The sequence below is a fragment of the Burkholderia sp. Bp9142 genome (assembly GCF_003853415.1).
GTDB lineage: Bacteria > Pseudomonadota > Gammaproteobacteria > Burkholderiales > Burkholderiaceae > Burkholderia.
This window is the reverse complement of record NZ_QTPP01000004.1, coordinates 56864-112004: the sequence shown is the minus strand read 5'-3', so window position 1 is coordinate 112004 and position 55141 is coordinate 56864. Positions and strand designations below refer to the sequence as shown.

The following is a 55141-nucleotide window of genomic DNA, read 5'->3' as shown; positions in this document are numbered from 1 at the left end:
TCACCGAACTCGCGCGCCTGCTCAATGTGCCGGCGTCGAGCTGCCTGGCGATGGCGCGCACGCTCGTGAGCCGCGGCTATCTGTACGAGGTGCGCAAGCGCGGCGGCTACTACCCCACGCGGCGCCTGCAGACGATCGCCGCCGCGATCGACGCGACCGATCCCGTCGTCGACATCGTGCATCCGCATCTGGTCGCGCTGCGCGATGCCAGCCGCGAGACGGCCGTGCTCGGCAAGATCCACGGCGCGTCGGTCACGTATCTCGACGTCGTCGAGTCCGAGCAGGCGATCCGCTATACGCGCCAGCCGGGCGAGCTGCGCCCGCTGCATGCGAACTCGATCGGCAAGGCGATCTTCGCGGAACTCGCGAGCGATGCGCAGCAGGCGCTCGGCGCGCAGCTTTCGTTCGAACGCTTCACCGATGCGACGGTGACCGACCTGCCGGCGCTCGTCGCACAAACCGCGCGGTTTCGCGCACTCGGCTGGGCCGAGAACTTCGGCGAAAGCGCGCCCGAGCTGTCGGCGATCGCGGTCGCGCTGACGCTCGACGGCGACTGGTACGGGCTGTCGGTCGTCGGGCCGACCGAGCGGATCCGCCAGCATCGCGATACGCATGCGGTGCTGCTGGTCGATGCGAAGGCGCGGCTGCTGGCCGAGCAGGGGCGCGGCTAGCAAGGGCCGCGAAGCAGGGCGGGGCGCCTGCTTCGGCGGCCGTTCGCCGTGGCGCCGGACAGCGCCCGGGAACGGCCGCGGCCGGCATGTCACGCGCCGGCGCGTGCCGGCGTCACGACTTCACCCACACGCCGCCGGCGCTCGGGTTGTCGCCTTGCGTCCACCATTTCGCGCAGTATTTCGCACCTTGGTACATCACGCACGTGCCACCCTGGTACGCGGTCGTTGCCGACCACGTTGCCGTGCCGCCGCCGATCGCTTTCCACACGCTCGCCTGGCCAGGCACGTCGCCCTGCGTCCACCATTGCGCCTGGTACGTCGTGCCCTGGTACGTGACCGTCGCGCCGGCCGTATAGACCTGGCCGGCCGACCAGGGTGCGCCGGGCTGCGGCGTGCCGCCGTCGGAGCCGCCTCCATAGTTCGGATCCTGCGTGACGCCCGTACCCCACTTGCCGTCGAGCTTGCGGAAGATCGCCGCGAACGCGTATGGCTGCTGCACGATGCCCGAGCAGGTCGGCGCCACATACGCGCCGTTGTTCGGGCACGGCCGATCGCGGCCGACCGACCAGTTGCCGAAGAAACCGTAGCCGTTGCCGATCGCCGCATTCAGCACGCCCTGCGCATTCGCGAGCGTGAAGGTTTCGCCCTGCACGTCGTTCATCCCGATCATCGGCGTGACGCCCACCATCTGCCAAAGTTGAGCGCCGGTCTTCGGCTGGCCCGCCGACTTGAACGCCGTGTCGAGCTGCGCGTAGAGTGCCTGCGCGGCGCTGATCGCGGCCGCGCCCATGTCGATGTTCGCGGGGCCGTAGTTCATCGTCATCAGGTTCACCGCGTCGAACGCGACCTTGTTCGCGATGGCCGCGGTGACGACGTTCACGCCATCCTGCGTGAGCCCGGTCGGCATCGTCGGCAGCGTCAGCGTCACGTGCAGCGGCTTGCCTTTCGCCGCGTAGTCGGACTGCAGTTGCGCGAGCGCCTGGAAGTTGCGGGCGACGGCGGCGCCGTCCTGCTGCGACGCGCCCTCGATGTCGAAGTCGACATGCGTGAGGCCGTAGGTGTCGATCACGGTCTGGTAGGCCGTCTTCAGTGCGGGAACGGTCGAGCACGCCTGCATCAGCGGCGTGCCGTTCGCGCCGCCGAACGAGACGGCGATCTCGCCGCCTTTCGCGCGATAGCTCGCGATCGACGTCGACAGCGACGCGAGCAGATCGCCGCCCGCGCCATTGCCGATCGGCTGCACGCCGCCCCAGGACGGCGCGCAGCCGCTGCCCGCGACCACGAACGCGAGCGTGAACTGCTGGATGCCTTGCTGGACGCCGATCCGGTCGACGAGCGGCGTCGGGTAGAGCGTCACGTCGACGAAGGGCGCATAGGCGCCGGCGCCATGGGACACGCTCGCCACGGCGAGCAGGCAGCCCGCGGCAAGCGCGCGCGGGTTGAATCGCGGCAACACGTTGTTGTTCATTGTGTTCTCCAAGTGGAAGAGGGATACGCTGGCCCGCGTATCGCCGCCGGGCGGGCGACCGGGCATGCCCGGCCGGCGGCGTGCTCATCTTGGAGGATTCGCGCCGGATCGTGAATACTTAGGTGTTCTTTTCGTTATTCGATTCTCGACACGTAACAATCTTGCCGATTCGCGCGCATGTCGAAACGCGGGGCGGGCGATTTTTCCACCCGATGGCGCGGTGAAGCTGACGCGCGCGACGCGCGACCCGTGCCGCCGGGCACGGCCGGCGCATGCATGAACCGGTAACGGCGAACCGGCAACGCAGGCCGGCATGCGGATCACCGACATCGCGCGATGTGCGCCGGCCGCGCGTTGCGCGGCCGCATTCAGCGATACCAACGCGGCGTATACACCCACTCGCGGCCGTCGCCGATCGCGAAACGCCGCGTCGTCGACGAGCCGACGATCACCATCGTGCGCATGTCGACCTGATCGCTGCGCAGCGCGCCGAGGGTCGTCGTCACGAGCGTCGCGCCGGGTCGCCCGATATCGCGGCCGAGCACGACGACCGTATCGGCCGCGCGATGCGCGCGCACGGCATCGAGCGCACGATCGAGCTGCCACGGCCGCGCACGCGAGATCGGGTTGTAGAACGCCATCACCAGATCGGCTTGCGCCGCATGCCGCAGGCGCGTCTCGATCACGTCCCACGGCTTCAGGTTGTCCGACAGCGAGATCGCGCAGAAATCGTGGCCGAGCGGCGCGCCGGCCTGCGCGGCGGTCGCGAGCGACGCCGATACGCCGGGTTCGACGCGCAGCTCGACCGCGGCCCAGTGCGGGTCGCGCGCTTCGTCGAGCGCTTCGAGCACGGCCGCGGCCATCGCGAACACGCCCGGGTCGCCCGACGACACGACCGCAACGCGCCGGCCTTGGGCCGCCAGTTCGAACGCATGGCGCGCACGCTGCATTTCCTCGCGATTGTCGGTGCCGTGTACGCGCTGGTCCGCGCGGAACGGGCCGGCCATCGTCACGTAGGTCGAATAGCCGAGGATATCGGTCGCTTCCGCGAGCGCGCTGCGCGCGGCGGGCGTGAGCCACGCGGCATCGCCCGGGCCGAGGCCCAACACCGTCAGGCGGCCGCGCGCACGGCCGAGCGCGGCGGGATCGACGGGTTGCGCAGCGACCGCGCACGCGAGGCCGCCGGAGGTTGCACGCACCGTGTGTGCCACGCGCAACGTGCTGCCGAGCACGGCGGCGGCATCGGTGTCGCCTTCGACATCGGTGAAGCGCAGCGGCACGCCCAGCGTGTGCGCCGCCGCTTCGACCCGCGCATCGCCGAGCAACGTCGTTGGCGCGACGAGCGCGGCGAGCGCCAGCCGCGCGAGGCCGTGTGCGTCCAGCAGCGCGTCGATGCGTTCGGCGAGCGACGGCGACACATCGGCCCGCACGCCACGTGCGTCGATGCCGACCACGACGCTGCGCGGATGGATCACGAGTTCGTCGCGCGCGCCGCGCCACGCATCGGGCGTCACGCGGATCGCATGCGCTGCCGCGTCGTCGCGCGGCAGCGCGACGTCGTCGAGCCATGGTGCCGCGCCGTCGATGCGCGTGGCCGCACCCGCGAGCAGGTCCGACACGAACCGCTTGCCTTGCTGGAGATCGGCAAGCGCATAGCCGTCGGGCGGATTGAGCACGCACGCGCCGAAGCGCAGTTCGCCGCTCGTCGTGATCGCCGGGGCGACGCCCAGGCATTCGGCGATTTCGCGCGCGACCAGGTTGACGCCCGTCAGTCCGCCGAGCAGCGGCACGACGGCCGAGCCGTCTTCCGCGACCGCGAGCACGGGCGGTTCGACACCCTTGTCGGCCAGCGCGGGCGCGACGCAACGGATCACGATGCCGGCCGCGCACAGCGCGACGATCGGCAGGCCGCGCGCGTAAAGCCCGCGCAGGTGCGCGCCGAGTTCGTCGAACGGCACGTCGGCGTCGACGCGCGACGCGAGCCCGTGCACGAGCGCCCCCGGATAACGCGCCTGGATGCGCCGCGCGGTATCGAGCGCGCCCGCGCCGAGAATCACGATCGCGGGCGGAGTCGTCATCCTTGCCATTTTTCCCCCGGCACGACGAGCAGCGAAAAATACGGCGACGCCATCGGATCGACGTCGTCGAGCGGCACGATGCGCTGGGTCGCCATCGTCGCGCGCTCGACGTACAGCGCGCGCTTCGCGAGCCCGAGTTCGTCGAGCACGCGCCGCACCTTGTCGAAGTTGCGGCCGAGTTTCATCACGACGGCCGCGTCGGCCTGCGCGAGCCGCACGCGCAATTCGTCTTCCGGCAGCACGCCGGACAGCACCGACAGGCTCTGGTTGCGATAGACGAGCGGCTGGCCGAGCACGGCCGTGCCGCCGAGCATCGCGCACACGCCCGGGATCACTTCGGTGTCGTAGCGCGGCGCGAGGCGATCGTGCAGGTACATGTAGGACCCGTAGAAGAACGGATCGCCTTCGCAGATCACCGCGACGTCGCGCCCGGCGTCGAGATGCGACGCGACGATTTCAGCGGCCGTGTCGTAGAAGTCGGCGATCACCGTCTCGTAGCAGAGCGGCGGCGGCAGTGCCTCGGTCGTCACCGGATAGACGAGCGGCAGTTGCGTCTGCGCATCGAGCAGGTGCGCTTCGACGATTCCATAGGCATTGCCTTTCTTGCCCTTCGCGACGAAATACGCGACCACCGGCGCGGCCTGCAGCACGCGCAGCGCCTTGATCGTCATCAGCTCGGGGTCGCCGGGGCCGACGCCGACCCCGAACAGGCGTCCGCGCGGGGCCGTCATTCGGCCTCCGTCGCGAGCGCGTTGACCGCGGCGGCCGCCATCGCGCTGCCGCCGCGCCGGCCGAGCAGCGTGACGTACGGCACGCCGCGGCTGTCCGCGTCGAGCATCGCCTTCGACTCGGCCGCGCCGATGAAGCCGACCGGAAAGCCGAGGATCAACGCGGGGCGCGGCGCGCCGGCGTCGATCATGTCGAGCAGGTGGAACAGCGCGGTCGGTGCGTTGCCGATCACGACGACGCTGCCGGCCAGATGCGGGCGCCACAGTTCGAGCGCCGCGGCCGAGCGCGTGTTGCCGAGACGCCGCGCGAGCTCAGGCACGTCCGGTTCGCCGAGCGTGCAGGTCACGCGATTGCCGGCCGGCAGCCGCGCGCGCGTGATGCCTTCGGCGACCATCCGCGCGTCGCACAGGATCGGCGCGCCGGCCGCGAGCGCCGCGCGGCCCGCCGTGCCGGCGCCGGCCGAAAAGCGCAGGTCGTAGGCGACATCGACCATCCCGCACGCGTGGATCACGCGCACCGCGAGTTTCTCGAGATCGGGCGGAACCTGCGACAGGTCGGCCTCGGCGCGGATCGTCGCGAACGACTGGCGGTAGATTTCCTGCCCGTCGCGAATGTAGTCAAGCATCGGTGGTGTCCTGGCTGTGCCGCGCGCCCGTCAGTCGGGCCGCGGCCTGGTCAATCGTCAGATGGCGCGCGAGCGGGGCGCCGAGGCCCGCGGCGGCGGCGCGCCGGTAAAGGTCGTAGCGTGCGGGCGCGACGGCGACGAGCGTGTGCGTCGCCGGGTGCGGCAGCGCACAGTGGCGCTCGCAGCCGGTCAGGTGCACGTCGACCGGATGGCCGACGCGCGCGGCCAGCGCGCGTGCATCGTGTTTCGTATCAGCGCGCGACTTCGCGCAGCCCGCGCTCCCGGTGCACGCCACCAGCGCCGCCAGCGGGTCGGATGTCGTGCACACCAGGCCGAGCGACGCGAGCGCATCGAGCACGGCCGGCGCGCGTGCGTGCCGCACGCCGTGCACGAACACGCCTTGCCACGGCGTCATCGATAGCGTGGCGTCGCCTTCGGCTTCGGCCAGTGCCGCGAGCCGCTCCAGTTGCGTCGCGTCGAGCCGGCCGAGCACGAACTGCGCGCCGACGCTGCAGCGCGCCGTGTCGAGCGACGGCCGCGCGCCGAAACGCAGCGCGGCATCCGCCTGCATGCGCCGCCAGCCGGCCAGCGCCGGATCGGTCTCGAGCGGGAAGGGGACGTAGTGCTGCGCGCGCGCGCGCAACGCGCGTTCGCCGCCCGTCGCGAGCAACGCGCGCATCCGCGTGACGTCGGCCGGCGCAAGATCGAGGAAGGCGAGCAGCAACGCGCGGACGAGCGCGACGGCCTGGTCCGGCGCCACGTCGAACGAAGCGGGCGAATCGTCGGACGAGACCGGCGGACAGCCGGCCAGGCCCGCGGCGATGCGGACCGCGCCGTCGCCGCGACGCCGCGCGGCGAGCCAGATGTCGTGCGGATGATCGAGCGCCGCGACCGATTCGCCGCCGTCGAGCTGGATCGAGAATTTCGGCGACAGCGCGCCGCGGCGCGGCTCGTGCGTCAGCATGTCGAGCAACGGCAGCGCGAGTGCGCGGCTGTCGAGCAGCGCGGCGGGATCGAGCCCGGCGAGCGGGCTGAGCATCAGGTTGCGGACGTCGTCGCTCGAGGCTAGCGCGGCCCGGTCGCCGGCGGCATCGCCGGCGCGCGTGCGCGGGCCGAGCCCCGCGTCGAGCAGGGCGCTGGCCAGCGGATCGGCCGCGCCATCGCGAATGCCGCGCAGCTGGAGATTCGCGCGATTGGTCGCGTCGATCGCGCCGGAGCCGCAGGCGCGCGCCGCGGCGGCGATCGCGCGTGCCTGCCGCGCGTCGAGCCGGCCGCCCGGCAGCTTGATCCGGCACAGCCCGCCGTCGGCGGCCGCGACGACGCGCACGAGCCCCGGGCAAGCCGATGGGCGCACGACGGGCGACGCAGGAATCGAAACGGGGGCGGAACTCAACGGGATACCGGGACAGTGTCGCGCCGCGGCCAACGCATCGGTACACCCCGCCCGACGCCGACTGGCACGCACGCACTTTCAGGCCGGCAGGTCTCCTGGCTGACAGGTCGGCGCCGGCTCCCGGCCTTCCCGGTGAAACCAGTGGCATGAGGGGGGGAGATCGGCTCGCTGTCTACAGTTGCGGGGGCAGCCACAGCGGCGCGCGGCGCGCCCTGTGTTCCCTCTTCGGCCCCGAAGGGCACCGGCGAACGAACGGCCGTAGGATACCCGATTTCACCGGCGCTTCGCGACCGCCGAATGGCTCCGTGTCCGAAGCGGAACGCGACCCGGCACCGGTGGGCCCGCAGATGAAACGCGCGGAGGAACACGGTACCATGCCGACTTTCGCAATGCGGACGTCCGCGCCGGCGCCTTCACGGCCGCCGTGCGGCGACGCGATGGAACCGGACGATGGGGAAGGGTGCATGACGGCGTGGCTGACGGTAGTGGGCATCGGCGACGACGGCTACGCGGGGCTCGGACGCAGCGCGCGGCGCGCGCTGCTCGAGGCGACGCGGGTCGTCGGCGCGAAGCGGCACCTCGACATGCTGCCGGCGCGGCTGCCGGCCGCGCGCGAGCCATGGCCGTCGCCGTTCGACCTGTCGGGCCTGCTCGCGCGGCGCGGCACGCCCGTCTGCGTGCTGGCGAGCGGCGACCCGATGCTGTTCGGCGTCGGCGCCACGCTTGCGCGCGAACTATCCCCTGACGAATGGCGCGTGCTGCCCGCCCCGTCGTCGCTGTCGCTGGCGGCCGCGCGGCTCGGCTGGGCGCTGCAGGACGTCGGCGCGGTGTCGCTCGTCGGCCGGCCGCTCGCGACGCTCGCGCGCCACCTGCTGCCGGGCCGGCGCCTGTTCGTGCTGAGCGCCGACGGCCGCACGCCGGCCACGGTCGCGGCCGAACTCGCCGCGCGCGGCTTCGGCCCGACGCGCATCAGCGTGTTCGAGCATCTCGGCGGCCCGCTCGAGCGGCGTCTCGACGGCCTCGCGCAAGACTGGCACATCGCCGAAACCGCCGCGCTCAACCTCGTCGCGCTCGACTGCCGGGCCGGCCCCGATGCGCCGCGCCGCGCCCTCACGCCCGGCCTGCCGGACGACGCGTACCGCCACGACGGCCAGCTCACCAAGCGCGACATGCGCGCGCTGACGCTCGGCCGCCTCGCGCCCGCGCCCGGCGAACTGTTGTGGGACGTCGGCGCGGGCAGCGGCTCGATCGGCATCGAATGGATGCGCGCGCATCCGTCGTGCCAGGCGATCGCGATCGAGTCGCATGCGGAGCGGCAGCGCTTCATCGAACACAACCGCGACGCGCTCGGCGTGCCGGGCCTGCAACTCGTCGCGGGGCGCGCGCCCGATGCGCTCGCGGGGCTCGCCGCGCCCGATGCGATCTTCATCGGCGGCGGCGCGACCGCGCCGGGCGTGCTCGATGCGTGCTGGTCGGCGCTGAAGCCCGGCGGCCGGCTCGTCGCGAACGCGGTCACGCTGCAGGGCGAGCTGGCGCTCGCCGCATGGCGCGACGCGCATGGCGGCACGCTCACACGCGTATCGCTCGCGCACGCCGAGCCGCTCGGCCGCTTCGACACGTGGCGGCAGCCGTTGCCGGTCACGCTGTACGACGTGCGCAAGCCCGATGCCGCGGCAACGGACCTCCCGGATCTCGCGTGATGCGCGACGAAACCCCCGAACAACCGGCACCGCTGCGGTTCGGCTATACGACCGGCAGTTGCGCGACCGCGACGTCGCTCGCCGCCGCGCGCCTGCTGCTCGCGGGCCGCGCGGTCGATGCGGTCGAGATCGTGTTGCCGAAGGGACAGCACGTGATGATGCGGCTCGCGTTCTGCCGGACCACGGCCGACGGCGCCGAGGCCGGCACCATCAAGGATGCCGGCGACGATCCGGACGTCACGCACGGCGCGCTGATCTTCGCGCGCGTCGCGCTGTCGGCCGCGCCCGGCGTGCGTTTTCATGCCGGGCCGGGTGTCGGCACCGTCACGCGCGCGGGACTCACGCTGCCGGTCGGCGAACCGGCGATCAATCCGGTGCCGCGCCAGATGATGACCATGCACCTCGACGCGCTCGCGGCCGAATACGGCTACGCAGGCGGCTTCGACGTGACGATCGGCGTCGAGGGCGGCGAGGCGCTGGCGCTGAAGACGATGAACCCGCGTCTCGGCATCGTCGGCGGGCTGTCGATCCTCGGCACGACCGGCATCGTGCGGCCGTTCTCGTGCTCGGCGTACATCGCATCGATCCACCAGGGCATCGACGTCGCACGCGCGAACGGCATCGCGCATATCGCCGCGTGCACCGGCAACGCGAGCGAGGATGCGATGCGCGCGCACTACGGCCTGCCCGACATGGCGCTGATCGAGATGGGCGATTTCGCCGGCGCGGTGCTGAAGCACCTGCGCCGCGCGCCGGTCGCACGGCTGTCGATGTGCGGCGGCTTCGGCAAGCTCAGCAAGCTCGCGGCCGGCCATCTCGACCTGCACAGCCGGCATTCGAGCATCGACCTGGCGCTGCTCGCGCAGTGGGCGGCCGAGGCCGGCGCGAACGAGGCGCTGCAGGCCGCGATGCGCGCGGCGAACACCAGCCAGGAAGCGCTGAAGCTCGCGCACGCCGACGGCGTGCCGCTCGGCGACATCGTCTGCGCGCACGCGCTGCGGGTCGCGCGCGACATCGTGCCGGCATCGGTCGTGGTCGAGATGTTCGCGATCGACCGGCAGGGCCGCTTCGTCGGGCGCGCACGATGAGCGCGCGCATCCTGCTGCTCGGCGGCACCGGCGACGCGCTGAAGATCGCACGCGCGCTCGGTCCGCGACACGTCTATAGCCTCGCGGGCCTCGGCAAGGTGCCCGACGATCTGCGCTGCGACGTCCGCGTCGGCGGCTTCGGCGGGGCGGCGGGGCTGGCCGCGTATCTGCGCAGCGCCGGCATCGGCCTCGTGATCGACGCGACGCATCCGTACGCCGCGCAAATCAGCGCGAACGCAGCAGCCGCCGCGCGCGACGCGGGCGTGCCACTGTGGGCGCTGCGCCGCGCGCCGTGGACGCCGGGGCCCGGCGACGACTGGCGAATGGTCGACGACTGGGCCGGCATCGAAGCCGCGCTCGCGCCGTTCCGGCGGCCGCTGTTCACGCTCGGCCGCGAACCGCTCGCGCATCTCGACGCGATCCCGCCGCACCAGTTCTGGCTGGTGCGCTGCCTCGACGCGCATCCCGGCAACGCGCGCGCGCAGATCGTCGCCGCGCGCGGTCCGTTCACGCTCGACGGCGAACGCGCGCTGTTCGCACTCGCGGGCATCGACGTCGTCGTCAGCAAGAACAGCGGCGGCGCCGCGACCGAGGCCAAGCTCGACGTCGCGCGCGAACGCAGGCTGCCGGTCGTGATGCTGAAACGGCCGTCGCTGCCCGACGCCGATCGCGCGTTCGACTCGGTCGCCGCACTGCTCGACGCGCTCGACCCGGCCGCGCGCGCGTGATGCGGCGCGACCGGCTGCCCCATGAATTGACGGAGATTTTTCGATGACGGTGTATTTCATCGGCGCGGGCCCTGGCGACCCGGAGCTGATCACGGTGAAGGGGCAGCGCCTCGTGCGCACGTGCCCGGTGATCCTGTATGCGGGCTCGCTCGTGCCGCCGGCCGTGCTCGACGGCCATCGCGCGGAACAGGTCGTCAATACGGCCGAACTCGACCTCGACGCGATCGTCGCGCTGCTCGCCGACGCGCATGCGAACGGGCAGGATGTGGCACGCGTGCATTCGGGCGATCCCTCGCTGTACGGTGCGATCGGCGAACAGATCCGCCGCCTGAACGCGCTCGGGATTCCGTATGAAATCGTGCCGGGCGTGACGGCCACGGCCGCGTGCGCGGCCTCGCTCGGCGTCGAGCTGACGCTGCCCGGCGTCGCGCAGACGGTGATCCTCACGCGCTTCGCGGGCAAGACGACGATGCCGGAAGGCGAAGCGCTCGGCGCGCTCGCCGCGCATCGCGCAACGCTCGCGATCCATCTGGGCGTGCGGCATCTCGCGCGGATCGTCGACGAAGTGCTGCCGCATTACGGGCCCGAGTGCCCCGTCGCGGTGATCTATCGCGCGAGCTGGCCCGACGAGGAGCGCGTGACCGGGACGCTTGCCGACATCGTCGGCAAGGTGCAGGGCACACGGATCGAGCGCACCGCGCTGATTCTGATCGGGCGCGTGCTCGATGCGGAGGGGTTCGCGGATTCGACGCTGTATGCGGGCGCCGGCTGATCACGCACGCGCCGGCCGGCGCTCGGCGCGGCGATCGCGGACATCACGCGCATACTGACGCCCGAGCCATGCGCTCGGCTCATGCCGATCCGCGAGCAACGGGTCGGCGCACTGGCCGACGGCATGCGGCATGCGATCCGCGTTTGCCGGCTAGGCGACGAAGATGCGTGCGACTTGCAGCGGCGCCTGTCGGCGGTTCCCGGCCGAACGGGCGCGCCAAGCAGGCGGCTGACGCGCCGGTTGCCTACGCACGCGCGACAGGCCGCGCGAACCTCGGTGCAAACCCCGCCGCAAGCGCGAACAGCGCGACACACAGGCATGCCATCGCGATCCATGCCGGCGTCAGATCCGCGAGATGCTGGCGCACGACGCCGGCCGCGAACGGAAACAACCCGGCGATCAGATAGCCGACGCCCTGCACGAACCCCGTCAGCGATGCGGCGTCGGCCGGTGTCGCCGCGTGGTCGACCGTGACGATCAGCGACAGCGGGAACAGCGCGCCGATCCCCGCACCGAGCAGCAGCGCGGCGGGCATCGCGAGCGCGTCGGGCGCAGCCAGCATCACCAGCAATCCGACGAGCAGCGACACGATCGCCGCGTGCAGCGCGGGCCGGCGATCGGGCAGGCGGTCGATCGTCGCCGAGATCGCCAGCCCCGCGAGGACTTCCGCGAGCGTCACGCCGCCGAGCAGGCTGCCGGCAGCCGTTGGCGACCAGCCGAGCCGCATGTAGTACGGCGGCAGCCACGTCAGCACGAGCGTGTAGGCGCCCGTCGCGATCCCGAAGAACATCGCGAGCCGCCAGGCGCGCGGCGAGCGCGACGGCCGCGCGTGCGCCACCGACGTCGAAGCGGCCGCGCGCATCGGCCCGGCCGCCAGTGCGTCGCCGCCGCGACTGGCCAGCGGCCACGCGAGCGCTGCAATGGCGGCCGGCAGCGCCCAGCCCGCGAGCGCGACGAGCCAGCCCCAGCGGGCCGCGGCAAACGGCGCGACGACGCTCGCGAGCACTGCGCCGCCCATGATCGACGTCGAATAGACGCCCATCGCACCGCCGATCCGCGTCGCAAAATGCGCCTTCACGAACCCCGGCAGCAACGCCTGCACCATCGCGATCCCGACGCCCGCGCAGCATGCGCTCGCCAGCAACAGCCATGCGTGCTGCGCACCGATGCGCGACGCGCACGCGAATCCGATCAACGCAACGCCGAACCACACGCCGCCGGTAATCCCCGTCACACGCTGCAGCCGCCGCGCGCTCAGCGCGCCCAGGCCCATCAGCAGGATCGGGATCGTGGTCAGCAGGCTCGCCGCGCCGTCGCCGATGCCGGTCGCACGCTGGATCATGTCGAGCAGCGGACCGATCGCGGCCAGCGCCGGCCGCAGGTTCAGTCCGACCAGCACGACGGCGGCAAGCCGCCACGCGGGGGAAGCGAAACGATTCATGGAACGGCCCTCGATGTCGGTGCACGGCCCCTCCGTCGGGGTGTCGTGCGTTTTCATGTAAAGTATCTCGACATCAAGATAAATGCCAATTTATCTCGACGTCAAGATAACTGGTGAGCCGAGGAGGGTTAATGGATCGAGCCGCGCATGCGCTCGCGCAATGGCGCGTCGAGCGCCCGGATCTGGATGCGTCGTCGATGCTCGTGATGGGACGGCTGCAGGAGGCCGCGCTCGTGATCGCCCGCGACGGTCTCAATCCGCTGTTCGCGCGCTACGGGATGCAGCCCGGCGAATTCGACGTGCTGGCGACGCTGCGGCGCAGCGGCGCGCCGTTCGCGCTCACGCCGACCGCGCTGTACGACGCGCTGATGATGTCGTCCGGCGGGATGACCGCGCGGATCGACCGGCTGCAGAAGGCCGGCTGGGTCGAGCGCCGGCCGAACCCGGCCGACGGGCGCGGCACGCTCGTCGCGCTGACGGACGCCGGCCGCGCGCTGATCGACGATGCGGTGGTCGCGCACGTCGACAATCAGCGCGCGATGCTGGCTGTGCTGTCGGAGGCGGAGCAGGCGCAACTTTCAGCGTTGCTGGAAAAACTGCTGGCGGGATTGGAGGCAGGCGCGTCGACGTCGGCCGGACAATGACGCCGCCGGATCGTCACGCCGGACGAACGAGCGGGACGCGCAAACGCCGCAGAGAAGCGGGCGTTTCCGCCCGCCGCGCGATGCGGCGGGCGGCAGAAACAGCGGGCCGCACACCCTGCGCCCGCTGCGCGGGTCAGTCGCGTGCCGGGATGTTGAGCCCGCGCGCGACGGCCGGACGCGCGACGAACGCTTCGAGCGCCCGCGCGACGTGGCGGAACTCGCTGAAGCCGACGAGATCGCCCGCTTCGTAGAACCCGACCAGGTTGCGCACCCACGGGAAGATCGCGATGTCGGCGATCGTGTACGTATCGCCCATCACCCACTTGCGGTTCGCGAGATGCGCGTCGAGCACGCCGAGCAGGCGCTTCGATTCGGCGATGTAGCGGTCGCGCGGACGCTTGTCCTCGTAGTCGCGGCCGGCGAACTTGTGGAAGAAGCCGACCTGGCCGAACATCGGACCGATGCCGCCCATCTGGAACATCACCCACTGGATCGTCTCGTAGCGGCCCGCGAGGTTTTTCGGGATCAGCTGGCCCGTCTTGTCGGCGAGATAGATCAGGATCGCGCCCGATTCGAACAGCGGCAGCGGCCGGCCGTCAGGGCCGTTCGGATCGATGATCGCCGGGATCTTGTTGTTCGGGTTCAGCGACAGGAATTCGGGCGACAGCTGGTCGTTCGTGTCGAAGCGCACGAGGTGCGGCTCGTACGGCAGGCCGGTTTCCTCGAGCATGATCGACACCTTGACGCCGTTCGGCGTCGGCAGCGAATACAGCTGGAGACGGTCGGGATGGCGGGCCGGCCATTTTTTCGTGATCGGGAAGGCGGACAGATCGGGCATGAAGGTTCGCTTGTCAACGTGGAGGATCCGCGATCCGCCGGCCTGCCGCGCGTCGCCGGCAGCCCCTGACACGGCGGCAGGGGCGGGACGACGCGCATCGACGGGCGGGCGGGGCGCGCCGAAAACGCCCACTGTAGCCGATCCCCGCGATCGCTGCAGACGGCGGCCGCGAGTCGCGCGCATCGCGCCGTGCGTCGCTTCGTCGTCAGAAGTTGTGCCGCAGCCCGACCATCGCGGCCGTCGTGCCGACCCCGGGCGCGACCGGCTGCCCGTACACGAGCATCTGGTTCATCGTGCCGCGGTTGTTCACATGGCCGGCCTGCGCATAGACCATCGTCCGCTTCGACAGGCTGTAGTCGGCCGTGAGCACGACGGCCGTCGAGCGGTTCTCCGAGCGGTTGCGGTCCTTCAGGTAGTACACGGCGGAGGCGACCTGCAGCGCGGGCGTGAAGCGATAGCCGACGCCTGCCGACAGCATGTCGAGGTTCACCCGGTCCGCATGCGCGGGATTCCGTCCGTTGCCGTACGACGCCGACACCGAGAAGTCGCGAATCGTGTATTTCGCGCCGACGTAGACGAAGCGGTTGTTGTCGACGCCGGTCGGCGTCGTGCCCGGCGCCGGATTCGTGTCGTGGCCGTTGTAGTAGACGGCCGACGCGTTGAGCCCGTGGTTCGCATACCGGAGCACGACCGATTCGCGCGTGCCGCCCTGGAACTGCCCGGCGACGCCGCCGGGCGCGTATTCGAGCGCGATCGACGCGCCCGCGAAGGTCGGCGACTGATAGACGAGCGCATTGCTGTCGTACAGTGCGCCGATCGAGCCGTTGGTGCTCGTCCCCGGCCAGCCGGCCGCGGTGTTCAGGCCGAGCCACGCGGTCAGCACGCTGCCGAAGAACTGCGCGTTGCGCACGTCGGTGTCCGCCATCGCGTAGATCATCGGCACGATCTGGCGGCCGGCCGTGAACGTGCCGAACGGCCCCGACACGCCGAGCGACGCGACCTGGTTGAAGATCGCGACGGCGCCGGGCGTGTCGCTCAGCTGCATCCTGCCGGTGCCGCTGTCGAACGAGCCCTGCAGCTTGAAGTTGACCTTGTAGCCGCCGCCGAGGTCCTCGCTGCCCCGGATGCCCCAGAAGCTCGAATAGATGCCGCCGTCCTTCATCCGGAACACCTTGCCGGTGTTCGGCGCGTTCGGGCCGAACGACGCGGCCGACGTGCTCTGGTACAGCAGGCCCGTGTCGACCACGCCGTACAGCGTGACGGAGGATTGCGCATGCGCGAGCGCCGAACAGCCGGCAAGCGCCGCGAGCGCGGCCAGTTTCGTCTTCATCGAAGTCTCCAGGATCGTCATGGACCGCACGGGATCGAGCCCGTGCGGGTAAAGCGGGGAAGCATCGAGGCAGGCGGGACGGCGCGGGGTGCAACGCCGGCGCGAGCCGTGCGGAAAGACTACGCAACGGCGCGCGGCCGCTCCCCCCCATGCGCGGGGGGCAGGGTTGCGGAGAATTGAATGGGGGCGGCGGTGACGAGGTTGCCGTCAACCGCCGGGCAACGCCGGTACAGACGTGTGCAGGCGGCTAAGGCGCGCTTTCGAGCAACCCGAGCACCAGCGCGCGGCGCACCGCGTGCTTGCGCGAGCTGGCGTCGAGCTTGCCGAACAGGTTCTTCAGGTGCCACTTCACGGTTTCCTCGCCGACGGCGAGTGCGACCGCGATCTCCTTGTTCGACAGGTTGCGCGCGAGCAGCTCGAGGATCGCGCGCTCCTTGGGTGTCAGCACGACGCTCGGCACCGCGCGCGGGCTGGCCGTGCTGCGCGGCGCAGGCGGCACGATGCGCGGTTGCGGCTGCGCGGGCCGGACGGGACCGTCACCCGCGGCCGCCTCGTCGCCGGCGCGGCGCGCCCAGTCGGCGACGGCCGGATGCGCGTCGGCGAGCGTGCGCGTGAGGCCGAGCATGTCCGCGAGGTTCATCGCCTCGTCGAGCCGCGCGCGGCCGCCGTGCCCCGACTGTTCGAGCGCGAACGCGCCGAGCGCCATGATCTCGATGCGCTCGCGTCCCATGTTCATCTCGCGGGCCAGCACCGCCGCCTCGTCGAGCGCCGCGCACGCATCGTCCCAGCGGCGCGCGGCAAGCGCGGCACCCGCGTGCGCCATCGCCTGCAGCAGCACCACCGGGCGCCGCCACAGCGGCCCGTGCGACGGAAATTCGGCCGCGGCGATCGCATCGATCCGCTCGACGAGCGCATGACAGGTCGCCTCGCGATAGCGCGCCGCGTGAATGCGCACCTGCTCGGCGAGGCTCGCGACCGACAGGCGCGGCAGCCGCCGCGCGACGCCCATCGCATCGAGCGCCTCGAGCAGGTCGATCGCGCGATGCTCGACGCCGCGCAGCAGCGCGATGCGCGCGGCCGTCCGATAGCCGAGCAGCACGGTGTCGGGCGTGCCCGCGTGCTCGAGCACGTCGAGCCGGTTCGCGAGCAGCGCGGCGGCCTGGTCGACGCGGTCGGCCTCGTAGGCGATCGCCGCGCACATCGCCGCGAGCATGCAGGTCAGCGGATGGCGGCGCCCGAGGTCGGCTTCCGCGCGCGCGAGCGCCGGCGACAACGCGTCGTCCGCGAGCCGGATCTGGCCTTCGCACAGGTAGCTCAGACCGGTGATCAGTTCGCCCCAGCGCGCGACGTAGCCGAACCCGGCTGCCGTCTCGCCGCGCGGCGCGGCCTGCTGGAAGCGGCGCGCCTGCGCCGGTTCGCCGACGATGATCGCGCGTGCCGACAGGCGGTTCGCATGCATCTGCGCGAGCCACGTCGCCGCGGGCGGCGTGAAGTCGGCCCACGGTTCGAACAGCTCGACGAAACGGTCGATTTCGTCGGCGTAATAGGCGGCCGCGCTGAGGATCAGCGCGCATTCGTAGCGCATCGCGGCCGGCGTGCCGGCATCGGCCAGGATGCCGGCGATCTGGCGCCGTGCCTCGACATGGCGCTCGCCGAGCGCCAGCGCCCAGGCGACCGCGATCCGCAGCGTCGGACGCTTGTCGAGCTCCGCATCGGGCAGCAGCGCGAGCCAGTCGAGCACGTCGTTGATGCGGCCCTGCTTGATCGCGTCCTCGAGGCAGCGCTGCGCGAGCGCGTACGCGGTCTCGACCTGGCCGGCCGCATACGCATGACGCGCCGCTTCCTCCGTCATCCCGTGTGCGTCGAGCCACGCAGCCGCGCGTGCATGCAGCGCGCCGCGGTCCGCGTCCGGGCTCGCCGCCAGACGGTCGCGCAACGTATCGCGCACGAGCGGATGCAGCCGGCACCAGTCGGAATCGTCGGACGCGATGAACAGCGGCGTGTCGCGCACGAGCCGCGCGAGCCGGTCGGGCGCGTCCGCATCGTCGAGCAGCGCGGCGCACAGCGACGGATGCAGGCGGTCGGCAACGCTGGTATGCGTCAGGAACGCGGTGTCGTCGGCGGACAGGTTCGCGAGCAGCAGCTCGACGAGCCGGTCGCGGGTGCCGTCCATGCGCACGGCGAGCGCGTCGACGGCCTGGCGCGGGTCGGCCGAGCGCGCCATCGCGGCCATCGCGAGCTGCAGCCCGAGCGGCCAGCCGTCGACGCGCTCGAACAGCCGCGCGCACGCGTCGGCGTCTACCCGCTGCGCAAAGCGCGCGCCGACCAGCGCGATCGTCTCGTCGAGCGTGAAGCGCAGCCAGTCGGGGCCGGCGAGCGTGCATTGCCCGCCGGCGAGCAGGTCGCCGGCCGCGTGATCGAGCCCGCGCCGGGCCGCGACAACGACACGCAGGTTCTGCGGCGCGTTGTGCAGCACGTAGGTCAGCGCGTCGAGGCCCGCGGCCGGCAGCCGCTCCGCGTCGTCGACGATCAGCAGCGCGTCGATCGACAGCTGCGCGACTTCGGCCAGCCACGCGGTCAGCCCCTCCAGCGCGCGCGCCGCGCCGCCCGGAATCAGGCGCCCGAAGCCGGGCCGCGCGCACCCGGTGCGCACCGCCTGCACGAGCCCCTGCAGCAGGCGCGGCGCGTCGTCGCGCTCGTCGGCGGACAGCCACACGACCGCGCGGCCGAGCGCGAGCGATTCGCGGCGCCATTGCGCGAGCAGCGAGGTCTTGCCGTAGCCGGCCGGCGCCTGCACGAGCGTGACGGGCCGGGCGTCGAACGCCGGCGCGGCCAGGCTCAGCCGCGCACGCGCGAGCAGCTGCGCCGGCACGCGCGGCGCGGTCGTCTTCAGCACGAGTTCGGTGGGGGGCGCGTCGGCGCGATCGGGTGGGTGGGCCATCGGGGCAGCAGTCGGATTCCGGCGATGCCGTGTGGGCCAGCGTCCGGGGTGGGTGTGGGGGGAAGGATCGGCCGAACCACGTTCGCGCGTCAATCCCCCCCGCGACGAGTGGGGCCGCGCCGGCACCCGGTCGATAGCATGGGTTCCGATGCGTGACGAACGCAACCGACGAACGCGACGAGGAGAGGGCCATGAACATCGTATCGACCGGCACGCAACGCAGCGCGCCGAGCGCCGGATAAGCGGAGCGGCACGATGTACCGCCATCTGCTCGTGACGGTCGACGGCGTGCCCGGCGGCATCGACGCGATCGGCCATGCGCTCGAACTGGCGCGTGCGGTCGGCGCGCGGGTCACGTTCGTGCTGTCCGGCGCCGCGCCGGACTCGCCCGACTCGCGTTTATCCGGAGCGCGGATGCCGGAACACGGTGCGAAAGTGGAAGCCGCCGCACGGGCGCAGGGCCTGTCCCATGCGATCGCGGGGGCCGGCGACACGTCGCCCGGCGCGCTCGCCGCCGAGCTCGGCTGCGACCTGATCGGCGTCGCGGCGCTGCCGCACGACGCCGATGCCGGCGCAGCCGCGCAACGGCGGTTGCTGCTCGCGACGAGCGGCGTGCCGGTGCTCGTGTGCCCGGCGCGGCATGCGCCGGCCGAGGCGCACGTGATGGCGCGCTGTCTCGCCGCGCATCGCGCGCTCGGCGAGCGGCTGCAGGCACTGATGACGATGAGCGAACGCCCGGACGCCACGAGGCGGCCGACCGCCGACGCGGGCGGCACGCTGGCGGCGCTGGCATCGCTCGCGGCGCTGCAGGACGCACGCTTCGGCACGTCCGCGGAAGCACGCCTGTTCGCGGCATTGCGCATGCGGGCGGAGTGCACCGCGGCCGAACTCGACGAGCTCGACCGCCAGCGGCACCGCGATGCGCACGCGCTCGACGCGCTGGCGCGGCTCGCCGCCGACGGGCGGCCGTCGGCCGCGTTCGATGCCGCACTGGCCGGGTATGCGCGCGGCGCATTCGAACAGATGGGGCGCATCGAAGGCGTGATTTTCCCGGCCGCGCGGCGCTACCTGGGCGAGGCCGACTGGAACGAACTGGACGCGCCCCCGGCGCGCGGCGCAGCCGCGACGCCGCCGGGTGCGGACGAACCCGGCGATGCGTGACGCGCATCCGACTGAATACCTACGGAGAACCAGATGGCACATGCAGTGCGATTCCACGAAACCGGCGGCCCCGACGTGCTGCGCTGGGAAGAAGTCGAGGTCGGCGATCCGGGCCCCGGCCAGGTGCGCCTGCGGCACGAGGCGGTCGGCCTGAACTTCGCCGACACGTATTTCCGCAGCGGCCTGTATCCGGTGCCGCTGCCGGCGGGCATCGGCGTCGAGGCGGCCGGCGTGGTCGAGGCGGTCGGCCCCGGCGTGACGAACGTCGCCGTCGGCGACCGCGTGACCTACACCGGCTTCCTCAACACGCTCGGCGCGTACAGCACCGAACGGCTGATCGCGGCCGCGCCGCTCGTCAGGCTGCCGGCCGGCATCGCATGCGACACGGCCGCGGCGATGACGATGCGCGGGCTGACCTCGGCCTACCTGCTGCGCCGCATCCACGCGTTCGCACCGGGCGACACGATCCTGCTGCATGCGGCCGCGGGCGGCGTCGGGCTGATCGTGTCGCAATGGGCGAAGCTGCTCGGGCTCACGGTGATCGGCACCGTGTCGAGCGAACACAAGGCCGCGATCGCCCGCGCGCACGGCTGCGACCACACGATCGACTACAGCCGCGAGGACGTCGCGAAGCGCGTGCGCGAACTGACCGACGGCGCCGGCGTCGACGTCGTGTTCGACAGCGTCGGCAAGGACACCTTCGAGGGCTCGCTCGATTCGCTGAAGCGGCGCGGGCTGATGGTCTGCGTCGGCACCGCGTCGGGCCCGATCCCGCCGTTCGACCCGCAGCGCCTCGCGATGAAGGGCTCGCTGTACCTGACGCGTCCGGCGCTGGCCGACTACATCGCCGATCCGGCCGAGAAGAACGACCTGGCCGGCGAACTGTTCGCGCACGTCGCGGCCGGCCGCATCCGGATCGAGATCAACCAGCGTTATGCGCTGCAGGACGCGGCGCAGGCGCACCGCGACCTCGAGTCGCGCAAGACGACGGGCTCGTCGGTATTCATCGTCTGAGGAGACGCGCATGCGAGTCGAACCCCTGACCTGTGCGATCGGCGCGGAGCTGCTGGACGTGAGCCTCGCCGACGCCGTGCACGACGACGGCCTGTTCGCCGAGATCCGCGCGCAGTTGCTGCGCCATCGCGTGCTGTTCCTGCGTGACCAGGACATCACGCGCGCCGAGCACGTCGCGTTCGCGCGCCGCTTCGGCGAGCTCGAGGATCATCCGGTCGCCGGCAGCGACCCCGAGCACCCGGGGCTCGTGCGGATCTACAAGTCGCCCGACCAGCCGAACGACCGCTACGAGAATGCGTGGCACAGCGATGCGAGCTGGCGCGTGGCGCCGCCGTTAGGCTGCGTGCTGCGCTGCGTCGACGGGCCGGCGGTCGGCGGCGACACGATGTGGGCGAACATGGTGCTCGCGTACGAGCACCTGCCGGAGCACGTGAAGCAGCAGATCGGCGACTTGCGCGCGCGCCACGGCATCGAGGCGAGCTTCGGCGCGGCGATGCCGATCGACAAGCGCCTCGCGTTGAAGGCGCAGTACCCGGACGCCGAGCATCCGGTCGTGCGCACGCATCCCGAAACGGACGAGAAGGTGCTGTACGTGAATGCGTTCACGACGCATTTCACGAACTTCCACACGCCCGGGCGCGTGCGCTTCGGACAGGACGCGAATCCCGGCGCCGGCCAGCTGCTGCAGTACCTGATCAGCCAGGCGTACATCCCCGAATACCAGGTGCGCTGGCGCTGGAAGAAGAACAGCGTCGCGATCTGGGACAACCGCAGCACGCAGCATTACGCGGTGATGGACTACCCGCCGTGCGTGCGCCGGATGGAGCGCGCGGGCATCGTCGGCGACGTGCCGTACTGATCCGGGCGCGCCCGCGCCGTAACCGGTTCTCGACCCCATGCAACGCGCCGGGCCCACCGCCCGGCGCGACGGGATACGCACGCCCGTACGCTTGAATAAAACGATTCCCACTGGAGGACGACATGCAATTTCTCGACGATTCGCTGCACCCGGAAAACCAGGACAAGGTGGTCATCACGGTCGCGCCGTACGGCCCCGAATGGATGCCTGCCGATTTTCCGGAAGACATTCCGGTGACGATGGACGAGCACGTGCAGAAGGCCGTCGACTGCTACAACGCGGGCGCGACGGTGCTGCACCTGCACGTGCGCGAACTCGACGGCAAGGGCAGCAAGCGGCTGTCGAAATTCAACGAGCTGCTCGGCCGGCTGCGCGAGGCCGTGCCCGACATGATCCTGCAGGTCGGCGGCTCGATCTCGTTCGCGCCGGAAGGCGACGGCGCCGAAGCGAAATGGCTGTCCGACGACACGCGCCACATGCTCGCCGAGCTGACGCCGAAGCCCGACCAGGTGACGGTCGCGATCAACACCGTGCAGATGAACATCACCGAGCTGATGAACCGCAAGGACATCGCCGGCACGTCGCTGAACGAAGCCGCGCTGTGGGACGCGTACCGCGAGATGACCGTGCCGGCCGGCCCCGGCTGGGTCGACGAACACCTGCGCCGGCTGCAGGCGGCCGGCATCCAGCCGCATTTCCAGCTCACCGGCATGCATGCGCTCGAGACGCTCGAGCGGATCATCCGCCGCGGCGTCTATCGCGGCCCGCTGAACGTCACGTGGGTCGGCATCGGCGGCGGCTTCGACGGCCCGAATCCGTACAACTTCATGGAATTCGTGCGGCGCTGCCCGGACGGCGCATGCATCACGCTCGAATCGCTGATGAAGAACGTGCTGCCGATCAACACGGTCGCGATGGCGCTGGGCCTGCATCCGCGTTGCGGGATCGAGGACACGATCATCGACCAGAAGGGCAACCGGATGACGTCGGTGCAGCAGGTCGAGCAATGCGTGCGGATCGCGCGCGAACTCGGCCGCGACATCGCGACCGGCAAGGAGGCGAAGGCGATCTACCGGATCGGCGTGCAGTACGACGGCGTCGACGAGACGCTCGCGCAGCTCGGGATGGCGCCGAACCGCCGGCCGGGCCAGCTGAGCGTACCGCTGCGCGCGGCCTGACGCGCCGCGCAACCGGGCGGCGGCCCCCGCGGCTGCCGCCCGCCGATCGTTGTGGCGCGGCACCCGTCCCTGCGCGCGGCGCAGGGGCCGACTCCGGTCAACGGAGCGGGGCCGCGCAAGCCGCGCCGGTGCGTTGCCGCACCGGTGCCGGAGGAGACACGCATGCTGCTTCATCACGTCGAGCCGTCGCTGCAGGAGGCGGCCGCCACCGGCCGCCGCGCGCCGGCCTATGCCTGGCTCGTGTTCGGGCTGACCGTCGGCCTGCTGCTGTCGGACTACATGTCGCGGCAGGTGCTCAACGCCGTGTTTCCGTTGCTCAAGCACGCGTGGGGGCTGTCCGACACGCAGCTCGGTTCGCTGTCCGGCGTCGTCGCGCTGCTGGTCGGGCTGCTGACGTTTCCGCTGTCGGTACTCGCCGACCGCTTCGGCCGCGTGCGCAGCATCGTGCTGATGGCCGCGCTATGGAGCGTCGCGACGCTCGGCTGCGCGCTGTCGACCAACTACGCCGAGATGCTCGTGGCGCGCGGGCTCGTCGGGCTCGGCGAAGCCGCGTACGGCAGCGTCGGCGTCGCACTGATCCTCAGCATCTTTCCGGCACGGCTGCGCGCGACGTTGACCGGCGCGTTCATGGCCGGCGGCGCGTTCGGCTCCGTGTTCGGGATGGCGCTCGGCGGCCTCGTCGGCGCGCATCTCGGCTGGCGCTGGTCGTTCGGCGTGATGGCCGCGCTCGGCATCGTGCTGCTCGTCGCGTACCGCGGCGTCGTCACCGAGCGGCGGCTCGCGGCATGCCGTGTCGAACCATGCCGGCCCGTTGCCGATGCGCCGCGCGATTTGCGCGGCAGCGTGCGCGTGCTGATGACGGGGCTGTTCGCGTCGCGTTCGGTGATCTGCGCGTATGTCGGCAGCGGGCTGCACCTGTTCGTGCCCGGCGCGCTGTTCGCGTGGTTGCCGAGCTACCTGAACCGCTATTACGCGATGGCGCCGGACCGCGCCGCCGTGCTCGCGGCCGGCTTCGTGCTGCTGTCGGGCGTCGGGATGGTCGGCTGCGGGATCGTCACCGATCGCGTCGGGCGTACCGACGGCGCGCGCAAATGGCTGACCGCGATCGCGTATTGCGTGCTGACCGGCGTGTGCCTCGCGGTCGCGTTCCGGCTGCCGCCCGGGCCGCTGCAGCTCGCGCTGATCTGCGCGGGGATGCTGGTCGGCGCGGGCGCGTCCGGCGCCTCGGGTGCGATGGTCGCGAACCTGACGCCGGCCGCGATCCACGCATCGGCGTTCGCGACGCTCACGCTCGCCAACAACCTGCTCGGCATGGCGCCGGGCCCGCTGCTGACGGGATGGGCCGCCGATCGCGCCGGGCTCGTCGGCGCACTGCAATGGATTCCCGTCGTGCCGCTCGCGGCCGCCGTGCTGTTCGCGATCGGACGCGCGAGCTACGCGGCCGATCTCGCGCGCGTCGAACGCGAACGGCGCGCATCCCGTCTTTCCTGAACCGAACCCACCTGGAGGCTGCATGACCCTGGCGACCGCGCCCACCATCCTGATCGTGCCCGGCTTGCGCGATCACGTCGAAGACCACTGGCAGACGCATCTGCAACGACGCCTGCCGAACGCGCGCGCCGTCGCGCCGCTCGATGCCGACAAACTGAGCCGCAATGCACGCGTCGCGGCGCTCGATGCGGCGCTGGCCGCGATCGACGGCCCGGTGATTCTCGTCGCGCACAGCGCGGGCGTGATGATCGCCGTGCATTGGGCGCCGCACGCCACGCGGGCGATCGATGGCGCGCTGCTCGCCGCGCCGGCCGATCTCGATACGCCGATGCCCGCAGGCTATCCGACACCCGATGCGCTCGACGCGCACGGCTGGACGCCGGTGCCGACCCGGCCGCTGCCGTTTCCGAGCATCGTGGCCGCAAGCCGCAACGATCCGCTTGCGCGCTTCGAGCGCGCCGAGGCGCTCGCGGCGGGGTGGGGCAGCAAGCTCGTCGATCTCGGCGAGGTCGGGCACCTGAACCCGGCGTCCGGGTATGGCGAGTGGCATGACGCGGAGCGGCTGATCGGGGAGGTGGCAGCGCTCGGTGAAAGCCGTTCCAGGCTGACAGGCTGACATTCTCCACATCAATCGGGCGCGCCATCGTCTCTTCGGGCGCTATGATTGGCGGCAACGCGGCCGCTTGTTTCGAATGCAGGCAAGTGGCTGATTGCTCATGTTTTTCAAGACGGAATGCTGTCATGGCCCCCAAAAGAAAGACGCTGTACGGGGTTGAACTGAAACCCCGCACGATCATCCGTCCCACGGCGGAAATCAAGGCTTCAACGGAAACCGACAAAGGCGACGTGCTTCGCGCCGCCCGAAAAGTCATTTCCGAACACCGCGATGTGCTGGTCGCGTTGAAAGATCGTTGATTTGCTCGATCTTGATTACGTCATCACGATTCACGACGAAATCATCCGGGACCTTGGCGGTCTGAGCGGATTCGCTCATGCCGGCCGGGGCGGTGTCGAAGCCGCCCTGCATCGCGTCGACAATCATGCCCATTAATGCCCATTACGCGGGCCTGGACGACGTGTTCGGTATTGCCGCGACCTATGCGGTTGCCATCGCACGCGGGCACGTATTCAACGATGCCAACAAACGCACCGGCCTCACCTGTGCATTGACGTATATGGAGCAGCAGGGAATTGCGATTCCTCGCCTCGCCGATCTCGAAGATCTTATGGTCGATGTGGCGGACGGCGGCGTAACCAGCGAGGACTTGGCTGAATATTTCAGTGCAGTCTGGGAACTGTCCCGGTCCCGCTAACGACATCACGTCGCGTCGTTCTCTCATCAGCCATCCTTTCAATCATTCAACGGCGCGCGGAAATTCTGCTCACTATCCTGGCGTCCGGTCGTCGTGGTGAGGCGTTTGGCCATAGTCGGCGAAATCGGTCCATTCCGCCTCACGTCGATATACGACGTCTTAACACGCGACATGGGTTCGATTCTGGAAATCCGAGGAGACCCTCGATATCCCTTGGATCGCATTCCCGGAAGGTTTTTGTTAGGGAAATTCCCGCCCTGCGCCGCTCGGTTTTTTGTTGACCGACATCGTATAACGCCGTCATGATTTCCCGAAAGAAAGGTCCCATCCACCGACCGAAGCGAGGAGACATGAACACCACCACGATCGCGCGCCGTGTCCGCCGGATCGCCCTGGCGCTGGGCCTGACGCTGTCGGCCGCGGCCGCCGTCGCGGCCCCCGTGTCGCTGAATGTCGTCGACGTCGCGGGCAACCTGCAGCTCACGCAGAAGGCCATCGAGGCGTTCAGGGAGAAGAACCCGAATCTCGTATCGAATGTCACGTTCACGAACGCGCCCGCGCCGCAGCTGCCGGGCAAGATCAAGGCGATGCAGGCGGCGGGGCGCGCCGACATCGACCTCGTGCTGACGGGCACCGACGCACTGGCCGCCGGCATCGAGCAGAACCTGTGGCTGAAGCTGCTGCCCGACAACGCGGGCGCATTCCCCGGCGTACTCGATAGGTACGCGCCCGGCCCGCGCAAGATGCAGGATGTCGCGCAGGGCTTCGGCCTCGAAGTCACCTACATGCCGGCCGGCCCGTTGCTCGAATACAACCCGGCGAAGGTCAGCGACCCGCCGAAGACGCCCGAGCAACTGCTCGCGTGGTGCAAGGCGCATCCGAACAAGCTGATCTACGCGCGCCCGGCCAACTCGGGCCCCGGCCGCACGTTCCTGATGGGGCTGCCGTACGTGCTCGGCGACAAGAACCCGCAGGACCCGGTCAACGGCTGGGACAAGACCTGGGCGTTCCTGAAGCAGCTCAACGACTGCGTGCCGTACTACCCGGGCGGCACGTCGGCCGTGATGAAGGAGCTCGGCGAAGGCACGCGCGACATGACCGTGACCGTCACCGGCTGGGACCTGAACCCGCGCGCGCTCGGCATCGTGCCGGCCGACTTCCGGATCCAGGCGTTCGACAACATGACGTGGGTCAACGACGCGCACTACATGGTGATCCCGAAGGGCGTGCCGAAGGACAAGCTCGACGTGCTGTTCAAGCTGATGAACTTCCTGCTCGAACCGGCCCAGCAGGCGATGACCTACGACGACGGCTACTTCTATCCAGGCCCGTCGGTGAAGGGCGTGACGCTCGAGATGGCACCCGCGCACAGCCAGGAGGTGATCAGGAAGTTCGGCCGCCCCGAGTACGCGAAGCTGCTCGCGGATCGTCCGCACGTGCAGCCGCTCAACGCGCAGGCGATGGTCGCCGCGTTCCAGAAATGGGACCGCGAGATCGGCTCGCAGAAATCGAAATGACGCAAGAACCCGCGGGCGCGGCGGCGCCCGCGCCGACGGAGTGCGCGTAATGAAGCACAGTTTCGAACGGTTGCGGCTCGACGGCGTGTGCCGCAGCTTCACCAACGCGGAGGGCGCGCAGGTCGCCGCACTGAACGGGCTCGATCTCGACATCCGGCGCGGCGAGTTCATCGCGCTGCTCGGCCCGTCGGGCTGCGGCAAGTCGACCGCGCTGAACTGCATCGCCGGGCTGCAGCCGCTCACGAGCGGCGGCATCTGGCTCGACGACACGCGCATCGACGTGCTGCCGCCCGAGCGCCGCGGCTTCGGGATGGTGTTCCAGAACTACGCGCTGTTTCCGCACATGTCGGTGCTCGAGAACGTCGGCTTCGGGCTGAAGATGCGCGGGCTGCCGAAGCAGGAAACGCGGCGGCGCGCGCAGCAGGCGCTCGAACTCGTGCAGCTCGTCGGCCACGAGGGCAAGCTGCCCGGGCAGCTGTCGGGCGGGCAGCAGCAGCGCGTCGCGATCGCGCGCGCGATCGTCATCGAGCCGCCGCTGGTGCTGATGGACGAGCCGCTGTCGAATCTCGACACGAAGCTGCGCATCGAGATGCGCGCCGAGATCCGCCGCATCCATACGCAGCTCGAACGCGCGACGATCTACGTGACGCACGACCAGGACGAGGCGCTGTCGATGGCCGACCGGATCGTCGTGATGAAGGAGGGCGTCGTGCAGCAGGTCGCGTCGCCGAAGGACGTGTACACGCGCCCGCACAACCTGCACGTCGCGCGCTTCATGGGCTATCGCAACGTGCTGCCGTTCACGCTCGAAGGAATGGCCGGCGACTACGTGAGCGTCGCCGCCGCCGGCGTGCGCGTCACCGGCGTGCCGATGGCCGGCTTCGACGGCAAGGACGTCGTGGTCGCGCTGCGCCCCGACGACATCGAGCGCGCGGAAGAAGGGGCCGACAACGCCTTCGACGCGACCGTCGAAACGGTCGAGTACGGCGGCCGCGATTCGCTGATCCGCGCGATCACGCCGTTCGGCCCGATCTGGGCGCGGGTCGCCGGCGAATTCGCGGAAGGCGAGCGGCTCAGGCTGCGCGTCGCGCCGGCGCGCACGCTCGTCTATGCGGGAGCCGCGCAATGAACGGCCGCCGCCCCGCGCGCACGGGAGCGCGCCACCGGGAGACCGCATGAGCACGCTCGCGACCGGCGGCACGCCGCGCGACACGAAGGCGTGGCTCGTCACGCCCGCGCTCGCGTTCATCGTCGCGCTGTTCATCTATCCGTTCGCCTACGGCCTCGTGCTGTCGTTCCAGCCGATGAACGGCGGCGGCGCGCTCGCGAACTACGTGCAGTTCTTCACCGACAACGCGATGTGGCCGACCGTGCTCGTCACGCTGAAGCTCGCGGTGCCCGCGACGCTGATCAACGTCGGCATCTCGGTGCCCGTCGCGTTCGCGCTGCGCCGCAACTCGCCGTACCAGAAGTTCGTCACGACGCTGCTCGTGATTCCGGTCACGCTCGGCACGGTGCTCGTCGCCGACGGGATGCTCACGTACTTCGGCCCGAACGGCTGGTTCCCGCAGGCGCTGCAGGGGCTGCACCTGTATACCGACGAAGTGCGCCTCACGCACAACTACTGGGGCGTGCTGCTGTCGCTGATCGTGTCGGGCTTTCCGTTCGCGTTCCTGCTGATGCTGTCGTACATCAGCGGCATCGACCCGACGCTCGCGCGCGCCGCGGCCACGCTCGGCGCGAACCCGTGGCAGCAGTTCCGGCAGATCTACCTGCCGCTGCTCGTGCCGGGTCTCACGATGGCCGCGTGCCTGTCGTTCGTGCAGGCGTTCTCGGTGTTCCCGTCGGCCGTGCTGCTCGGCGCGCCGGCCGGGCCGACGCGCGTGATCTCGATCGCGGCCGCCGAAGCCGCGTTCGAGAGCTACGACTATTCGCTCGCATCGGCGATCGCGATCGTGATGGGCTTCGTGCAGCTGCTGGTGGTCGCGTCGATGCTCGGCGCGCGCCGCTTCTTCTACACGGGGCCGGTGACAGGGGGCAAGGGCTGATGGCGACCGACCATGATGCGGCGCCGACCTGGCCGCCGAAGCAGGACGCGCCCGATGCACGCGCCGTCAACGCGAGGACACCACGGAAGATGAGAAGCAACCTCGCCGGCCGGGCATGGAAGGCACTCGTCTGGGGGCTGATGGCGTTCTTCCTGCTGAACGTGACGCTGCTGATTGCCACCGTCGCGGTGAACTCGGTCGCGACGCGCTGGTTCGGTACACCGCTGCCGCAGGGCTTCACGCTGCACTGGTATGCGAAGGCGTGGGAAGACTTCCAGCTCGCGAGCGTGCTGTGGGTGACGCTCGAAGTGGTCGGCGCGGTCGTGCTGCTGTCGGTCGCGCTCGGCGTGCCGGCCGCCTATGCGCTCGCGCGCGTGCCGTTCCGCGGCAAGCGCTTCGCGCTGCTGGTGTTCCTGCTGCCGCTGATGGTGCCGCCCGTCACTTACGGGATCCCGATGGCGACCGTGATGTACAAGGTCGGGCTCGCCGGCACGCTGCCGGGCGTGATCCTCGCGAACCTCGTGCCGGCGCTGCCGTTCGTGATCCTCGTGATGACGCCGTTCATCGAGCAGATCGATCCGAATCTCGAGGCCGCCGCGCGCATCTTCGGCGCGAACACGTGGCGTTATTTCCGCTACGTGCTGCTGCCGCTGCTGGTGCCCGGCATGCTCGCGGCCGGGCTGCTCGTGCTGGTGCGCACGATCGGGATGTTCGAGCTGACCTTCTTCACCGCGGGCCCGAGCACGCAGACGCTCGTCGTCGCGCTGTATTACGCGGTGTTCTCGACCGGCGTGCGCGCACCGCAGTCGATCGACGCGATGGCGATGATCTACATGGCCATCACGCTCGTATGGGTCGTGATCGCGCTGCAGTTCGTGAGCCCGACGCAGTTGGTCAGCCGCGTGAAGCAAGAGCGGCAGTAAGCGACAGTGGCCGTGCAGCGCGCGGGCGTCGTGCAATTGGTTACAAATGGATACCGCGAACGACGCGCGGACGTTGCAGACTACGCGGCGTAACGGCTCGGCGACGCGTTCACCGGCATTGCCGCATGCCGTCCGACCTTCACCCGATTCGCGGAGTTCCATGAAGTTTCCCACGCTGCTGACGCTCGGCTGTGCGGCCACGCTGCTCGCCGCCTGCAACCTGCTCCACGACGGCCCCGGATCGAGCGACGTCGACGCCGCGGTGCGCCGCGCGCTCGAAGCGGAAAACCACGGCGGCCTGAACGCGCTGCTCGGCCAGCCGCTGCCCGTGTCGGCCGACGTGATCTCGGCGAAACCCGACGGCGACTGCAGGAAGACCGGCGAGCGCACCTACACGTGCGACGTCGTGATCACGTGGCGCAACGGCGATTACGCGCCGTCGCGCGCGAACCTGACCTTCGTCAAGGCCGCCGACGGTTCGTGGCAGACCTCGGGCGTCGACGCCGCGATCGCGACGGGCGCCGCCAAGTCGCTGATCGACAGGATCGGCAAGGCATGGCCGGGCAATGCGGCCAGCGGTGCGTCGGCGCCGCAGTGACGCGCCCGAGACGGGGTTCGTCGCGCTTTCTGCCGAGTACGTCCCGGCGATCGGGACCGCATCATCTGTCTTCCGACGCTGACGACCTGCGATCCGCCGCCGATGACGGCGGCGGCCCGCGCGCAGCCGTGCGAGTCACGCGCCGGTCAGCGCCTGCGCCCGGCGGCACCGGTCACCGGTGCGGTCTGCGCCGGGCGACCTGACCCGGTCGAGCCGGCGGCATCCGCGCCGGTCCCGGACGATTGCACGACACGTGCCTCGGCGGCGCGGATATCGTCCGGATACTGACACTTCAGCGGCTTGCAGCCTGCTTGTTGAAGCTGGCGTAACCGGGCGACGACCTCGGCACGCGTGACGGGGCCGCTGGCCGACTGCGCGAACGACACGACAGATGTGCCGCGACCGGTGGCCCAGCTGGTTCGACCGGCGCTTAAGTCCGGAATAACGAAGAAAAAGGGTGCAAACGCGGACTCGTATCGGCCGGGCCCATCCTCGGCATGTGGGCCGGCATATAGGGAAAACCCTTAATCCGCGCTATAATCACGACCTAGAAGAAAGGTCGAACCATGCCCGAACGTTTCCAATCCCTTGAAAAATTTGTGTTTTCCCTGGTCGTGATGTCCGCGGTCGTCTGCTCCGCATTCCTTGCGTACGAGCGTCACCCCGAGATCAAGATCGCGCTGCACGAAGGCGAAGCGCTGATGCGCGAAAGCGCCAAGTATTCGGTCATCTGCTCGCCGTCCAAGGTCGATCCTTGCGTCGAGATGTCCGCTTACTGAGCGTCGCCTCCCGCTGCTCCCGCTGACCCATCCCCGCTGATTCCCGCCGACGCGCGGCCGATGGCCGACACGCGCCGGCGGCGCGCATCGCGCACCCACGCGCACCGGTTCCGGTCGCGCGTCGGCTAAGTACCACCTCTCTTCGATTCTCCTATGCCGCTGCGGCGTCCTGTCCGCAACGCGTCTTCCCGTCTTCACGTCCTCCCGTCCTCCTGGCCGGCGCGTCGCTGCCGACGCCGGGCACGGCACACTGCCGCCGTTCACCTTCGCGCATGCCGCACTCAATCCGCCGTCACGACATGCCGCGGCTCGCCGCTCGCAAACGCCGTGACGTTGTCGACGAGCTGGTCGGCCAGCGCCTGCATCGCCTCGTCGCTCGCCCACGCGACATGCGGCGTCAGGATGAACGCCGGATGCGACAGAATCGCGTGGAACGGATGCGCGGCCGGCAGCGGCTCCTGCGTCACCACGTCGAACCCCGCGCCCGCGATCTGCCCCGACTGCAGCGCGTCGACGAGCGCGCTTTCATCCACGAGCCCGCCGCGCGCGGTGTTGATCAGCAGCGGGCGGCGCGCCATCCGCGCGAAGGCGGCCGCATCGATCAGGTTCCGGGTCGCCGGCGTCAGCGGGCAATGCAGCGTGATCACGTCGCTGTCGCGCAGCAGCGTGTCGAGCGGCACACGATCGCCACCCCGGGCGTCGCCGTGCGCGACGAACAGCACGTGCATGCCGAGCGCGCGGGCGATGGCGGCCACCGCACGGCCGAGCACGCCGTCGCCGACGATGCCGAGCGTCGCGCCGGCCAGGTCGCGGATCGGATGATCGAAGAAGCAGAACTGCCCGCTGTCGAGCCAGCGTCCCGCGCGCACCGCGTCGCGATATGCGACGAGGCTGCGCCGCAGCGCGAAGATCAGCGCGAACGTGTGCTCGGGCACCGTGCGCACCGCATACCCGCGAATGTTGCTGACGACGATGCCGCGCGCCGCGCAGGCCTCGAGATCGACGACGTCGGTGCCGGTCGCGGCGATCGCGATCATTTTCAGGTGCGGCGCGCGGTCGAGCGCCGCCGCGTCGAGCCGGACCTTGTTGGTCACGACGATGTCCGCGTCGCCGATACGCGCGGCGACTTCGTGCGCGGCCGTCCGTTCGAAGGCCTGGAGTGCATGCGGAAACGGGAGCGGCTTCAGCACGGTCTGCGGCGACAGCGTCGCGCGGTCGAGAAACACGATCTTCGCGGGAGAGGAGCGGGAAAACATGGCGGGTCTCACTGACGGGCGCCCGGCGGGCGCGCAACGGCAACGATTCTGCCAACGGCGCGCGTGATCGGGCTTGACCGTTGCGCGAGCGCGCTTTCCCGCGCGGAAAGGCCGGCGCCCCTCGCAGGCGAGGGCGCGACGTTCTCCCGGTTCGCTGCCTTTCCGTTCGGGAAAGGCAGGTTGAGCATCGATCGATTTTCGCCGGGCGCGAACGCCGTCATGATCGCCGTCATCGACAACACGATTTCTTCGGAGACAGTCATGACGCGCCCCCTGGACGGTATCCGCGTGCTGGAACTCGGCCAACTGATCGCCGGGCCCTTCGCGGGCCGGATGCTCGCCGAATTCGGCGCGGACGTGATCAAGGTCGAGCCGCCCGGCGTCGGCGACCCGCTGCGCAAATGGCGGCTGCTGCACGACGGCACGTCGGTCTGGTGGGCCGCGCAGTCGCGTAACAAGCGCTCGCTCGCGCTCGACCTGCGCACGCCCGAAGGGCAGGACGCCGTGCGCCGCCTCGTCGCCGGGACCGACGTGCTGATCGAGAACTTCCGGCCCGGCACGCTCGAAGGATGGGGGCTCGGCTGGGAGGCGCTGTCCGCGATCAACCCGCGGCTCGTGATGCTGCGCGTCTCGGGCTTCGGCCAGACCGGCCCGTATCGCGACCGGCCCGGCTTCGGCGTGATCGCCGAGGCGATGGGCGGCCTGCGCCACCTGACCGGCGAACCGGGCCGCACGCCGGTGCGCGTCGGCGTGTCGCTCGGCGATTCGCTGTCGGCGCTGCACGGCGTGATCGGCATCCTGCTCGCGCTGCGGCATCGCGAGCAGCAGGGCGGCAAGGGGCAGGTCGTCGACGTCGCGCTGTACGAATCCGTCTTCAACATGATGGAAAGCCTGCTGCCCGAATACTCGGCGTTCGGCGCCGTGCGCGAGGCGGCCGGCAGCAGCCTGCCCGGCATCGCGCCGACCAACGCGTACCGCTGCCGTGACGGCAAGTACGCGCTGATCGCCGGCAACGGCGACAGCATCTTCCGGCGCCTGATGGAACTGATCGGGCGCCCCGATCTCGGCAACGATCCCGCGCTCGCGCACAACGACGGGCGCGTCGCGCAGGTCGCGCGCATCGACGCGGCGATCGGCGCTTGGAGCGCGCGGTACGACCTCGACGAGGTGCTCGCCGCGCTGAACGACGCGCGCATTCCGTCCGGGCGCATCTACGACGTCGCGGACATCGCGGCCGATCCGCATTACCGCGCGCGCGACATGATCGTCGACGCGGCGCTGCCCGACGGCACGCCCGTGCTCGTGCCGGGCATCGTGCCGAAACTCGGCGCGACGCCGGGACGCATCGAGCGTCCCGCACCCGCGCTCGGCGCCGACAGCGACGCGGTACTCGAATCGATCGGCATCGATGCCGCGACGCGCGACGACTGGCGCACGCGCCGCGTGATCTGAACCAGCCACCGGGACAACGACATGAGCAAGCCCCCCCAACGACTCTACCTCCACGAAGTCGCGACGCGCGACGGTTTCCAGAATGAAGCGGCGTTCGTCGACACCGACGACAAGATCGCGCTCGTCGACGCATTGAGCGCATGCGGCTTCGCGAAGATCGAGGTCACGTCGTTCACGTCGCCGAAGGCGATCCCCGCGCTGCGCGACGCGGAGGCCGTGATGCACGGCATCATGCGCGCGCCGGGCGTCGTCTATACGGTGCTCGTGCCGAACGTGCGCGGCGCGGAGCGTGCGCTGTCGTGCGGCGTCGACGAGGTGAACCTCGTGATGTCAATGAGCGAGAGCCACAACCGCGCGAACCTGCGGATGACCCGCGAGCAGTCGTTCGCGCAGCTGCGCGACGTGATCGACGCGGTGCGCGGCTCGGGCGTCGCGATCAACGTGTCGCTGTCGACCGCGATGGGTTGTCCGATGGAAGGCGACGTGCGTGACGAAACCGTGCTCGCGTGGATGCAGCGCTTCGCGGATCTCGGCGTGCACGGCTTCACGCTGTGCGACACGACCGGCATGGCGTATCCGTCGCAGGTGCGCGGGCTGGCCGGACGCGCGCGCGGACGCTTCGGCGCGTTGCAGCTCACGCTGCACTTTCACAACACGCGCGGGATGGCGCTCGCGAACACGCTCGCCGCGCTCGACGCCGGCATCGACCGCTTCGACGCGTCGCTCGGCGGGCTCGGCGGCTGTCCGTACGCGCCGGGCGCGACCGGCAACGCATGCACCGAGGAGCTCGTGCACATGCTCGCGCTCGACGGCTACGATACGGGCATCGACCTCGCGGCCGTGCTCGCCGCGGCCGCACGGCTGCCCGCGCTGATCGGGCATGACGTGCCGAGCCAGATCCTGAAGGCCGGGCGCCGCTCGGACCTTCATCCGCCGCCGCGCGCCGAAGCCGGCGACATGCCGGCGCAGCGGGCTTTCTCGTGAACAGGAGCGAATCACATGGCGCTGATTGACCACCTCGACCACCTCGTGCTGACCTGCGTCGATCCCGAGCGGACGAAGCATTTCTACACGGAAGTGCTGCAGATGCAGCTCGAAACCTTCGGCGCGGGCCGGCTCGCGTTCCGTTTCGGCAACCAGAAGATCAACCTGCACGTGCGCGGCGCGGAGTTCGAGCCGAAGGCGCACGTGCCGGTGCCCGGTGCGCTCGACCTGTGCTTCATCGCGTCGGTGCCGCTCGACGACGTGATCGCGCATCTGCAACGCGTCGAATGGCCGATCGTCGAAGGGCCCGTCGAACGCACCGGTGCGACGCGCAAGATCCGGTCGGTGTACGTGCGCGACCCGGACCTGAACCTGATCGAGATCTCCGAGTTGATCTGAGTTGCGCCGGGCGGCGGCCGTCGTGCCGCTTCATCGCGGCCGGTCCGCCCGTTCGCGCACGCGCCGGCAGAACCTGCCCGCTGCGCGGCAGTCCTCCGCCGAAAGCGGACAGGCGCCCGCCGCGCCCGCCGATTCCGGATAGCCGGCCCCGGTCGCGCTGCGGATAATGGTGCAACGGCGTCGGCCTGTCCGCCGCCTTCGCCGCGGGCACCGCGAACGTCCCGCGTATCCGCAATCCGACCCAGGAGCTTCCCGCATGACGATCCTCTATCGCGGCATGGACCGCGCGGCGCTCGACGCCGCCTACCTGAACACGAAGGCCATTCCCGATTTCCCGGCCGTGCTCGCATCGTGCCAGGCACGCAGCAGGGCGCTTTACGATGCGACGCCCGGGCGGCGCGACCTGCGTTACGGCGCAGGTTCCGAGCAGCGCTTCGACTGGCTGCCGTGCGGCCGTCCCGGCGCGCCGCTGTTCGTGTTCATTCACGGCGGCTACTGGCAGCACTGCGCGAAGGAGGATTTCGCGTACGCGGCCGCCGGGCCGCTCGCGCGCGGCTTCGACGTCGTGCTCGCCGAATACACGCTCGCCCCGGCCGCATCGATGACCGACATCGTCGGCGAGATCGGCACGTTGCTCGACCATCTCGCGGCCGATCCCGACGGCATCGGCACCGCACGGCGGCCGATCCACCTGGGCGGTCACTCGGCGGGCGGCCACCTGACGGCCGTGCATCGCGCGCATCCGGCCGTCGTATCGGCGCTGGCGATCAGCCCGCTCGTCGATCTCGAGCCGATCTCGCTCTCCGTGCTCGACGACAAACTGAATCTGACCGCACGGGAAATCGCCGCATACAGCCCGCTGCGTCATGTCGGGCCCGGCGCGCCGACCGTCATCGCGGTCGGCGCGGCCGAGCTGCCGGAACTCGTGCGCCACGCACACGAATACGCGGACGCATGCGAAGCGGCCGGCGAGCGGGTCGCGCGCGCATGGCTGCCCGGCATGCAGCACTTCACGGTGCTCGACGATCTCGCGACGCCCGACAGTGCGATGCTCGCCGCGTTGCAGGCGATCGGGCCGCGCTGACCGCGCCGGATTGCACCCATTCGCGCCAATCCGCGCCGCGCGGCCGGGCGTATGATCGGCATCAGGCCGGTCCGGCGCCATTCGCCCGCGCCGCACGGCTTTCCCCTGGACCTTCATCATGGTGAACCCGCTTCATTTCGATTTGCAGTCGCTGCGCGTGTTCGCGCTCGTCGCCGAGCACGGCAGCCTGACCAAGGCGGCCGAACACGGCCAGCTCACGCTGTCCGCGGTCAGCAAGCGCATCGCCGAACTCGAAAGCGTGACCGGCAGCGCGCTGTTCGTCCGGCATGCGCGCGGTGTCGAGCTGACGCCGGCGGGCCGCGCGCTGCTCGACCATGCGGCGAAGGTGATCGAGCAGGTCAACCGGATGGCGCACGAGATGAGCGACTACGTCACCGGCGTGCGCGGCCACATTCACGTGTGGACCAACACGTCGGCCATCGTCCAGTTTCTGCCGGCCGATCTCGCCGCATTCCTCACCGACAATCCGGGCATCAAGGTCAGTCTCGAGGAGCGGCTGAGCCACGAGATCGTCGACGCGCTCGAGGCCGGCAAGGCCGATCTCGGCGTGTTCGCGGACAACGTGCCCGCGCCCGGCATCGAACGCCGGCTGTACCGGCGTGACGAGCTCGTGCTGCTCGTGCCGCGCGGACATCGCTTCGCCGCGCACGACAGCATCCGTTTCGCGGATACGCTCGATGAAGACTACGTCGGCCTGAGCGACGGCAGCTCGCTGCTTGCGCGGATGACCGATGCCGCATTCGCGGCCGAACGCTCGCTGAAGCTGCGCATCCAGGTATCGAATTTCGACGGCGTGAGCCGGATGATCGAGGCCGGGCTCGGCATCGGCGTGTTGCCGCGCGACGCGGTAACCGGCGAGCGCGCGGCGCGGCTCGGGGTCGTGAAGCTCGACGACGCGTGGGCCACGCGCACGCTGTGGGTCGGCGTGAAGGCCGGCACCGTGCTGACCACCGACATCGCGAAGCTGTTCGATTTCATGTCGGCGCGCTGAGCGCGCCGTCGACGCGAGGCACGGGGCGCGTATTCGCACGCCCCGTGCCGGTCGCCGCGTCATACCGGGTTGATGTCGTCCTGGCTGCGCCGCGTGGTCAGCGGCCCGAGCACGCGCAACGTGACGGCGACGATGCCGAGCGCGACCGAGATCACGCCGAACATCGCACCCGCGCCGTGTTCGGCCAGCACCGGCAACAGCACGAACGGCAGCACGCCGCTGACGATGCGCGACAGCGAGTACGTGCTGCCGATCGCGGTCGAGCGTACGCGCGCCGGGAAGATCTCCGCCTGGTACACGTGATATGCGTTGCTGAACACGTTCGATGCACAGGTCGTCAGGAAGCCGAAGCAGACGATCAGCGCCGTATTGCCCGAGTACGCGAAGCACAGCCCGAACGCGGCGATCGACAGGATCGACACGATCACGAGCGTGCGGCGCTCGATCCAGTTCAGCAGCGGAATCGACAGCAGCGAGCCGATCGGATAACCGATGAACGACAGTGCAATGAACAACGTGCTGTCCGTCACGTCGAACCCGCGGCTCTTGACGACCGTGCCCGCGAGCGTGCCGAAGCCGTAATAGCCGAAGCCCTGGAACAGGTGGAACACCGCGAGCATCAGGTAGCGCGCGCCGTAAGGCCGGCGGCGCAGCAGCGCGATGCGCTCGCCGAGGCTCAGCGGGCGCCGCGGCTCGGCCGATGCCGCGAACTGCTCGGGCACGCGCACGCCGGCGCTGTCCGCGAAGCGCCGCGCCGCGGCATGCGCATCCGCGATGCGGCCCTGCGCGAGCAGCCAGCGCGGGCTTTCCGGCAGCCGGTGCTGGACCAGCAGCATGTACACGGCACCGAGGCTGCCGATCGCGAGGATGATGCGCCAGCCGGCCACGCCCGCGACATGCAGCGGGTTCAGCCACAGCGCGAGGAAGCCGACCAGCGGCACCGCGACGTACGAAGTCGTATAGGCCCACGCGGCGAGCCGTCCGCGCTTCTCCTTCGGCAGGATTTCCGACAGGAAACTGTCGGCGACCGGGTAGATCGCGCCGACGCCGATACCCGTCAGGAACCGGCATGCGACCAGCATGTCGGCGTTCACCGAGAACGCGCCGATCAGCGAGAACGCGCTGTACCAGACGAGCGTCAGCAGGAACGCCTTGCGCCGGCCGATGCGGTCGGCGAGGGTGCCGAGACACATCGCGCCGACGAACATCCCGATGAATGCCGATGCCAGCAGCAGCTTGAAATCGGCGCTTTGCCGGCTCAGTCCGTATTCGTGCTGCAGCGCGGAACCGATCGTGCTGACGAGGAAGATCTCGTACATGTCGAAGAACAGCCCGATGCCGATGACCCAGACGACGAACCGGTGTAGCGCACCGACCGGCAGGTCGTCCATGAATTCGCCGAGCGTGATGCCGCGGGCGGGCAGGGCCGTCGCATCGGCGCCGGCCCGGGCCGCGGGCGGTACGGCGGACGCGGGTCCGCCCGCGGTGCCGCCAAGGTCGAGGGGTTGGCTGTTCATCGTGTCTCCTGATTGTCAATTCGCCGTGGCGCGACGCCCGGCCGTTCGTGGCCGGCATCACAGGCCGGTCGCGCGACGCGACGCATGCGCGCGCCGGGCCCGCGAAAGGCCGGATGAGCGAGTGGCGCCGATCGTCCGAAACATGGTGGGCGAATTTGCGCGGCGCGATAATTGCGGATGCTTCAAGCACCCTTTCCCGAGCAGAAAGGCTGCGGAACGCCCGCGCCACGGGCGTCGGAAACAAGGCCGGCCGCTGCGGGAACGCAAGGACAGGGATAACCATGGGTCATGCTGCGCGCTCGGCGATCGGATCGGCAGCTGGAACGTAATCGTCGGCTGCCTGATGTTGACCGCGCTCGCCGGCCGCGCGGCTGACGGCCTGCGCGGCGCTCGCATATCGGGTGCGCGGCCGATAGCGCCGATCACGGGCTGGCCCGTGGGCGACGGACTGGCGTAGCATGGGCGCAGTTGCGGGGATGCCGTTGCGCGCCCCGTTCGGACGCGACGATCCGGGAACGCGTCGCGCCGCGCGCGGGCGAGCGTCATCGCCCGATCGTCCGCCGTATCCGACACCGCTTTCGCATGGCCGGCTCCGCGCAAAGCGCCGTGAGCACACCACGTGCCGAACCCGATCCAGCCACTTCGGCCGGCACCCGGCCGCGGCATTCCGATCCCCGACGTTGCAGGAGGCAACGACATGAATCGACCGACCGACAACCGGACGCTGTTGCGCACGCTCGGCATCCGCACCCCGATCATCCAGGCGCCGATGGCCGGCGTCAGCACGCCCGCGCTGGCGGCTGCCGTGTCGAACGCGGGCGGGCTCGGCTCGCTCGGCGTCGGCGCGACGAACGCCGACGGCGCGCGCACGATGATCCGCGACACGCGCGCGCTCACCGACCTGCCGTTCAACATCAACCTGTTCTGCCATCAGCCGGCCCGTGCCGACGCCGCCGTCGAACGCGCGTGGCTCGACTGGCTCGCGCCGGCGTTCCGCGAACAGGGCGCGGCGCCGCCGGCGTCACTGTCGGAGATCTACACGAGCTTCGTCGCGGACGATGCGATGCTCGCGATGCTGGTCGAAGAAAAACCGGCGGTCGTGAGCTTTCATTTCGGGTTGCCGTCCGATGAGGCCATCGCCGTGTTGAAGCGCGCGGGCATCACGCTGTTCGCGGCCGCGACGAATCTCGACGAAGCCCGGCAGATCGCCGCGGCCGGCATCGATGCGATCGTCGCGCAGGGCATCGAGGCCGGCGGCCACCGCGGCGTGTTCGACTCGACGGCACACGACGACGGACTCGGCACGTTCGCGCTGACGCGCCTGATCGTGCGCGAATGCGCGCTGCCGGTGATCGCCGCCGGCGGCATCATGGACGGCGACGGCATCGCCGCGGCGCTCGCCCTCGGCGCGCAGGCCGCGCAACTCGGCACCGCCTTCGTCGCGTGTCCGGAGACATCGATCGACGACGGCTATCGTCGCGCGCTCCTCGGCGACGCGGCGCGCCGCACGACCTTCACGACCGCGATTTCCGGCCGCCTCGCGCGCGGCATCGCGAACCGCCTGACCGCGCTCGGCGACGATCCGCATGCACCGGCCACGCCGGCCTATCCGATCGCGTACGACGCCGGCAAAGCGCTGCATGCGGCCGCCAAGGCGAACGGCGAGTTCGGCTACGGCGCGCAGTGGGCCGGGCAGGCGGCGCCGCTCGTCCGGTCGCTGCCGGCGGCCGAACTGTTCGCGACGCTCGAGCGCGAGACGCGAGCGGCCATCGCGCGGTTGCAGCACGTGCTGGACTGATTCCCGGGCCGCGCGCGCCGACGCTCGGCGAATGCGCCGCTACGCCACTGCAACGCGCATCGACGGCCACAAAATTGCAACGTTCTGTATCCGCGCGCCGCGTGGATACAGCGCGATACAACGCATGGGCCCGGGCCCGCTATAAAGCGGACATGACCTCTTGAGGAGCACGACATGTCTGCGACATGGTTCAACGGATCCTGCCACTGCGGCACGGTGAAATTCGAAGTCCGGACCGCGCTTGCGCCGGCGGTTCGCTGCAACTGCAGCCTCTGCCGCCGTCGCGGCGCGCTGATGAGCCCGATGTTCGCTGCGGCCGACCTCAAGATCGTCGCGGGCGAGGGCGCGCTGACGCTCTACCGCTTCAACACGCGCACGGCCCGTCACTATTTCTGCAGCCGGTGCGGCATCTATCCGTTTCACCAGACGCGCAAGGACCCCGCGTGCTGGCGCGTCAATCTCGGCTGTCTCGACGGCGTCGATCCGTACGCGCTCGACGCGGCGGTCGCCGACGGCGCGAGCCTTTCCGTCGTGGAGGACGCATGAAACGCTGGCTGATGATCCTGCTGTTCGCCGCGGGCGGGCTCGCAACCGAAATCGCACATCCGGTCCAGTGTTCGCTGCTGTCGATCAGCCGAACGCGGACCGGCAATCGCCGGGGTCGAAACGACGGATGCAGGGACTGAGCGCGAGCGGGGCGCCGCGCGTATCGCATCCTGTTGATCGGAAACGATAATCATGCTCCCGATAAGATCGCACGCGATATATAATGCGTTCATCTGCGACACGATCCCGTGTCGATGGAGGACGCTCATGAAACCGACCGAAGCACAATCGCCCGCCACGCCGCAACTGTCCGAGTTCCTGTGTTTTGCGATCTACTCGACGAACCTCGCGTTCGGCAAGGCATACAAGCCGATCCTCGAAGAGCTCGGCCTCACGTACACGCAATACATCACGATCATTGCGCTGTGGGAGGAGGGCAACCAGACGGTCGGGCAACTCGGCGAAAAGCTGTTCCTCGAGTCGAACACGCTGACACCGATCCTGAAGAAGCTCGAGGCGATGGGCTATCTGGAGCGGCACCGCGATCCGTCGGACGAGCGCCAGGTGCTCGTGAGCCTGACGAAAAGCGGCCGCCGCGTGCGCGAGAAGGGGCTCGACATGAACCTGGTCGAAGCCACCGGGCTGAAGTCCGACGAGTTCGCGAAGATGCAGAAGGCGATCGTCACGCTGCGCGGCAACCTGATCGCTTCGATCGACGAATAGACGAATAAACGCAGGTTTCGATATCGGGCCGGCGACGCGATTGCCGCCGGCTCCCTCCGCGATTGCCATACATTTCCGGCGGCCAGGAACCGGCGCACCGCTGCGCCCGGTCCGTTACGACCGGCTCTGCGGCTGGCCCGTCCCGGTCTCCGCGCGCCCCAGCACCAGCAAATGCATGTCGCGACGCGTCGTGAAGCCGAGTGCCCGATAGCGCTCGATCGCGATGTGATTCGACGTGAGCACGTGCAGGAACGGCGTTTCTTCCCGCGCGCGGATCGCCGCGATCAATGACCGGATCAGTCCGGCTGCGAGGCCCTGGCCCCGAAACGCGGGATCCACGCACACGGCGCTGATCTCGGCATGGCCGCCGGCTCTCATCCGCTCACCGGCCATCGCCACGAGCCGGCCCTGCCTCCGGAAACCGATATAACCACCGAACTCGACGGTGCGCGGGCCGAACGGGCCCGGTTCCGTCGCCGTGATCAGCTCGAGCATCTCCGGCACGTCGGCTTCGGTCAGCCGGACAGGCGCCAAAGGATGCGCGTCGTCGAGTGCGCCTCGCCAGATCATTTGATGCAGCATCGCGCGCCGCACCACGGAAAAACCGGTCGGCGTCGTGATCTCGTCCGGCGTGACCAGAGCCGCCGGTCCGTGCGCGTCGACCAGTTCGCGCAACGCGTCCAGAGCGACCGGACTGCGGTCGGCCATGCCGGCAAACGGCGCGAGCGTGGGAGGGAACCGCCGCGCACGCTCGTCGCCGAGTGCGAAACGCTGCTGCTCGCCGGCGAGCGCATTCCATACGACATTGTCGAGCGGATGCGATCCGACTGCTTCGCGTCCCGTCGTTGCTTCCCGCATCGCCTGCTCCTGGATTGAAGGCCGTCCGTCGCACAGCATAGACGCGATCGCCCGCACATGTCGCAGACGAACAAAAAGCGCATGCGATTACATCGCATGCGCTTTATTTGACTGGCGGTATCGCCGATTTCGTCGCGACATTCAATGACCGAAATAGATCGAGCGCTCGGCCGTGCGAATCGCGCTGCGACTGCCGGATTGCGCCGCGCCGTCGGCGTTGCCGCCATAACCGGCTGCCTGCGTGTCGGTCGCCGTCGTGTCGTTGTCGCGAACCCGCTTCAGCGCTGCCTGCAGGTTGTCCGGATAGGCCGGATCGTTCGGGCGATTCGGCAGATAGCCGGCCTGCTGGAGCGCGGCCAGCTCCGCCCGCACCTGCGCACGCGTCACGGTGCTTTCGGTCGCGAAGGCCGGCGCGGCAACGGCAGCCGACACGGCGACGAGCAGGGCTGCAATCAGTTGGGACTTCATCATTCACCTCGGTAGAAAAGAGTGCGTCCAGGGTTGTGCGCGGCACGCCGGCAATCGGCGCCGAACTCGGTTTCGTTCAATGGCCGAAGTAGATCGAGCGCTCGGCGACACGCGTGACGGAACGGCTGCCCGACTGCGTGGCGGCTGCAGTGTCGCTGCCATAACCGGACGCCGACGCATCGGCCGCGACGGTGTCGTTCGCGTGGATACGGGTCAGCGCCGCCTGCAGGTCGTCCGGATAGTGCGGATCGTTCGCACGGCCCGGCACATAGCCGGCTTGCTGCAGCTGGAAGAGTTCGGCACGCACTTGTGCACGGGTCACGACGGCGTCATTGGCAAAGGCCGGCGCGGCAACGGCAGCGGATACGGCGACGAGAACGGCAGCGATCAATTGGGTTTTCATCATTCACCTCGACAAGAAAATGGCAGGACATTCGTGAGAGCGGCGCCTGGCCGCCCGATGCAATGCTCAGACGATGCGGATCTCGACGTCGATGTTGCCGCGCGTCGCCTTCGAGTACGGGCAGGTCTGATGCGCGGTGTCGACGATGTGCTGCACGACGTCACGATCGAGCCCGGGCACGCTTACGTTCAAGCGGGCCTGCAGGAAGTACGCGTTGCCGCCGATGCCCAGGTCCACTTCGGTGTCGACCGCGAGGTCGGCCGGCAGCGTCACCTTCGCCGCGCGCGCTGCAAGCTGCATCGCGCCGATGAAGCAGGCCGACCAGCCGGCTGCGAACAGTTGTTCCGGGTTGGTGCCGGTGCCGGCGCTGCCCGGCGACGACAGCTGGATGTCGAGGCGGCCGTCGGAACTGCGCGCCGCGCCGTCGCGGCCACCGGAAGTCGTGTGCGTCTTGCCCGTGTACAGCACTTTTTCGATCTTGCTCATCGTTCACTCCGTCAGGTTGGAAGGTTTTCTCAGGTGCGATTCGATCGCATGCGATGCAGTTTCGTCGAGACGTCGAGCGCCGTCAAGCGGATTCGATTAAATCGCATGCGATATTTTGTATTTCAATGTATCCGGATCGTGTCGGGCCTTGCGGGACAAGGCCCGACGGCGATGCATCCCTTATATTGAAAAGACGGCGCGCGAGCGGAAATTTCACGGCGGGCAGGGCAGACGCCCGCCGGAAGGGGCGTTGTCTCGGCGGCGGCAACCCGGTTACGCCGCTCGAATTTCGGCGATCACGACCAGGATCACGGCCGCGTCGGCCGGCAACTGGCGCTGGGAAAAGGCCGAGCGCGCGTGTCCCGCCTTGTCGCCCAGCACGGCGGCGAACAGGTCGGAGGCACCGTCGATCACGGCCGGCTGGCCGTAGAAGCCGTCGGCCGACGCGACGTGGCCCTCGACCCGCACGATGTGATGCAGGCGGTCGAACCCGCCCAGGTGCCGGTTGATCTGCGCGAGCACGTTCAGCGCCGCGAGCTGCGCCGCGTGCCGACCGTCATCGACGTTCAGTTGTTCGCCGACGCGGCCCGTATAGGCCACCTTGCCGTCGGCAAGCGGCAGTTGCCCGGACACGAACAACAGGTTGCCGGCTTCGCTGACGGCGGTATAGCTGCCGAGCGGTTGCGGCGGTTCGGGTAGCGTGAAGCCGAGTTCGGCCAGCTTCTGTTCGATCGTCATCGTGTTCTCCTTCTGGGATGGTTGATGGGTCGGCCGCAGCGCGAAAGCGCCGCTCGCCAGAACTTCCGTGAGTCACTCTAGTGAGGCGGTCAGGGCCGGTAAATATCGTTCGCGCAATTGATTCGACACACGATGTAACGAATCGCGCGCGGCACGAAACGACGCGAACGCATGCAGGCGCCGCCGCCCGGTGGTGCCTGCCGAGCTCGCCGGCTCGCTGGTTTCCCGCCCGGGATTCATGCACACTCGTTGCCTCGACGTCCGGCGATGGAAGCGCCGGACACGGCAGGAGCCCCCTCATGCAACGAAAATTCGACGACCTCCTGCTCGGCAGCATCGAGCTGTTCTGCCTGGCAGCCGAACTCGGCAGCTTCACGCTCGCCGCGACCGCGGCGAGCGTTACGCCGGCCGCGGTCAGCCGGTCGGTCGCGCGGCTCGAGGAGCGTCTCGGTGTCCGCCTGTTCGTACGGACGACGCGCCAGATCCGCCTGACCGATTCCGGGCGGCGCTACTTCGAGCAATGCCGTGATGCGCTGTCGCAGCTCGTCGATGCGGAGCGCGAAGCAACGGGCCAGCAGGCAACCCCGGCGGGCGTGCTGCGCATCAGCATGCCGACGCCTTACGGACACTATCGCGTGCTGCCGCTGCTGCCCGCGTTTCGCGAGCGATACCCGGACGTACGCGTCGACACGCATCTGAGCAACCGCAACATCGACTTCGCCGAGGAGGGCTTCGATCTTGCGATCCGCGGCCGTGCGCCGGCGGATTCGAGCCTCGTCGCGCGCACGCTGGAGGACGCCGAACTCGTCGTCGTCGCGACGCCCGGCTACCTGAAGCGCGCCGGCGTGCCGCGCGCCATCGACGATCTGCACGCGCACGAATGCATCCAGTTCGAGCTCCCGAGCAGCGGCCGGCCGATTCCGTGGCTGTTCGACGACGGCGCGGCGGAAATCGAAATCGCGACGACCGGCGGCTACGGCGCATCGGGCGACGTCCTCGCCGGCGTCACGCTCGCACGCAGCGGCGCGGGCCTGTTCCAGACCTATCGCTTCATCGTCGAACGGGACCTGCGGGAGGGCACGCTCACGGAGGTGCTGTCCGGCCAGGGCGGGCGGTCGCGGCCGTTCGTGCTGCTGTATCCGCATGCACGCTATCTGTCGTCGCGTGTACGCGTCTTCGTCGACTTTCTCATCGAACATCTGGAGCAGGCGCCTGGCAAGCGGGCGCGCTAGCCGCGTCCGGTCACACCGGCAACGGGGTGGGGAGGGGCGCGAACGGCACGGCTGCGCCGCTGGCGGGCCGCCTCGCGCCATCCGCGCCGGCGCGTTCTCGCTACCTTGCGCTCAGTGCCCGGCGCTCTGGCCGCCGTCCACATGCAGGATCTCGCCGGTGACGAACGGCGCTGAATCGAGATACAGGATCGCGCCGACGATGTCGCTCATCTCGCCCATCCGGCCGACCGGATGCAGCGATGCGAGCATCGCATGCGTGTCGGGTGCATGCATCGGCGACTTGATGATGCCGGGCGACACGGCGTTCACGCGGATGCCGGCCTTCGCATACTCGATCGCGAGCGACTTCGTCGCCGCATTGAGGCCGCCTTTCGTCAGCGATGCGAGCACCGACGGTACGTTGCTGTTCGCGTGGTCGACGAGGCTCGTCGTGATGCTGACCACGTGTCCGCTGCCGTGCCGCTGCATCGCCGCGATCGCGCGCTGCGTGACGTGGAAGAAGCCGTCCAGGTTCACGCGGGTGATGGCCGCATAGTCGTCCGCCGTGTACTGCGTGAACGGCTTCGCGATGAAGATGCCGGCGTTGTTGACGAGCGTGTCGACCCGGCCGAAGCGCTCGATGGCGGTGTCGACCACACGCCGCGCGACCGGCGGCTCGCCGATGTCGCCCGCGATGGTGACGAGATCGGGATCGTCCGACGGCCCGATCGAACGGGACGTCGCGACCACCCGATGGCCCAGTGCGCGGAATGCGTTGACCGTTTCAGCACCGATGCCTTGCGATGCGCCGGTGACGATGATGACTTTGGAAGTGCTCATGAGATGCCTCGACAGGTGACTGGTTTTCGGCTTCAGTGCCGACCGGATCGATGAATCCGATGGACCAGACTCTAGGCGCGCCGGGCCGGAGTTCGAACACCCACCGTGGACCAACAGTCTTGCGTCGCAGGAACAAATGCGGGGAAGTGCGGGGACGGCCGCGGCGGCGATCGGTGCAGCAGCGGTGTGGGTGGAGGTGACTCGACGTGACCGCCAACGAGCCGGCAATGGTGCGATGACGCGCGTCGAATCGGAATCGTCGTGAATCCGGACGTTTGCGCGGTCAAATGCTGCGAACGCTGCGTGCTGGTTTGCTCGTGACACATTGGGCACTTCGTTCGTTTGTCGATGCTATCCGGATAACTTTTCTTATCACAATAGCTTCATTGTTTGCACAAAGTCTCGAGTCTGAAAACGCGTCTGACCGAACCTTCACACGCATCATCGGATGGCTCCGAAAAGCGGATCAGGGCAGGGCTACCGCCGGATGCGCATGCTCGGTGCGCTATCCGGCACTCGTAACGCGACCCAAACTGGCGCAAATCTGCCCGGATCCGCAGATGCGATCCGATATCGCCCGCGCCGGACGATGCCGATCCATTCATGCCAGATGCTTGCTCCGGCCGAAAAATTCAGGGGGAATGGGCGGCGCTATACCCGGCCCACCAGCGAAGCGCCGAACGGGAATGCGAGTACGACCGTTGGGAGGCGTTCTGGGACGTGGCGCTTGCCGTTGTCGACTCGCTTGCCCCGGACGCCCGGAGCGCAACCGCGTGCGCGGATTTGCTTTACGCGATTGCGCGCGACCACGAGCTGGAACACGTTTCGAGCATGCCTTGTCGCGGTAGACCGCCACCGGCTTGCGTCGTCACACAAATCCTGCCAAGCCGTGCTCACGCAACCGGGCGACCAGCCGGCGAATCTGTCGTGTCGTCAGCCCGAGCCGTTCGGCCGCGCGGCCAGGCCTCAGGCCCAAATCCACTACAGCCTGGATTACCTTCAGACGGTCGAGTTCTCGCATGTTCAATGTCACCAGTGCTGTTCGGTGCATCGCCGGCTCCATGATCTGACGGGGAGCCGGCAAGCTTACCGAGGTCCAAACGCGACATTTCTAAATGGCTAGAACACGACATTTCTAAAAAGCTACTACAAACTTAACTTCGATAAATTCCATTATGTCAAATTAGAAATTTATCTGGAAACACCACTAAAATCCCTACCAGACGCCACCGGAATTCCGCCTCACCGGTCGCCCGCAGCCGTCGTTTCCAGCGCAAACCCGGCCTCGGCCAATTCGCCGACACGCAATGCCCCTGACGGCCGCCCGCCAGACGCCGTCTCCATCCACCGCAAACTGCCCGCAACACGACGATCAGGACAACCACATCCCCTGCATCTTGTGCGAGAAATGCGCGCGCTCGGCCGTCTCCATCAGCGACAGGAATTCGTCCTGCATCATGTGGATCAGCGCTTCGTGGTCGCCGGCCTCGAAATATACCTCCGGCTGCTGCGCGAGATGTTCCTCGAGGAACGTCTTCATGCCGTACGCCATGCATACCGGCGGCAACGCGCCCAGGTCGCAATCCTTGAACAGTTCGCGCAGTTCGATTTCCCTGGCGAGCACGAGATGGCGGCCGGTCTTGACCCAGAGGTCCGACAGCCGCACCGCGTGCGACGTCGGCAACACGGCGGCGACGTAGCCTTCGTCGTCCTCGAGCAGCACGGTTTTCGCGAGGCGATCGCCGGGGATATGCGCGGCGGCGGCCGTCTCCATGCTGGTATGGCTATACGGGTGGTACACGACTTCGTACCGCGATGACTTCTGACGCAGGCAATCCTGCAGGGTGGCTGACATAGGCATGGCACACCTCGTCTGGGCAAATCGGGCGAACGAAGATCGCTCCGGATTCGTTCAGCATAGGTCGCATTCGGCCCGATGGAAATCGCCGCTTCGCCCCTTCCTCATTCGGGCTCCAACTCCGGTTCCAACCCCTTTTCGCGCAGCCATTCGCGGTTGAAAAGCCGCGCTCGATAGATGTCGCCGCGATCGCACAGCAAGGTCACGATCGTGTGCCCCGGGCCCATCCGGCGCGCCAGCCAGACCGCCGCCGCGACGTTGATGCCGCTCGATCCGCCGACATACAGCCCCTCCTCGCGCAGTAGCCGGTAGACCATCTTCACGCACAGTGGATCATCGATCCGCACGGCGTCGTCGATCGGCGCGCCGGCGAGATTCGCGGTGACACGCGTCGAGCCGATGCCTTCGGTGATCGAGTTGCCTTCGGTGCCGAGGTCGCCCGTCTTCACGTAACTGTAGAGCCCGCTGCCGTGGGGATCGGCCAGCACGATCCGGACCTCCGGATTCTGCTCCTTCAGGTAGCGGCTCACGCCCGCCAGCGTGCCGCCCGTGCCGGTCGCGCAGACGAACGCATCGACCGTGCCCGCCGTGTCGCGCCAGATTTCCGGCCCGGTCGTCTCGTAGTGCGCCTGCCGGTTGACGACGTTGTCAAACTGGTTGGCCCATACCGCGTTGTCGAGTTCGTCCGCAAGCCGCCCTGCAATCTTCTGATAGTTGTTCGGGTCGCGGTACGGCGCCGCCGGCACCGGGCGCACGTCGGCGCCGAGCGTGCGCAGGATCGCCATCTTGTCCGGCGATTGCGTGTCGGGAATCACAATCACGCAGCGATAGCCGCGCGCGGCGCAGATATGCGCAAGACCAATGCCCGTATTGCCCGCCGTGCCCTCGACGACGGTGCCGCCCGGCTTCAGCGCGCCGCGCTGCTCGGCGTCGCGGATGATGTAGAGCGCCGCGCGATCCTTCACCGATCCGCCCGGATTCATGAACTCCGCCTTACCCAGGATCTCGCAGCCCGTTTCCGCGCTGAGCTTCGCCAGCCGGATCAGCGGTGTGCGCCCCACGCAGTCGACGAAGCCTTGTCGCACGTCCATGTCCCCCCCTTTGCATTCGCGCTCGCGCGCCATACACAACGAAGGATAGGACGCGCCGCGGCTATCAGCACCGGCTGCCGCGTACTAAGCTTGGAGAGCCCATTGCGGCGCCCGCGCCGCATCGCCAGACGAGGTCCGCCATGCTGCAATTGCAAACCGTCGCCGTCGACAAGCCCGAGGCCGTGAATTTCATTCTCGGCCAGTCGCATTTCATCAAGTCCGTCGAGGACATCCACGAGACGCTGGTCGGCGCCGTGCCTGGCATCCGTTTCGGGCTCGCGTTCTGCGAGGCATCGGGCAAGCGGCTCGTGCGCCGTTCCGGCACCGATGCGGAACTCGTCGAACTCGCGTGCCGCAATGCCAGCGCGATCGGCGCCGGTCACGCCTTCATCGTGTTCCTCGGCGACGGTTTCTATCCGGTCAACGTGCTCAATGCGATCAAGGCCGTCCCGGAGGTCTGCCGGATCTATTGCGCGACCGCGAACCCGACCGACGTGATCGTCGCGGAAACCGCGCAAGGACGCGGAATCGTCGGCGTCGTCGACGGCTTTCCGCCGCTCGGCATCGAGAACGACGACGACGTGCGCTGGCGCAAGGATCTGCTGCGCACGATCGGATATAAGGCGTAGACGCGGGCCGCCGGTCCGGCGCCAGACGCATGCCGCCCTCCGGCTGCGGCCGGTTCATGCGTAAGACGCGGCGGCCTGACCGTGACCCGCCGCCGGGTGCGGTGCGCCCGCGTCAGCGGCGGATCGGACCGCGCATCCGGCAACGTGCGCGCGCCGGGTCGCTAGTGGTTTGCACGCGCATCCCTGCGCCAATGGCGACCGGGTTCCCGCGAACGACTTTCGCCGCGCTTTCTCGGACGAATTCGAAAGCCACTGCATAAGACCGCGCGGCAATGGCGCGGACCGGCGAGGCGGACAGTCATGATCGCGTCTCTTCTGCCGGAGCCCTGTCCTGCAGACTCCGCTGCATCAAAGGCCCGGCCGCGGCCGGGATTTCCGGGTGCAGGAAAGCTAGACCGTTAGTTGCATTTAAGAGAACGAAGATACGCTCCCGTTTGCGTCGCGCCGCTGCCGCCCGGCTGTCCTATACTGGCCGCTACTGGCCGCTGCAGACCGACGGTCGCACCGACGCATCGGACGCGGCCGTCGACTCTTCCCGGAGCAACGTATGCATTACCAGCTGATCTACGAACTCGTCGACGATTACCTGTCCCGGCGCGACCAGTACCGCGCCGAGCATCTTGCCCTCGCGCGGGCGGCAACCGAACGCGGCGAGCTCGTGCTCGCCGGCGCGTTGCAGGATCCGGCCGACCAGGCCGTGCTCGTGTTCGAAGGCGATTCGCCGGAAGCCGCCGAATCGTTCGCGCGCGCCGATCCGTACGTGCAGAACGGGCTCGTCAAGTCGTGGCGCGTGCGGCCGTGGCGCGTCGTGGTCGGCAAGCACGCCCCGCACTAGGCGTCGAGGCTACAGCCACCCCGCCCGCTTGAAGCGCCACCACAACGCGAGATCGGCCGCGACCATCACCGCGATGCAGCCGTAGAAGCCGTACTTGAGGTGCAGTTCGGGCATGTTCGCGAAGTTCATTCCGTAGATGCCGGCGATCATCGTCGGTATCGCGAACAGCGCGGCGAACGAGCCGAGCCGCTTGGTCACCTCGTTTTCCGCGAGCGAGATCATTCCGAGATTGACCTGGATCGCGGTCACGACCATCTCGCGCCGCCCTTCGATCGTCTTCACGATCCGCTGCAGGTGGTCGTACACGTCGCGAAAGTAATGCTCCATCCCGCTGCAAACCTGCGGAATGCGGCCGCCGGTGAGCTTCGCGAGCGGCTCGATCAGCGGCGCCGTGTGCTGGTGCAGCATCACGAGCCGGCGTTTCAGCGAATAGAGATCCTCGATGATCGCGCGCGACGACGCGGGCGTGGCCTTCGTGAAGATGCGATCCTCGAGTTCCTCGAGCTCGTTGCCGAGCGTCTCGAGGATCGGAAAATAGCGATCGACGACCTGGTCCATCAACGCATAGAACACGAACGCCGACCCTTCCCGCAGCAGATGCGGTTCGTGCTCGCATCGCTTGCGCACCGCGCGGAAGTCCTGCTCGGTATGGTTGCGGATCGACAGCACGTAGTTCGGGCCGACGAACACGTTCAGCTCGCCGACCTTGAATTCAAGGTCCCCATCGAGCTCGACCGTATGCAGCACCGCGAACAGCGAATCGCCGTACTCCTCGATCTTCGGGCGCTGATGCCCCTTGCGGGCATCCTCGAGCGCGAGTTCGTGCAGCCCGAATTCCTCTCCCATCAGGTCGATCTCGCCCAGCGTCGGATCCTTCAGCGCGACCCACACGAAACATTCGGGCTTCGACACGTAGTCGCTGATGGCGTCGATATCGATGTCGGCCAGCTTGCGGCCGTCCTGGTATGCAGCACAGTTGATCAGCATGGTGTCCGTGATGTTGCCGTTTTCGTATCAGTTTACCGGTTTGCCGCGCCTGCGGCCCGGCTTGCGCGGCGCGCCGATATTGGTCATGATCGGACTGCATGCGCCGCGGCACGCGCACGGCATCGCTTCGACAGACGCACGGCATGGCCGTGCGGCCCAATCGTCAAGGAGACAGACCCATGTGGTATTTCTCGTGGATACTCGGCATCGGCGTGGCGCTCGGCTTCGGCATCATCAACGCGATGTGGCTGGAGGCGGAAGTGTTCTCGCGCGACGACAAGCGCGCCGACACGTCGCGCACGGGCTCGGGGAGCCGATATTCGTGACGCACCTGGTGTTCTTCTGCGGTCATGCGGGCACCGGCAAGACCACGCTCGCGAAGCGGCTGATCGGGCCGCTGATGCGCGCGACCGGCGAGGCCTTCTGCCTGCTCGACAAGGACACGCTCTACGGCCGCTACAGCTCGGCCGCGATGGGCGCCCTCACCTCCGATCCGAACGACCGCGACAGCCCGCTCTACCTGAAGCATCTGCGCGATCCCGAATACCAGGGCCTGCTCGACACGGCCCGCGAGAACCTCGCGCTCGGCATCGGCGCGCTCGTGGTCGGCCCGCTGTCGCGCGAAGTGCGTGACCGGCGCATCCTCGACCGCGCGTGGCTCGGCATCGGGCCGGACGTCACACTGACGGTCGTCTGGGTTCATACGGCGGAAGACGTCGCGCACCAGCGGATCGTGGCGCGCGGCAATCCGAACGATGCGTACAAGCTCGGGCACTGGGACGAATACCGGCAACGCCGCTTCGTGCCGACCGGCCACGAATGCGACGGCATCGTGATGTTCGACAACACCGCGCCGTCCGACGCGGACATCGATGCGCTGCTGTACCGCATCGCTCCGCCGGCGCCGCAGGCAACGATGGTCCCGCCGCTGCCCGCCTGAGCGGCACGCACCGCCCCGCTCTTCCCCGCTTCGGCACGCTTCAAGAAACAACGCCGGAAGCGCTGTTGCGCTCCCGGCGTCGTACGGCCCTCGTGCCAGAGACCGGCGTGCGGTCAGGCGACTTCGTGCACGCGCTCCATCGTGCCGCCTTCGTACAGCTTGCCGAAGCGGTTCGCGAGGAACGCCTTCAGCGACACCTTCTCCTGCGGGATGAAACCGCTCTGCGGCAGCTTCTTCTCGCGGAACAGATCCAGCACCGCGCACATCGCACCGGCCGTCGTGATCTGGATCGCGCTCATGTGCATCCCGCACACGTCCTTTGCGAAAATCTTGCGCGTGAACACGTCCTGCACGAGCTGGCCGTCCTTCACGCCCGTCACCGTGACGAACACCAGCACGACGTCCTGCTTCGTCGACGGCACCGCGCGGCGCATGATCGACTTCAGCGTGTCGCGGTCGCTCGACAGGCGCAGGTCCTCGAGCAGGAACTGCACGAGTTCGCGGTGGCCCGGATAGCGCACCGACTTGTAGTCGAGCGTCTCGACCTTGCCCGACAGCGTCTCGCACAGCGTGCCCAGGCCGCCCGACGTGTTGAATGCTTCGTATTCGGTGCCGTCGAGCGAGAAGTGCTCGAGGCCTTCGAGCGGCTGCACCCACTGCTTGCGGCCGTCGCGGATCGCTTCGCACGGCTGGCAGTATTCGTTGATCAGGCCGTCGACGCTCCACGTCAGGTTGTACTTCAGCGCGTTGGTCGGATACTCGGGCAGCGCGCCGACACGCATCTTCACGTCGCGCACTTCGCTGAAGCCGTTCACGAGCTCGTGGGCGGCGATGCCGATGAAGCCCGGCGCGAGGCCGCACTGCGGCATGAACGCACGGTCCGAACCGTCGGCCAGTTCGCGGATCGCGTGGGTGGCGCGCACGTCTTCGGTCAGGTCGAAGTAATGGACGCCGGCCGCCTTCGCCGCGGCGGCGACGTTGACCGCGAGGTAGTACGGCAGCGCGTTGACGAGCGCATCGAAGCCCTTCACGGCTTCACGGATCGCATTGGCGTCGGCCGAATCGACGCGTTGCGTCGCGATGCCTTCACGCGACAGCTTGGCGAGCGCATCCGCATCGCGGTCGAAGGCGACGACTTCGTAGTCGCCCGTTTCACGCAGCATGTGAGCAATGGTGTGGCCGATCAGACCTGCGCCGACGATGGCGATTTTCATGCGCTTATCTCCTGATGATGGGTTTGGTGTTGGTGTACGGCGTCGAGCCATGAACACAGTTTAGGGACGCGCAAAATCAGTTCCAAGACGAAGAGTGATGCGAAACAACCGATAAATTCGACGAAATGACGATACATTTCGTCATAACGACCAAATCATCTAAAAATCGCGTATATGACGCGCCGCAAACGGGCCGCCACGGACGCGATTGGACGGGCAAGAGGGAACGAACAAGACAGGACATGTGCACGCGCGGGAATCGTCGTGCACGCCCGGCAGGCACTCGACACGGCGACTGCGACGGCGACGCCGACGTGGCGATGCGCGAGGCAACGCCCCACCCAGCGGCTAGCGCCGGCGGCGGTCGTCAAAGGAAGGTAAGGAAGGTAAGGAAGGAAAGGAAGGAAAACGCCGCGCGACGCGTCATCCGCCGATCGTGCCGCGATCGATCTTGCGCGACAGAATGATCGACGTCGTCGTGCGCT

Annotated in this window: 58 protein-coding genes, 1 pseudogene and 1 riboswitch (2 of these 60 cut by a window edge); of the genes and pseudogenes, 34 read left to right on the top strand and 25 right to left on the bottom strand. The window is 69.0% G+C overall.

What is annotated here, in order from left to right:
• A protein-coding gene (locus tag DIE22_RS06315) for an IclR family transcriptional regulator (protein ID WP_124497576.1) crosses the window boundary here: on the top strand, positions 1-671 show its 3' portion. Its footprint begins 73 nt before the window's first position; the window shows 671 of its 744 coding nt (coding positions 74-744); its start codon lies off the left edge, out of view; the stop codon is at positions 669-671.
• A 112-nt stretch (positions 672-783) separates the two neighbouring features.
• On the opposite strand, the gene DIE22_RS06310 is transcribed toward DIE22_RS06315, so the two are convergent.
• From DIE22_RS06310 to cobG, 5 genes are all read right to left on the bottom strand, one after another.
• Positions 784-2139 (bottom strand): chitinase, encoded by a 1356-nt coding sequence (locus DIE22_RS06310; protein WP_185640562.1) that lies wholly within the window; start codon positions 2137-2139, stop codon positions 784-786.
• A gap of 368 nt (positions 2140-2507) precedes the next feature.
• Positions 2508-4217, bottom strand: coding sequence for a precorrin-3B C(17)-methyltransferase (gene cobJ / locus DIE22_RS06305; protein ID WP_124604738.1), 1710 nt, complete (start codon positions 4215-4217; stop codon positions 2508-2510).
• Positions 4214-4948 carry a precorrin-2 C(20)-methyltransferase gene (locus tag DIE22_RS06300; protein ID WP_124497579.1) on the bottom strand — a complete coding sequence of 245 codons (735 nt, stop codon included), beginning with the start codon at positions 4946-4948 and terminating at the stop codon, positions 4214-4216. The genes cobJ and DIE22_RS06300 overlap by 4 nt, the downstream gene beginning before the upstream one ends.
• Entirely contained in the window at positions 4945-5571 is a 627-nt protein-coding gene (locus tag DIE22_RS06295) for a precorrin-8X methylmutase (protein WP_124604737.1), read from the bottom strand. The genes DIE22_RS06300 and DIE22_RS06295 overlap by 4 nt, the downstream gene beginning before the upstream one ends.
• Entirely contained in the window at positions 5564-6925 is a 1362-nt protein-coding gene (cobG, locus tag DIE22_RS06290; protein WP_185640569.1) for a precorrin-3B synthase, read from the bottom strand. The genes DIE22_RS06295 and cobG overlap by 8 nt, the downstream gene beginning before the upstream one ends.
• A gap of 106 nt (positions 6926-7031) precedes the next feature.
• A riboswitch (cobalamin riboswitch) is annotated at positions 7032-7225 on the bottom strand.
• Positions 7226-7428: 203 nt separating this feature from the next.
• On the opposite strand from cobG, the gene cbiE reads away from it, so the two are divergent.
• Genes cbiE through cobM form a run of 4 tightly spaced genes read left to right on the top strand, consistent with a single transcriptional unit; the run spans position 7429 to position 11252 of the window.
• Complete coding sequence (gene cbiE, locus DIE22_RS06285; RefSeq protein ID WP_124604794.1) at positions 7429-8664, top strand: precorrin-6y C5,15-methyltransferase (decarboxylating) subunit CbiE; 1236 nt, start codon at positions 7429-7431, stop codon at positions 8662-8664.
• Entirely contained in the window at positions 8664-9752 is a 1089-nt protein-coding gene (locus tag DIE22_RS06280; protein ID WP_124604735.1) for a cobalt-precorrin-5B (C(1))-methyltransferase, read from the top strand. The genes cbiE and DIE22_RS06280 overlap by 1 nt, the downstream gene beginning before the upstream one ends.
• Entirely contained in the window at positions 9749-10480 is a 732-nt protein-coding gene (locus DIE22_RS06275; RefSeq protein WP_124604734.1) for a cobalt-precorrin-6A reductase, read from the top strand. Before DIE22_RS06280 ends, DIE22_RS06275 begins: the two co-directional genes overlap by 4 nt.
• A gap of 43 nt (positions 10481-10523) precedes the next feature.
• The gene (gene cobM, locus DIE22_RS06270) at positions 10524-11252 is read left to right on the top strand and encodes a precorrin-4 C(11)-methyltransferase (protein WP_124604733.1); all 729 of its coding nucleotides are present in this window, start codon (positions 10524-10526) and stop codon (positions 11250-11252) included.
• Positions 11253-11496: 244 nt separating this feature from the next.
• Here the strand turns inward: cobM and DIE22_RS06265 are convergent, their stop codons facing one another.
• Positions 11497-12693, bottom strand: coding sequence for an MFS transporter (locus DIE22_RS06265; RefSeq protein WP_124604732.1), 1197 nt, complete (start codon positions 12691-12693; stop codon positions 11497-11499).
• 131 nt (positions 12694-12824) lie between these two features.
• Here DIE22_RS06265 and DIE22_RS06260 point away from each other — a divergent pair, with 131 nt between their 5' ends.
• Positions 12825-13337, top strand: a complete 513-nt coding sequence (locus DIE22_RS06260) for a MarR family winged helix-turn-helix transcriptional regulator (protein WP_124604731.1) — start codon at positions 12825-12827, stop codon at positions 13335-13337.
• A 133-nt stretch (positions 13338-13470) separates the two neighbouring features.
• On the opposite strand, the gene DIE22_RS06255 is transcribed toward DIE22_RS06260, so the two are convergent.
• The 3 genes from DIE22_RS06255 to DIE22_RS06245 form a co-directional block, all read right to left on the bottom strand.
• A complete protein-coding gene (locus tag DIE22_RS06255) occupies positions 13471-14175 on the bottom strand; it encodes a glutathione S-transferase N-terminal domain-containing protein (protein ID WP_124604730.1) in 705 nt (234 codons plus the stop codon).
• A gap of 205 nt (positions 14176-14380) precedes the next feature.
• The gene (locus DIE22_RS06250; protein WP_124604729.1) at positions 14381-15505 is read right to left on the bottom strand and encodes a porin; all 1125 of its coding nucleotides are present in this window, start codon (positions 15503-15505) and stop codon (positions 14381-14383) included.
• Between the two features lie 247 nt (positions 15506-15752).
• Positions 15753-18446 carry a LuxR C-terminal-related transcriptional regulator gene (locus DIE22_RS06245; RefSeq protein WP_124604728.1) on the bottom strand — a complete coding sequence of 898 codons (2694 nt, stop codon included), beginning with the start codon at positions 18444-18446 and terminating at the stop codon, positions 15753-15755.
• A 255-nt stretch (positions 18447-18701) separates the two neighbouring features.
• Here DIE22_RS06245 and DIE22_RS06240 point away from each other — a divergent pair, with 255 nt between their 5' ends.
• From DIE22_RS06240 to DIE22_RS06185, 13 genes are all read left to right on the top strand, one after another.
• The gene (locus DIE22_RS06240; protein WP_124604727.1) at positions 18702-19607 is read left to right on the top strand and encodes a universal stress protein; all 906 of its coding nucleotides are present in this window, start codon (positions 18702-18704) and stop codon (positions 19605-19607) included.
• Between the two features lie 33 nt (positions 19608-19640).
• The gene (locus DIE22_RS06235; protein ID WP_124604726.1) at positions 19641-20621 is read left to right on the top strand and encodes a quinone oxidoreductase family protein; all 981 of its coding nucleotides are present in this window, start codon (positions 19641-19643) and stop codon (positions 20619-20621) included.
• Between the two features lie 10 nt (positions 20622-20631).
• On the top strand, positions 20632-21480 hold the full coding sequence (locus tag DIE22_RS06230) for a TauD/TfdA dioxygenase family protein (RefSeq protein ID WP_124497592.1): 849 nt from the start codon (positions 20632-20634) through the stop codon (positions 21478-21480).
• 122 nt (positions 21481-21602) lie between these two features.
• Positions 21603-22658 (top strand): 3-keto-5-aminohexanoate cleavage protein, encoded by a 1056-nt coding sequence (locus DIE22_RS06225; protein WP_059524336.1) that lies wholly within the window; start codon positions 21603-21605, stop codon positions 22656-22658.
• Between the two features lie 162 nt (positions 22659-22820).
• Positions 22821-24149: an MFS transporter gene (locus tag DIE22_RS06220; RefSeq protein ID WP_124604725.1), complete on the top strand. Its 1329-nt coding sequence runs from the start codon at positions 22821-22823 to the stop codon at positions 24147-24149.
• Positions 24150-24171: 22 nt separating this feature from the next.
• On the top strand, positions 24172-24765 hold the full coding sequence (locus tag DIE22_RS06215) for an alpha/beta hydrolase (RefSeq protein WP_124604724.1): 594 nt from the start codon (positions 24172-24174) through the stop codon (positions 24763-24765).
• Positions 24766-24890: 125 nt separating this feature from the next.
• On the top strand, positions 24891-25064 hold the full coding sequence (locus DIE22_RS38100; RefSeq protein WP_185640561.1) for a hypothetical protein: 174 nt from the start codon (positions 24891-24893) through the stop codon (positions 25062-25064).
• Positions 25065-25141: 77 nt separating this feature from the next.
• On the top strand, positions 25142-25462 hold the full coding sequence (locus DIE22_RS06210; RefSeq protein WP_260426620.1) for a type II toxin-antitoxin system death-on-curing family toxin: 321 nt from the start codon (positions 25142-25144) through the stop codon (positions 25460-25462).
• 350 nt (positions 25463-25812) lie between these two features.
• Positions 25813-26979: an ABC transporter substrate-binding protein gene (locus tag DIE22_RS06205; RefSeq protein WP_124497595.1), complete on the top strand. Its 1167-nt coding sequence runs from the start codon at positions 25813-25815 to the stop codon at positions 26977-26979.
• Between the two features lie 49 nt (positions 26980-27028).
• A complete protein-coding gene (locus DIE22_RS06200) occupies positions 27029-28108 on the top strand; it encodes an ABC transporter ATP-binding protein (RefSeq protein WP_124497596.1) in 1080 nt (359 codons plus the stop codon).
• A 46-nt stretch (positions 28109-28154) separates the two neighbouring features.
• On the top strand, positions 28155-29027 hold the full coding sequence (locus tag DIE22_RS06195; RefSeq protein ID WP_124604723.1) for an ABC transporter permease: 873 nt from the start codon (positions 28155-28157) through the stop codon (positions 29025-29027).
• Positions 29027-29950 carry an ABC transporter permease gene (locus DIE22_RS06190; protein WP_124497598.1) on the top strand — a complete coding sequence of 308 codons (924 nt, stop codon included), beginning with the start codon at positions 29027-29029 and terminating at the stop codon, positions 29948-29950. The genes DIE22_RS06195 and DIE22_RS06190 overlap by 1 nt, the downstream gene beginning before the upstream one ends.
• A gap of 160 nt (positions 29951-30110) precedes the next feature.
• Positions 30111-30548 carry a hypothetical protein gene (locus DIE22_RS06185; protein WP_124497599.1) on the top strand — a complete coding sequence of 146 codons (438 nt, stop codon included), beginning with the start codon at positions 30111-30113 and terminating at the stop codon, positions 30546-30548.
• Between the two features lie 146 nt (positions 30549-30694).
• Here the strand turns inward: DIE22_RS06185 and DIE22_RS39290 are convergent, their stop codons facing one another.
• Entirely contained in the window at positions 30695-30934 is a 240-nt protein-coding gene (locus tag DIE22_RS39290; protein WP_409410184.1) for a DUF4148 domain-containing protein, read from the bottom strand.
• A 180-nt stretch (positions 30935-31114) separates the two neighbouring features.
• Here DIE22_RS39290 and DIE22_RS06175 point away from each other — a divergent pair, with 180 nt between their 5' ends.
• Positions 31115-31327 (top strand): hypothetical protein, encoded by a 213-nt coding sequence (locus tag DIE22_RS06175; protein WP_014897011.1) that lies wholly within the window; start codon positions 31115-31117, stop codon positions 31325-31327.
• A gap of 281 nt (positions 31328-31608) precedes the next feature.
• Here the strand turns inward: DIE22_RS06175 and DIE22_RS06170 are convergent, their stop codons facing one another.
• Together DIE22_RS06170 and DIE22_RS06165 are read right to left on the bottom strand one after the other, a co-directional pair.
• Entirely contained in the window at positions 31609-32583 is a 975-nt protein-coding gene (locus DIE22_RS06170; protein WP_124497600.1) for a D-2-hydroxyacid dehydrogenase, read from the bottom strand.
• Between the two features lie 8 nt (positions 32584-32591).
• A complete protein-coding gene (locus tag DIE22_RS06165; RefSeq protein WP_124497601.1) occupies positions 32592-32846 on the bottom strand; it encodes a hypothetical protein in 255 nt (84 codons plus the stop codon).
• Between DIE22_RS06165 and DIE22_RS06160 the strand changes: the two genes are divergently transcribed.
• The 5 genes from DIE22_RS06160 to DIE22_RS06140 all read left to right on the top strand — a co-directional run bounded on the left by DIE22_RS06160 (position 32845) and on the right by DIE22_RS06140 (position 37514).
• Positions 32845-34035 carry a CaiB/BaiF CoA-transferase family protein gene (locus DIE22_RS06160; RefSeq protein ID WP_124497602.1) on the top strand — a complete coding sequence of 397 codons (1191 nt, stop codon included), beginning with the start codon at positions 32845-32847 and terminating at the stop codon, positions 34033-34035. The two genes, DIE22_RS06165 and DIE22_RS06160, sit on opposite strands and share 2 nt — an antisense overlap.
• A 21-nt stretch (positions 34036-34056) precedes the next feature.
• Positions 34057-35019, top strand: a complete 963-nt coding sequence (locus tag DIE22_RS06155; protein WP_124497603.1) for a hydroxymethylglutaryl-CoA lyase — start codon at positions 34057-34059, stop codon at positions 35017-35019.
• A gap of 15 nt (positions 35020-35034) precedes the next feature.
• Entirely contained in the window at positions 35035-35418 is a 384-nt protein-coding gene (locus DIE22_RS06150; RefSeq protein WP_124497604.1) for a VOC family protein, read from the top strand.
• Positions 35419-35674: 256 nt separating this feature from the next.
• Positions 35675-36502, top strand: a complete 828-nt coding sequence (locus tag DIE22_RS06145) for an alpha/beta hydrolase (RefSeq protein ID WP_124497605.1) — start codon at positions 35675-35677, stop codon at positions 36500-36502.
• A 118-nt stretch (positions 36503-36620) separates the two neighbouring features.
• Positions 36621-37514 (top strand): LysR family transcriptional regulator, encoded by an 894-nt coding sequence (locus DIE22_RS06140; RefSeq protein ID WP_124604722.1) that lies wholly within the window; start codon positions 36621-36623, stop codon positions 37512-37514.
• Between the two features lie 59 nt (positions 37515-37573).
• On the opposite strand, the gene DIE22_RS06135 is transcribed toward DIE22_RS06140, so the two are convergent.
• Complete coding sequence (locus DIE22_RS06135) at positions 37574-39031, bottom strand: MFS transporter (protein WP_124497607.1); 1458 nt, start codon at positions 39029-39031, stop codon at positions 37574-37576.
• Between the two features lie 697 nt (positions 39032-39728).
• On the opposite strand from DIE22_RS06135, the gene DIE22_RS06130 reads away from it, so the two are divergent.
• From DIE22_RS06130 to DIE22_RS06120, 4 genes are all read left to right on the top strand, one after another.
• Positions 39729-40829 carry a nitronate monooxygenase family protein gene (locus DIE22_RS06130; RefSeq protein WP_124497608.1) on the top strand — a complete coding sequence of 367 codons (1101 nt, stop codon included), beginning with the start codon at positions 39729-39731 and terminating at the stop codon, positions 40827-40829.
• Between the two features lie 174 nt (positions 40830-41003).
• Entirely contained in the window at positions 41004-41375 is a 372-nt protein-coding gene (locus DIE22_RS06125; RefSeq protein ID WP_124497609.1) for a GFA family protein, read from the top strand.
• Positions 41372-41515 carry a hypothetical protein gene (locus tag DIE22_RS38095; protein ID WP_185640560.1) on the top strand — a complete coding sequence of 48 codons (144 nt, stop codon included), beginning with the start codon at positions 41372-41374 and terminating at the stop codon, positions 41513-41515. Before DIE22_RS06125 ends, DIE22_RS38095 begins: the two co-directional genes overlap by 4 nt.
• 127 nt (positions 41516-41642) lie before the next feature.
• Complete coding sequence (locus DIE22_RS06120; protein WP_124604721.1) at positions 41643-42098, top strand: MarR family winged helix-turn-helix transcriptional regulator; 456 nt, start codon at positions 41643-41645, stop codon at positions 42096-42098.
• 114 nt (positions 42099-42212) lie between these two features.
• Here DIE22_RS06120 and DIE22_RS06115 read toward each other — a convergent pair whose 3' ends face one another.
• The 5 genes from DIE22_RS06115 to DIE22_RS06095 form a co-directional block, all read right to left on the bottom strand.
• The gene (locus DIE22_RS06115) at positions 42213-42956 is read right to left on the bottom strand and encodes a GNAT family N-acetyltransferase (RefSeq protein WP_124604720.1); all 744 of its coding nucleotides are present in this window, start codon (positions 42954-42956) and stop codon (positions 42213-42215) included.
• 141 nt (positions 42957-43097) lie between these two features.
• Entirely contained in the window at positions 43098-43427 is a 330-nt protein-coding gene (locus DIE22_RS06110) for a DUF4148 domain-containing protein (protein WP_124497612.1), read from the bottom strand.
• Between the two features lie 73 nt (positions 43428-43500).
• Positions 43501-43827, bottom strand: coding sequence for a DUF4148 domain-containing protein (locus tag DIE22_RS06105; protein ID WP_124497613.1), 327 nt, complete (start codon positions 43825-43827; stop codon positions 43501-43503).
• Between the two features lie 66 nt (positions 43828-43893).
• The gene (locus DIE22_RS06100) at positions 43894-44313 is read right to left on the bottom strand and encodes an organic hydroperoxide resistance protein (protein ID WP_124497614.1); all 420 of its coding nucleotides are present in this window, start codon (positions 44311-44313) and stop codon (positions 43894-43896) included.
• Between the two features lie 273 nt (positions 44314-44586).
• Complete coding sequence (locus DIE22_RS06095; protein WP_124604719.1) at positions 44587-45051, bottom strand: RidA family protein; 465 nt, start codon at positions 45049-45051, stop codon at positions 44587-44589.
• 299 nt (positions 45052-45350) lie between these two features.
• Between DIE22_RS06095 and DIE22_RS06090 the strand changes: the two genes are divergently transcribed.
• Entirely contained in the window at positions 45351-46283 is a 933-nt protein-coding gene (locus tag DIE22_RS06090) for a LysR family transcriptional regulator (protein WP_124497616.1), read from the top strand.
• A gap of 111 nt (positions 46284-46394) precedes the next feature.
• On the opposite strand, the gene DIE22_RS06085 is transcribed toward DIE22_RS06090, so the two are convergent.
• The 4 genes and pseudogenes from DIE22_RS06085 to DIE22_RS06070 all read right to left on the bottom strand — a co-directional run bounded on the left by DIE22_RS06085 (position 46395) and on the right by DIE22_RS06070 (position 50051).
• Positions 46395-47102 (bottom strand): SDR family NAD(P)-dependent oxidoreductase, encoded by a 708-nt coding sequence (locus DIE22_RS06085; RefSeq protein ID WP_124604718.1) that lies wholly within the window; start codon positions 47100-47102, stop codon positions 46395-46397.
• A gap of 871 nt (positions 47103-47973) precedes the next feature.
• A pseudogene (locus DIE22_RS06080) lies at positions 47974-48153 on the bottom strand (helix-turn-helix domain-containing protein); the annotation flags it as partial.
• Between the two features lie 321 nt (positions 48154-48474).
• Positions 48475-48963 (bottom strand): aminoacyl-tRNA deacylase, encoded by a 489-nt coding sequence (locus DIE22_RS06075; RefSeq protein WP_124501412.1) that lies wholly within the window; start codon positions 48961-48963, stop codon positions 48475-48477.
• Positions 48964-49064: 101 nt separating this feature from the next.
• Positions 49065-50051 carry a cysteine synthase A gene (locus tag DIE22_RS06070; RefSeq protein ID WP_124501411.1) on the bottom strand — a complete coding sequence of 329 codons (987 nt, stop codon included), beginning with the start codon at positions 50049-50051 and terminating at the stop codon, positions 49065-49067.
• A 140-nt stretch (positions 50052-50191) separates the two neighbouring features.
• On the opposite strand from DIE22_RS06070, the gene DIE22_RS06065 reads away from it, so the two are divergent.
• The gene (locus tag DIE22_RS06065) at positions 50192-50680 is read left to right on the top strand and encodes an adenosine-specific kinase (RefSeq protein WP_014896986.1); all 489 of its coding nucleotides are present in this window, start codon (positions 50192-50194) and stop codon (positions 50678-50680) included.
• Positions 50681-51227: 547 nt separating this feature from the next.
• Positions 51228-51515 (top strand): YciI-like protein, encoded by a 288-nt coding sequence (locus tag DIE22_RS06060; protein WP_124501410.1) that lies wholly within the window; start codon positions 51228-51230, stop codon positions 51513-51515.
• Between the two features lie 9 nt (positions 51516-51524).
• Here the strand turns inward: DIE22_RS06060 and corA are convergent, their stop codons facing one another.
• The gene (gene corA / locus DIE22_RS06055; protein ID WP_124501409.1) at positions 51525-52502 is read right to left on the bottom strand and encodes a magnesium/cobalt transporter CorA; all 978 of its coding nucleotides are present in this window, start codon (positions 52500-52502) and stop codon (positions 51525-51527) included.
• Between the two features lie 179 nt (positions 52503-52681).
• On the opposite strand from corA, the gene cydX reads away from it, so the two are divergent.
• Together cydX and DIE22_RS06045 are read left to right on the top strand one after the other, a co-directional pair.
• Positions 52682-52828 (top strand): cytochrome bd-I oxidase subunit CydX, encoded by a 147-nt coding sequence (gene cydX, locus DIE22_RS06050; RefSeq protein ID WP_124501408.1) that lies wholly within the window; start codon positions 52682-52684, stop codon positions 52826-52828.
• A complete protein-coding gene (locus DIE22_RS06045) occupies positions 52825-53442 on the top strand; it encodes an ATP-binding protein (protein ID WP_124604717.1) in 618 nt (205 codons plus the stop codon). The genes cydX and DIE22_RS06045 overlap by 4 nt, the downstream gene beginning before the upstream one ends.
• A 113-nt stretch (positions 53443-53555) precedes the next feature.
• Here the strand turns inward: DIE22_RS06045 and DIE22_RS06040 are convergent, their stop codons facing one another.
• Together DIE22_RS06040 and DIE22_RS06035 are read right to left on the bottom strand one after the other, a co-directional pair.
• Positions 53556-54656, bottom strand: a complete 1101-nt coding sequence (locus DIE22_RS06040; RefSeq protein ID WP_040144221.1) for a saccharopine dehydrogenase family protein — start codon at positions 54654-54656, stop codon at positions 53556-53558.
• A 423-nt stretch (positions 54657-55079) separates the two neighbouring features.
• Positions 55080-55141 carry the 3' end of an Lrp/AsnC family transcriptional regulator gene (locus DIE22_RS06035; protein ID WP_006755043.1) on the bottom strand. The gene runs 403 nt beyond the window's last position, so the window shows 62 of its 465 coding nt (coding positions 404-465); its start codon lies off the right edge, out of view; its stop codon occupies positions 55080-55082.

Bases quoted from the DNA above. Each gene is read 5' to 3' on its own strand.
- DIE22_RS38100 (WP_185640561.1), top strand. From the start codon at position 24,891: ATGGCCCCCAAAAGAAAGACGCTGTACGGGGTTGAACTGAAACCCCGC.
- DIE22_RS06215 (WP_124604724.1), top strand. From the start codon at position 24,172: ATGACCCTGGCGACCGCGCCCACCATCCTGATCGTGCCCGGCTTGCGC.
- DIE22_RS06160 (WP_124497602.1), top strand. From the start codon at position 32,845: ATGACGCGCCCCCTGGACGGTATCCGCGTGCTGGAACTCGGCCAACTG.
- DIE22_RS06220 (WP_124604725.1), top strand. From the start codon at position 22,821: ATGCTGCTTCATCACGTCGAGCCGTCGCTGCAGGAGGCGGCCGCCACC.
- DIE22_RS06165 (WP_124497601.1), bottom strand. From the start codon at position 32,846: ATGACTGTCTCCGAAGAAATCGTGTTGTCGATGACGGCGATCATGACG.
- DIE22_RS06060 (WP_124501410.1), top strand. From the start codon at position 51,228: ATGCATTACCAGCTGATCTACGAACTCGTCGACGATTACCTGTCCCGG.
- DIE22_RS06260 (WP_124604731.1), top strand. From the start codon at position 12,825: ATGGATCGAGCCGCGCATGCGCTCGCGCAATGGCGCGTCGAGCGCCCG.
- DIE22_RS06065 (WP_014896986.1), top strand. From the start codon at position 50,192: ATGCTGCAATTGCAAACCGTCGCCGTCGACAAGCCCGAGGCCGTGAAT.
- DIE22_RS06075 (WP_124501412.1), bottom strand. From the start codon at position 48,963: ATGCCTATGTCAGCCACCCTGCAGGATTGCCTGCGTCAGAAGTCATCG.
- DIE22_RS06255 (WP_124604730.1), bottom strand. From the start codon at position 14,175: ATGCCCGATCTGTCCGCCTTCCCGATCACGAAAAAATGGCCGGCCCGC.
- DIE22_RS06235 (WP_124604726.1), top strand. From the start codon at position 19,641: ATGGCACATGCAGTGCGATTCCACGAAACCGGCGGCCCCGACGTGCTG.
- DIE22_RS06150 (WP_124497604.1), top strand. From the start codon at position 35,035: ATGGCGCTGATTGACCACCTCGACCACCTCGTGCTGACCTGCGTCGAT.
- DIE22_RS06230 (WP_124497592.1), top strand. From the start codon at position 20,632: ATGCGAGTCGAACCCCTGACCTGTGCGATCGGCGCGGAGCTGCTGGAC.
- DIE22_RS06070 (WP_124501411.1), bottom strand. From the start codon at position 50,051: ATGGACGTGCGACAAGGCTTCGTCGACTGCGTGGGGCGCACACCGCTG.
- DIE22_RS06145 (WP_124497605.1), top strand. From the start codon at position 35,675: ATGACGATCCTCTATCGCGGCATGGACCGCGCGGCGCTCGACGCCGCC.
- DIE22_RS06280 (WP_124604735.1), top strand. From the start codon at position 8,664: ATGCGCGACGAAACCCCCGAACAACCGGCACCGCTGCGGTTCGGCTAT.
- DIE22_RS06240 (WP_124604727.1), top strand. From the start codon at position 18,702: ATGTACCGCCATCTGCTCGTGACGGTCGACGGCGTGCCCGGCGGCATC.
- DIE22_RS38095 (WP_185640560.1), top strand. From the start codon at position 41,372: ATGAAACGCTGGCTGATGATCCTGCTGTTCGCCGCGGGCGGGCTCGCA.
- DIE22_RS06310 (WP_185640562.1), bottom strand. From the start codon at position 2,139: ATGAACAACAACGTGTTGCCGCGATTCAACCCGCGCGCGCTTGCCGCG.
- DIE22_RS06105 (WP_124497613.1), bottom strand. From the start codon at position 43,827: ATGAAAACCCAATTGATCGCTGCCGTTCTCGTCGCCGTATCCGCTGCC.
- DIE22_RS06200 (WP_124497596.1), top strand. From the start codon at position 27,029: ATGAAGCACAGTTTCGAACGGTTGCGGCTCGACGGCGTGTGCCGCAGC.
- DIE22_RS06195 (WP_124604723.1), top strand. From the start codon at position 28,155: ATGAGCACGCTCGCGACCGGCGGCACGCCGCGCGACACGAAGGCGTGG.
- DIE22_RS06185 (WP_124497599.1), top strand. From the start codon at position 30,111: ATGAAGTTTCCCACGCTGCTGACGCTCGGCTGTGCGGCCACGCTGCTC.
- corA (WP_124501409.1), bottom strand. From the start codon at position 52,502: ATGCTGATCAACTGTGCTGCATACCAGGACGGCCGCAAGCTGGCCGAC.
- DIE22_RS06140 (WP_124604722.1), top strand. From the start codon at position 36,621: ATGGTGAACCCGCTTCATTTCGATTTGCAGTCGCTGCGCGTGTTCGCG.
- DIE22_RS06090 (WP_124497616.1), top strand. From the start codon at position 45,351: ATGCAACGAAAATTCGACGACCTCCTGCTCGGCAGCATCGAGCTGTTC.
- DIE22_RS06170 (WP_124497600.1), bottom strand. From the start codon at position 32,583: ATGTTTTCCCGCTCCTCTCCCGCGAAGATCGTGTTTCTCGACCGCGCG.
- cbiE (WP_124604794.1), top strand. From the start codon at position 7,429: ATGACGGCGTGGCTGACGGTAGTGGGCATCGGCGACGACGGCTACGCG.
- DIE22_RS06125 (WP_124497609.1), top strand. From the start codon at position 41,004: ATGTCTGCGACATGGTTCAACGGATCCTGCCACTGCGGCACGGTGAAA.
- DIE22_RS06250 (WP_124604729.1), bottom strand. From the start codon at position 15,505: ATGAAGACGAAACTGGCCGCGCTCGCGGCGCTTGCCGGCTGTTCGGCG.
- DIE22_RS06040 (WP_040144221.1), bottom strand. From the start codon at position 54,656: ATGAAAATCGCCATCGTCGGCGCAGGTCTGATCGGCCACACCATTGCT.
- cydX (WP_124501408.1), top strand. From the start codon at position 52,682: ATGTGGTATTTCTCGTGGATACTCGGCATCGGCGTGGCGCTCGGCTTC.
- DIE22_RS06085 (WP_124604718.1), bottom strand. From the start codon at position 47,102: ATGAGCACTTCCAAAGTCATCATCGTCACCGGCGCATCGCAAGGCATC.
- DIE22_RS06225 (WP_059524336.1), top strand. From the start codon at position 21,603: ATGCAATTTCTCGACGATTCGCTGCACCCGGAAAACCAGGACAAGGTG.
- DIE22_RS06100 (WP_124497614.1), bottom strand. From the start codon at position 44,313: ATGAGCAAGATCGAAAAAGTGCTGTACACGGGCAAGACGCACACGACT.
- DIE22_RS06095 (WP_124604719.1), bottom strand. From the start codon at position 45,051: ATGACGATCGAACAGAAGCTGGCCGAACTCGGCTTCACGCTACCCGAA.
- DIE22_RS06210 (WP_260426620.1), top strand. From the start codon at position 25,142: ATGCCGGCCGGGGCGGTGTCGAAGCCGCCCTGCATCGCGTCGACAATC.
- DIE22_RS06295 (WP_124604737.1), bottom strand. From the start codon at position 5,571: ATGCTTGACTACATTCGCGACGGGCAGGAAATCTACCGCCAGTCGTTC.
- cobJ (WP_124604738.1), bottom strand. From the start codon at position 4,217: ATGACGACTCCGCCCGCGATCGTGATTCTCGGCGCGGGCGCGCTCGAT.
- DIE22_RS06120 (WP_124604721.1), top strand. From the start codon at position 41,643: ATGAAACCGACCGAAGCACAATCGCCCGCCACGCCGCAACTGTCCGAG.
- DIE22_RS06115 (WP_124604720.1), bottom strand. From the start codon at position 42,956: ATGCGGGAAGCAACGACGGGACGCGAAGCAGTCGGATCGCATCCGCTC.
- DIE22_RS06245 (WP_124604728.1), bottom strand. From the start codon at position 18,446: ATGGCCCACCCACCCGATCGCGCCGACGCGCCCCCCACCGAACTCGTG.
- DIE22_RS06205 (WP_124497595.1), top strand. From the start codon at position 25,813: ATGAACACCACCACGATCGCGCGCCGTGTCCGCCGGATCGCCCTGGCG.
- DIE22_RS06130 (WP_124497608.1), top strand. From the start codon at position 39,729: ATGAATCGACCGACCGACAACCGGACGCTGTTGCGCACGCTCGGCATC.
- DIE22_RS06155 (WP_124497603.1), top strand. From the start codon at position 34,057: ATGAGCAAGCCCCCCCAACGACTCTACCTCCACGAAGTCGCGACGCGC.
- DIE22_RS06275 (WP_124604734.1), top strand. From the start codon at position 9,749: ATGAGCGCGCGCATCCTGCTGCTCGGCGGCACCGGCGACGCGCTGAAG.
- DIE22_RS06175 (WP_014897011.1), top strand. From the start codon at position 31,115: ATGCCCGAACGTTTCCAATCCCTTGAAAAATTTGTGTTTTCCCTGGTC.
- DIE22_RS06300 (WP_124497579.1), bottom strand. From the start codon at position 4,948: ATGACGGCCCCGCGCGGACGCCTGTTCGGGGTCGGCGTCGGCCCCGGC.
- DIE22_RS06135 (WP_124497607.1), bottom strand. From the start codon at position 39,031: ATGAACAGCCAACCCCTCGACCTTGGCGGCACCGCGGGCGGACCCGCG.
- DIE22_RS06265 (WP_124604732.1), bottom strand. From the start codon at position 12,693: ATGAATCGTTTCGCTTCCCCCGCGTGGCGGCTTGCCGCCGTCGTGCTG.
- DIE22_RS06110 (WP_124497612.1), bottom strand. From the start codon at position 43,427: ATGATGAAGTCCCAACTGATTGCAGCCCTGCTCGTCGCCGTGTCGGCT.
- cobM (WP_124604733.1), top strand. From the start codon at position 10,524: ATGACGGTGTATTTCATCGGCGCGGGCCCTGGCGACCCGGAGCTGATC.
- DIE22_RS06190 (WP_124497598.1), top strand. From the start codon at position 29,027: ATGGCGACCGACCATGATGCGGCGCCGACCTGGCCGCCGAAGCAGGAC.